46 protein-coding genes and 2 pseudogenes (1 of these 48 running past the window's edge) are annotated in these 57,671 nt (G+C 41.5%); 27 read left to right on the top strand and 21 right to left on the bottom strand.

The genetic code is table 11. The annotated features are described in order from the left end of the window. The 4 genes from IQ244_RS20835 to IQ244_RS20820 form a co-directional block, all read right to left on the bottom strand. On the bottom strand, positions 1 to 219 hold the 5' portion of the coding sequence (locus IQ244_RS20835; protein WP_193897595.1) for an ATP-binding cassette domain-containing protein. Its footprint begins 2,022 nt before the window's first position; the window shows 219 of its 2,241 coding nt (coding positions 1-219); its start codon is at positions 217 to 219; the stop codon falls past the left edge of the window. A 154-nt stretch (positions 220 to 373) separates the two neighbouring features. Beyond that, positions 374 to 1,540, bottom strand: coding sequence for a glycosyltransferase family 4 protein (locus IQ244_RS20830; RefSeq protein WP_193897593.1), 1,167 nt, complete (start codon positions 1,538 to 1,540; stop codon positions 374 to 376). A gap of 26 nt (positions 1,541 to 1,566) precedes the next feature. After that, positions 1,567 to 2,406, bottom strand: coding sequence for a glycosyltransferase (locus IQ244_RS20825; protein WP_193897591.1), 840 nt, complete (start codon positions 2,404 to 2,406; stop codon positions 1,567 to 1,569). A gap of 348 nt (positions 2,407 to 2,754) precedes the next feature. Continuing rightward, entirely contained in the window at positions 2,755 to 2,982 is a 228-nt protein-coding gene (locus tag IQ244_RS20820; protein ID WP_193897589.1) for a hypothetical protein, read from the bottom strand. A 368-nt stretch (positions 2,983 to 3,350) separates the two neighbouring features. Here IQ244_RS20820 and gloB point away from each other — a divergent pair, with 368 nt between their 5' ends. The 5 genes from gloB to IQ244_RS20795 all read left to right on the top strand — a co-directional run bounded on the left by gloB (position 3,351) and on the right by IQ244_RS20795 (position 7,980). Next, entirely contained in the window at positions 3,351 to 4,124 is a 774-nt protein-coding gene (gene gloB, locus IQ244_RS20815; protein ID WP_193897587.1) for a hydroxyacylglutathione hydrolase, read from the top strand. Positions 4,125 to 4,176: 52 nt separating this feature from the next. Continuing rightward, entirely contained in the window at positions 4,177 to 5,274 is a 1,098-nt protein-coding gene (locus IQ244_RS20810) for a DUF2817 domain-containing protein (protein ID WP_193897585.1), read from the top strand. 118 nt (positions 5,275 to 5,392) lie between these two features. Further along, on the top strand, positions 5,393 to 5,818 hold the full coding sequence (locus tag IQ244_RS20805; protein WP_193897583.1) for a VOC family protein: 426 nt from the start codon (positions 5,393 to 5,395) through the stop codon (positions 5,816 to 5,818). 68 nt (positions 5,819 to 5,886) lie between these two features. Next, positions 5,887 to 6,504, top strand: a complete 618-nt coding sequence (locus IQ244_RS20800; RefSeq protein ID WP_193897581.1) for a Coq4 family protein — start codon at positions 5,887 to 5,889, stop codon at positions 6,502 to 6,504. A 99-nt stretch (positions 6,505 to 6,603) separates the two neighbouring features. Then, a complete protein-coding gene (locus IQ244_RS20795) occupies positions 6,604 to 7,980 on the top strand; it encodes a cytochrome P450 (RefSeq protein ID WP_193897579.1) in 1,377 nt (458 codons plus the stop codon). Between the two features lie 211 nt (positions 7,981 to 8,191). Here IQ244_RS20795 and IQ244_RS20790 read toward each other — a convergent pair whose 3' ends face one another. Beyond that, positions 8,192 to 10,006, bottom strand: a complete 1,815-nt coding sequence (locus tag IQ244_RS20790) for an ATP-binding protein (RefSeq protein WP_322746090.1) — start codon at positions 10,004 to 10,006, stop codon at positions 8,192 to 8,194. 918 nt (positions 10,007 to 10,924) lie between these two features. On the opposite strand from IQ244_RS20790, the gene IQ244_RS20785 reads away from it, so the two are divergent. From IQ244_RS20785 to IQ244_RS20765, 5 genes are all read left to right on the top strand, one after another. Next, positions 10,925 to 13,480, top strand: a complete 2,556-nt coding sequence (locus tag IQ244_RS20785) for a dynamin family protein (protein WP_193897577.1) — start codon at positions 10,925 to 10,927, stop codon at positions 13,478 to 13,480. 155 nt (positions 13,481 to 13,635) lie between these two features. Then, complete coding sequence (locus IQ244_RS20780) at positions 13,636 to 17,037, top strand: virulence factor SrfB (protein ID WP_193897576.1); 3,402 nt, start codon at positions 13,636 to 13,638, stop codon at positions 17,035 to 17,037. A 71-nt stretch (positions 17,038 to 17,108) separates the two neighbouring features. Continuing rightward, positions 17,109 to 18,206 (top strand): hypothetical protein, encoded by a 1,098-nt coding sequence (locus tag IQ244_RS20775; RefSeq protein WP_193897574.1) that lies wholly within the window; start codon positions 17,109 to 17,111, stop codon positions 18,204 to 18,206. Between the two features lie 300 nt (positions 18,207 to 18,506). Further along, positions 18,507 to 18,731, top strand: a complete 225-nt coding sequence (locus IQ244_RS20770; protein WP_193897572.1) for a hypothetical protein — start codon at positions 18,507 to 18,509, stop codon at positions 18,729 to 18,731. Between the two features lie 154 nt (positions 18,732 to 18,885). Then, complete coding sequence (locus tag IQ244_RS20765; protein ID WP_193897571.1) at positions 18,886 to 19,425, top strand: DUF3239 domain-containing protein; 540 nt, start codon at positions 18,886 to 18,888, stop codon at positions 19,423 to 19,425. A gap of 23 nt (positions 19,426 to 19,448) precedes the next feature. Here the strand turns inward: IQ244_RS20765 and IQ244_RS20760 are convergent. Continuing rightward, positions 19,449 to 20,168, bottom strand: a pseudogene (locus IQ244_RS20760) (cytochrome b/b6 domain-containing protein). A gap of 66 nt (positions 20,169 to 20,234) precedes the next feature. Between IQ244_RS20760 and IQ244_RS20755 the strand changes: the two are divergent. Continuing rightward, a complete protein-coding gene (locus IQ244_RS20755) occupies positions 20,235 to 21,071 on the top strand; it encodes a DNA adenine methylase (RefSeq protein WP_193897569.1) in 837 nt (278 codons plus the stop codon). A gap of 87 nt (positions 21,072 to 21,158) precedes the next feature. Continuing rightward, positions 21,159 to 22,214: an anthranilate phosphoribosyltransferase gene (gene trpD, locus IQ244_RS20750; protein WP_193897566.1), complete on the top strand. Its 1,056-nt coding sequence runs from the start codon at positions 21,159 to 21,161 to the stop codon at positions 22,212 to 22,214. Here the strand turns inward: trpD and IQ244_RS20745 are convergent. After that, on the bottom strand, positions 22,144 to 23,187 hold the full coding sequence (locus tag IQ244_RS20745) for a retropepsin-like aspartic protease family protein (RefSeq protein WP_193897564.1): 1,044 nt from the start codon (positions 23,185 to 23,187) through the stop codon (positions 22,144 to 22,146). The genes trpD and IQ244_RS20745 overlap by 71 nt on opposite strands. A gap of 218 nt (positions 23,188 to 23,405) precedes the next feature. Here IQ244_RS20745 and carA point away from each other — a divergent pair, with 218 nt between their 5' ends. The 5 genes from carA (at position 23,406) to IQ244_RS20720 (ending at position 27,601) form a co-directional block, all read left to right on the top strand. Further along, positions 23,406 to 24,572: a glutamine-hydrolyzing carbamoyl-phosphate synthase small subunit gene (carA, locus tag IQ244_RS20740; RefSeq protein ID WP_193897562.1), complete on the top strand. Its 1,167-nt coding sequence runs from the start codon at positions 23,406 to 23,408 to the stop codon at positions 24,570 to 24,572. Between the two features lie 169 nt (positions 24,573 to 24,741). Then, positions 24,742 to 25,128 carry an STAS domain-containing protein gene (locus IQ244_RS20735; protein ID WP_193897553.1) on the top strand — a complete coding sequence of 129 codons (387 nt, stop codon included), beginning with the start codon at positions 24,742 to 24,744 and terminating at the stop codon, positions 25,126 to 25,128. 515 nt (positions 25,129 to 25,643) lie between these two features. Further along, positions 25,644 to 26,126, top strand: coding sequence for a Mini-ribonuclease 3 (locus IQ244_RS20730; RefSeq protein WP_193897551.1), 483 nt, complete (start codon positions 25,644 to 25,646; stop codon positions 26,124 to 26,126). Between the two features lie 95 nt (positions 26,127 to 26,221). Beyond that, complete coding sequence (gene rlmB / locus IQ244_RS20725) at positions 26,222 to 27,202, top strand: 23S rRNA (guanosine(2251)-2'-O)-methyltransferase RlmB (RefSeq protein ID WP_193897549.1); 981 nt, start codon at positions 26,222 to 26,224, stop codon at positions 27,200 to 27,202. 96 nt (positions 27,203 to 27,298) lie between these two features. Next, entirely contained in the window at positions 27,299 to 27,601 is a 303-nt protein-coding gene (locus IQ244_RS20720) for a DUF1816 domain-containing protein (protein ID WP_193897547.1), read from the top strand. A 109-nt stretch (positions 27,602 to 27,710) separates the two neighbouring features. Here IQ244_RS20720 and IQ244_RS20715 read toward each other — a convergent pair whose 3' ends face one another. The 3 genes from IQ244_RS20715 to sat all read right to left on the bottom strand — a co-directional run bounded on the left by IQ244_RS20715 (position 27,711) and on the right by sat (position 32,152). Then, entirely contained in the window at positions 27,711 to 28,553 is an 843-nt protein-coding gene (locus tag IQ244_RS20715; protein WP_193897545.1) for an alpha/beta fold hydrolase, read from the bottom strand. 93 nt (positions 28,554 to 28,646) lie between these two features. Beyond that, a complete protein-coding gene (locus tag IQ244_RS20710) occupies positions 28,647 to 30,776 on the bottom strand; it encodes a caspase family protein (RefSeq protein WP_193897542.1) in 2,130 nt (709 codons plus the stop codon). A 185-nt stretch (positions 30,777 to 30,961) separates the two neighbouring features. Next, a complete protein-coding gene (gene sat, locus IQ244_RS20705) occupies positions 30,962 to 32,152 on the bottom strand; it encodes a sulfate adenylyltransferase (RefSeq protein WP_193897540.1) in 1,191 nt (396 codons plus the stop codon). Here sat and IQ244_RS20700 point away from each other — a divergent pair. From IQ244_RS20700 to IQ244_RS20680, 5 genes are all read left to right on the top strand, one after another. After that, positions 32,141 to 32,377, top strand: a complete 237-nt coding sequence (locus IQ244_RS20700; protein ID WP_193897538.1) for a hypothetical protein — start codon at positions 32,141 to 32,143, stop codon at positions 32,375 to 32,377. The two genes, sat and IQ244_RS20700, sit on opposite strands and share 12 nt — an antisense overlap. 40 nt (positions 32,378 to 32,417) lie before the next feature. Beyond that, complete coding sequence (locus IQ244_RS20695; RefSeq protein ID WP_193897536.1) at positions 32,418 to 32,687, top strand: type II toxin-antitoxin system ParD family antitoxin; 270 nt, start codon at positions 32,418 to 32,420, stop codon at positions 32,685 to 32,687. After that, the gene (locus IQ244_RS20690) at positions 32,687 to 33,022 is read left to right on the top strand and encodes a type II toxin-antitoxin system RelE/ParE family toxin (protein WP_193897534.1); all 336 of its coding nucleotides are present in this window, start codon (positions 32,687 to 32,689) and stop codon (positions 33,020 to 33,022) included. Before IQ244_RS20695 ends, IQ244_RS20690 begins: the two co-directional genes overlap by 1 nt. An 83-nt stretch (positions 33,023 to 33,105) precedes the next feature. Continuing rightward, positions 33,106 to 33,570, top strand: a complete 465-nt coding sequence (locus IQ244_RS20685) for a hypothetical protein (RefSeq protein ID WP_193897532.1) — start codon at positions 33,106 to 33,108, stop codon at positions 33,568 to 33,570. A gap of 100 nt (positions 33,571 to 33,670) precedes the next feature. Further along, positions 33,671 to 33,973, top strand: coding sequence for a hypothetical protein (locus IQ244_RS20680; RefSeq protein WP_193897530.1), 303 nt, complete (start codon positions 33,671 to 33,673; stop codon positions 33,971 to 33,973). 33 nt (positions 33,974 to 34,006) lie between these two features. Here the strand turns inward: IQ244_RS20680 and mnmA are convergent, their stop codons facing one another. Further along, positions 34,007 to 35,062 (bottom strand): tRNA 2-thiouridine(34) synthase MnmA, encoded by a 1,056-nt coding sequence (gene mnmA, locus IQ244_RS20675; protein ID WP_193897529.1) that lies wholly within the window; start codon positions 35,060 to 35,062, stop codon positions 34,007 to 34,009. A 410-nt stretch (positions 35,063 to 35,472) separates the two neighbouring features. Here mnmA and IQ244_RS20670 point away from each other — a divergent pair, with 410 nt between their 5' ends. The 3 genes from IQ244_RS20670 to IQ244_RS20660 all read left to right on the top strand — a co-directional run bounded on the left by IQ244_RS20670 (position 35,473) and on the right by IQ244_RS20660 (position 38,685). Continuing rightward, on the top strand, positions 35,473 to 36,270 hold the full coding sequence (locus IQ244_RS20670; RefSeq protein ID WP_228059042.1) for a hypothetical protein: 798 nt from the start codon (positions 35,473 to 35,475) through the stop codon (positions 36,268 to 36,270). 109 nt (positions 36,271 to 36,379) lie between these two features. Beyond that, entirely contained in the window at positions 36,380 to 37,966 is a 1,587-nt protein-coding gene (locus IQ244_RS20665; RefSeq protein ID WP_193897526.1) for an NAD(P)H-hydrate dehydratase, read from the top strand. Positions 37,967 to 38,025: 59 nt separating this feature from the next. Continuing rightward, positions 38,026 to 38,685 carry a glutathione S-transferase family protein gene (locus IQ244_RS20660; protein ID WP_193897525.1) on the top strand — a complete coding sequence of 220 codons (660 nt, stop codon included), beginning with the start codon at positions 38,026 to 38,028 and terminating at the stop codon, positions 38,683 to 38,685. A gap of 207 nt (positions 38,686 to 38,892) precedes the next feature. On the opposite strand, the gene IQ244_RS20655 is transcribed toward IQ244_RS20660, so the two are convergent. The 3 genes from IQ244_RS20655 to IQ244_RS20645 form a co-directional block, all read right to left on the bottom strand. Continuing rightward, a complete protein-coding gene (locus IQ244_RS20655; RefSeq protein ID WP_193897524.1) occupies positions 38,893 to 39,903 on the bottom strand; it encodes a DnaJ C-terminal domain-containing protein in 1,011 nt (336 codons plus the stop codon). 235 nt (positions 39,904 to 40,138) lie between these two features. Further along, a complete protein-coding gene (locus IQ244_RS20650; RefSeq protein WP_228059041.1) occupies positions 40,139 to 40,702 on the bottom strand; it encodes an AAA family ATPase in 564 nt (187 codons plus the stop codon). 33 nt (positions 40,703 to 40,735) lie between these two features. Further along, the gene (locus IQ244_RS20645) at positions 40,736 to 42,025 is read right to left on the bottom strand and encodes a glucose-1-phosphate adenylyltransferase (RefSeq protein ID WP_193897523.1); all 1,290 of its coding nucleotides are present in this window, start codon (positions 42,023 to 42,025) and stop codon (positions 40,736 to 40,738) included. Positions 42,026 to 42,422: 397 nt separating this feature from the next. Here IQ244_RS20645 and IQ244_RS20640 point away from each other — a divergent pair, with 397 nt between their 5' ends. Then, positions 42,423 to 46,646 carry a chemotaxis protein CheB gene (locus tag IQ244_RS20640; RefSeq protein ID WP_193897522.1) on the top strand — a complete coding sequence of 1,408 codons (4,224 nt, stop codon included), beginning with the start codon at positions 42,423 to 42,425 and terminating at the stop codon, positions 46,644 to 46,646. A 504-nt stretch (positions 46,647 to 47,150) separates the two neighbouring features. On the opposite strand, the gene IQ244_RS20635 is transcribed toward IQ244_RS20640, so the two are convergent. Next, positions 47,151 to 49,478, bottom strand: a complete 2,328-nt coding sequence (locus IQ244_RS20635) for an ATP-binding protein (RefSeq protein WP_193897521.1) — start codon at positions 49,476 to 49,478, stop codon at positions 47,151 to 47,153. A gap of 114 nt (positions 49,479 to 49,592) precedes the next feature. Here IQ244_RS20635 and polA point away from each other — a divergent pair, with 114 nt between their 5' ends. Continuing rightward, positions 49,593 to 52,508, top strand: a complete 2,916-nt coding sequence (gene polA, locus IQ244_RS20630; protein ID WP_193897520.1) for a DNA polymerase I — start codon at positions 49,593 to 49,595, stop codon at positions 52,506 to 52,508. Positions 52,509 to 52,591: 83 nt separating this feature from the next. On the opposite strand, the gene IQ244_RS20625 is transcribed toward polA, so the two are convergent. The 6 genes and pseudogenes from IQ244_RS20625 to IQ244_RS20600 form a co-directional block, all read right to left on the bottom strand. Then, entirely contained in the window at positions 52,592 to 52,873 is a 282-nt protein-coding gene (locus tag IQ244_RS20625; RefSeq protein WP_193897518.1) for a type II toxin-antitoxin system RelE family toxin, read from the bottom strand. Beyond that, a complete protein-coding gene (locus tag IQ244_RS20620) occupies positions 52,860 to 53,153 on the bottom strand; it encodes a prevent-host-death protein (RefSeq protein WP_193897517.1) in 294 nt (97 codons plus the stop codon). The genes IQ244_RS20625 and IQ244_RS20620 overlap by 14 nt, the downstream gene beginning before the upstream one ends. Positions 53,154 to 53,234: 81 nt before the next feature. Further along, positions 53,235 to 54,734: a family 10 glycosylhydrolase gene (locus IQ244_RS20615; protein WP_193897516.1), complete on the bottom strand. Its 1,500-nt coding sequence runs from the start codon at positions 54,732 to 54,734 to the stop codon at positions 53,235 to 53,237. 392 nt (positions 54,735 to 55,126) lie between these two features. Next, the gene (psb27, locus tag IQ244_RS20610; RefSeq protein WP_193897515.1) at positions 55,127 to 55,528 is read right to left on the bottom strand and encodes a photosystem II protein Psb27; all 402 of its coding nucleotides are present in this window, start codon (positions 55,526 to 55,528) and stop codon (positions 55,127 to 55,129) included. Positions 55,529 to 55,631: 103 nt separating this feature from the next. Beyond that, complete coding sequence (gene cofH / locus IQ244_RS20605) at positions 55,632 to 56,783, bottom strand: 7,8-didemethyl-8-hydroxy-5-deazariboflavin synthase subunit CofH (protein WP_193897514.1); 1,152 nt, start codon at positions 56,781 to 56,783, stop codon at positions 55,632 to 55,634. Positions 56,784 to 57,342: 559 nt separating this feature from the next. Further along, positions 57,343 to 57,671, bottom strand: a pseudogene (locus IQ244_RS20600) (IS630 family transposase); the annotation flags it as partial.

Raw genomic sequence — 57,671 nt, 5'->3', positions numbered from 1 at the left:
ATTATCTGGGACACCATCAAAGGGAGTCATAATTTTTTTCAGAATTGCTGGAGCTTTAGTTAAATCAACATCTTGCCCCACAATTTTTAAAATAACTGGCACAATTAAAGCTGTACTGACACCATTAAATAAGGCTCCAGAGAATCCCAAGACTATAGTCAGCAGAATTAAACCTGGATAGGGTTTGGCAAATCTTACTAGTAGCTGCTTGGTAGACATCGCGGATTTATCAAATTTTATATATTCTCAATACAAGATTATTCATCAATTAATTACCAAACCAGCTAATCCTCAAATAAATATTTTAAAATTGGCTTTTTGTAATAACAAATTATGATGAGACGGGCATTAGCCTATCATTTAAAATTCCTGCTTACAACCGCGCAATTACTGACTTGAGCGTGGCTGCCATCGCCTCAATGCTATATTTTTCCACACATCTTTCTCTTGATTTTCTGCCGCGTTCATTGGCAGCATCTAAATCTTGAAAAATTAGTTGAATTTGCTCGGCTATTTGGTCAGGAGAACCAGGGTCAACTAAATAACCTGTGTCGCCTAAAATTTCGGGAATATCGCCAACTCTTGTGGATAATACAGGTTTAGCCATTGACATCCCATCTGTTAGCTTCAGCGGGAATTGCGCCCGTGTTTCGGGAGTGTCTCGCTGGGGAACCACCACAACATGAGCCGCTGCAACCACATCAGGCATCACATCTGCGGGATAACTTGGCAATTTTATCATCCAGCGTCCCCATTTTTGCCGGAGTTCTTCATCATAATTGTCGTAGGGACTGCCACCAACAATTACTAGTTTTAAGTCTGGTTGATTCAGTTTATCTAAAGCAATTAAAACATCTTCTAGCCCTTTATAAGGTCTAGGTGCGCCAGGAAACATTAAGATGCGATATTCAGATAAACCATAGCGATTTCTACTTTCTTCGGGCTGATATTTAGCTGGATCAAATAAAGCAGTATCTTTGCCGTTAGGTATAGAAATTCCCCCAAATCGCTTTTGTAAAAAGCTAGTATGTGTTGTTATCGCGTCAGCCCGCTTTATCCAATTTTCCATCCATTTAACATATAAAGGATGGTGGGGTATTCTTAAAACTCCATCTTTTTTAAAGATGTCTTTAGCTAACTGTTTGAGTGATGGTTTATAGTGCCAAGCATCGCCACCATACCAGCTAAGTTCCCAATCATCAATGTCTACAATTACTGGCTTTTTACTGGATAATTTCTTGATTAGGGCTACCCCAAAGCTGGCGGGTTGTGGCTTAATTGCATAAATAATATCGCCATCAATTAATTTTAAAATTTTGTTGATAGATTTGAAAAAACCGGGATAATTGCCACCTTCAACAGTTTTTAATTTTGCTTCTGGCGGAATCGCTCTATATAATTCTTTATCAAATAAAAAGCCGATAATTTCTACTTCACAGCCTAATTGATGTAAAGCTTTTTCTAAAAGCGAAGCTCGAATGAAACCATCATTAGTTGATAAGTTCCAAACGAGTAGGGAAATTTTGAGTTTCTTTTGCATTATTAATGATTTTCCTTGAAGATAAATTATTTTTGCCGCCAGGGATTTGTAACTTGATCTGGCAAAAATAACTGAGCGAGTTTATCAAATATTTTCGTGTACAAGGAACGAGTAATATTTTTAGCGTACTGAGGTCGATAGGGATAGGTGCAATGTAATACTTTAATTTCTTGATCAATTTTGTAAGCATCTTTCCACTTACTCAAAAAATTATAAGTTGGTGGTAAGACTTTCATTTTAGGTTTAACTGTGGCGATCGCAGTAGCAAAAGCTCCTTGATCTCGTAATAATAATTTATCTTGATGTTCAGTGATAATGTCAAAATATCTTTGAAATTCACTAAACAATTTCTTGGTTTCCTCTGTTTTCCGAAAGGCAATTAAGCCGCTATTATATTGAATATCATTTTCCTGAAGCTGTAAGCCCGAAGATTGAAGTATTGGCAAAACTTTCTCTAAGTTATCTTGTTGACTACCGCGCAGTAAATTGGTAGCTTTTGAGATATCTGGCTGAACATCTTCAGTTAATAGCAAATCAAATTCATCTAAGGAATCAAATACATCATTTATATCCGTTAGAAGGCAGATATCTGAATCTAAAAAAATCGTTCGATCAAATTCAGAAGCTGCATATAAAGATACTTTTGCTAACCGCGATGACATTACTGGATTTTCATGTTTTGGTGCTGGCTTAAGGATTACATTTTTAAATGCTTTTAAAAAAGGATATAAAATTGGCGGAACCTGATCAATTAAAACAATGATTGGTTCATGATGAAATTTGCGAATTGCGGCTAAAAAATGAATGCAGTCTTGAAAAGAGTATAATCCAGTTAATATGGTAATAAATCCTCTACTTTCTTTCATAAAACTAATTATTAATTAATTAATTAATTGTATAGAATTGGCTAAAATTACTACTCGGCTTTTTTTGGTGATAAACAGCCTTGAATATTGGTTAAAACTTACTCAATATTGTCAAGCTAAACTTTTATTTACATTTTTGAATATCTATAAAATGCTGCTTTGACATGAATTATAGAGATTACGCCAGATACATGTGTTGGCGATATTTTTAAAGGTGTAGAGATTCTAGTTGTTTTGAGCAAACATAGGTGCGCTTGTGAATGATGAATCTTGCTATCTAGAACATCATAATACACAAGGTAGGAATAAGCGATGCTATTGATGATGAATTGAATAGTAAATCATACCTTACCAGCCGATTAATTTTAACTGCCCTGTTTGGATTTGATCTAGGATACGGTTAACCTGGCGACGGACTCTATCGCTGATCTGACCATCAGCAAATACTTGAGAAAGCAGTAACGCATGGTCTTGACGGCTCAGCTTTCCTGATGAAATAATTTTGTCTACTATTTTTTTTATGGCAAGTTCTGATTGACTATCAATACTAATGTAGATAGACGGGCGATCGCTCATTATTTCTCCTGAAGAATGCAAAAAATTCTGGCAATATTTGCTTACTGAAGTATAGGTAAATGCACCCCAGATTACGATTAATGTTGGTAGCTAATAGCAAATATTTACACCATTTGATAACAGTCTTTTTAGCTATTTTTAGAACTAAAAAGAACACAATAAATCTAACTTCGGATTTATATATACTCCCAGAGGATTTTTACTGATAAAAATAACTGTTTTGGATGAGTTTTTATGTTGCTTTCAGTATTAACACGGTTGTAGATTAACATGCTTAATGCAGTTTACCCGCTAGAATAAATAAAACCAAAAGTTTACGGTATCTCAAAAATACCAAGAATTTATTAATGTAAGGGAGTTAAGAGGAAATGCGGGTACTCCGTCTTGAGGCGCTCTCAGATAACTACATATTCTTACTACACAATACGCAACAAAATATTGCCGCCGTTGTCGATCCAGCAGAAGCAGAACCAGTGTTCAGCAAACTAGCAGAACTCAATGCGGAATTAGTCGCGATTTTCAACACTCACCATCATCATGATCATGTAGGTGGCAATCAACAGTTAATCCAACGCTTCCCGAAGCTGACAGTGTATGGTGGGGCTGAAGATAAAGGGAGAATTCCTGGACAGCAGGTATTTCTACAACAAGGCGATCGCATTTCTTTTGGCGATCGCCCGGCTGAGGTCATCTTCGTTCCTGGACATACCCGCGCCCATATTGCTTACTACTTCCCCCCCCACACAGCAGACGAAGCGGGAGAATTATTTTGTGGCGATACTTTATTCGCTGGTGGTTGTGGTCGCTTATTTGAAGGTACACCTACACAAATGGTGTCATCTTTAGAAAAACTTCGTTCTCTTCCAGATAATACCCGTGTCTGGTGCGCCCACGAATATACCTTAAAAAATTTACAATTTGCCCTCACCGTAGATGGTGAGAATACTGACTTACAACAGCGCTATGCAGAAGTAAAAACTTTTCGCACTCAAGGGAAAGCTACCGTTCCTTCTTTGCTAGGAGTGGAAAAACGGACAAATCCCTTTTTGCGTTGGGAACAACCATCCCTACAACTAGCCGCCAACAGCCATGATGAAGTGCAAACATTCGCCCGGATTCGGGGAATGAAAGATAAGTTTTAGTCAATGGTCATTAGTTATTCTTCCTTGTCCCCCTTCCCCGCCCCTATTCCCCATGTCATACGCTTCTGGCTTCAGTCCAAACTACGCTGCTGCACGATACCGTTTCTGTGCAGCAGCACAAGCATTGGGTTGCCAATTAGAAACATATTCCATTGACCAAACAGGCCCCGATGAGGAGGACTTAACTATTGATGTGGCGATATTGGGAAACTCCCAACCTGAGCAAATTTTAGTTGTTTCTAGTGGCTTGCATGGGGTTGAGGGTTTTTTTGGTTCTGCTGTTCAATGTGCTTTGTTAGAAGAACGTTTGATTGGTTGGAGTCCCAGCCCAAGAACGGCTTTGGTGCTGTTACACGCTTTAAATCCTTATGGTTTTGCTTGGGGACGGCGTGGGAATGAGGAAAATATCGACCTTAACCGTAATTTCCTGCTACCCAATGAGGAATATACAGGTAGTCCTGAAAAATACGGTGACTTGGATGCCTTCTTTAACCCTACTTCACCACCATCGCCTTTTGAACCGTTTTTTATGAAAGCGATCGCTACTATTTTCCGTCACGGCATCACTTCTTTAATCAATACCTTACCGGTAGGACAATACGACTTTCCTCAAGGGCTATTTTTCGGTGGACACAGACCATCGAAAACACATCAAATTTTAGCGGCTAATCTTCCCCGCTGGATTAGCAATGCGAAAAACGTTCTGCATATTGATTTACACACTGGTTTGGGTCAAAAAGCAACTTATAAACTGTTTATTGATGACCCCCCAGATTCTGTATCAACTCAGTGGTTAATTGAAAAGTTTGGTGCTGATGTTGTGGAACCTTATCAACCAGATGGGAAGATGTATAAAATTCGTGGGAGTTTAGGAACTTGGTGTCGGGCGATGTTTCCCCAGTGTAATTACAAGTTTCTCACGGCGGAGTTTGGTACTTACCCAGTTATCCAAGTAGTAGAAGCCTTACGGGCAGAAAATCGCGCCCATTTCCATTCCCCCCCAGCACACTCATCGAGAAAATGGACGCGCCAACGACTGGAAGAAGTATTTACACCCGCAGATATTACTTGGCGGAATACGGTGGTGTGTAAAGGTCTTGATTTAGTAGAAAAAGCGATCGAGGTTTGCTTTCCTACAGAAGTGATTTAAAATTCAGCTTACCTTTGCGTTGAAAAATGTTTCAGGTTCACGCAGAGTTGCAGAAGCACAGAGAGAATTGATGAGTTAGTCCCAAAGTTATATTTTTGATGCGTTCAGGAAAGCACTAATGGCAGATATTGGCTTTACTCATATTGCGCTGGGAGTCACCAACATCAATAAAAGCATCGCTTTTTATGAGAAGTATGCTGGAATGAAAGTGGTGCATCGCCGTACTGATGAAACTAATCAATTTGAAGTTGCTTGGATTAGTGATTTAACTCGACCATTTGTGATTGTGCTACTGCAATTAGATCAAGCACAATGTAAACCTTCATCTGGGTTCCATCTTGGCATAGCCTGTCAAAGCCGTGAAGAAGTAGATAGTCTCTGTGATGAGGCGAAATTAGAAGGATTATTGCAAGAAGGCCCCCATGATTGGGGTTCACCTGTTGGTTACTGGGCTTTTATCCGCGACCCTGATGGTTATCAACTTGAGGTAGCCTATGGTCAGGAGATTAATTTTACCATCGCCCAAGCACAACAACAAAAGTAAGGATTGGCGATCGCTATTATAACTACTGGGAGTTAACAGCGATCGCATCACTCAAACCTTAGTTTCCTATGCTCAAAAAAATAGAACAAATTAAAACTATTTTTGCCTACAAAAACTCCAGTAATTTAGGCAATTTTGCTATTCTCAAGGCTGATTTTTTTAGTGCAAAAATTAATGCAGAGTTAGCTAATAAATTACAACCAGTAGTGGGCTATTATCCCCTAATTAATCTAGAGCAATTAAGTCAATATCCTTTAGGAACTTTTGGCAAAGAATATGCTGATCACATGCAGGCAAATCATCTTAACCCACTCAATATTAGCCCTGAACTAGATGATGTTGCTAAACGGAATGTATTTGCTTTGCGTTACGTTGTTACCCACGATATTTTTCATGTCTTATTAGGATTTGATACTACCTACGCTGGAGAGATTGGTGTATTAGCCTTCGGGGCTGCTCAAAACTATAGTAATTCTCTGAAAATTAGCTTATGGTTAGCTAAAATCCTCTATCCAATTTTTGCCCCACAACAAATCAAAGAAATTTTTGCTAACTTAAAAAAAGGAAAAGAATTAGGAGAAACAGCAGATGTTCTTCTAGGCTATCGCTTTGAAGAACATTGGTTAGATCCCATTGATCAATTGAAGCAAAACTTAGGATTACTAGCAAAATCAACAACTAACTAACCTAGTTATGAAAATTAAATTATGAGAAAACTCTGCGTAACTTTGCGTTTACCTCTCTACGTCTCTGCGTTTCTAACTCTCTTAGTAGGAGTATAACTAATGATTACTCTCCAAAAAAACTCCCAAACCAGTAATAATCTACCACCTCAAGTAACAGAACCTAGGTGGTTTCAGACAGCGCGAGCAATCATACAACCAATCGAAAACCTAGATTGGCATCAAAAAAAATATGGCGATATTTTTATTTCCAGATTTACTGGGCTTCCCACACAAGTAATTATCAGTCATCCGCAAGCAATTCAAGAGCTTTTCACTGCTGATGCTAAGTTGTTTGAATCAGGTTCAGGAAACAAAGTTATTCAACCTTTGGTAGGCACAAATTCATTAATATTACTTGATGGCGATCGCCACTTACAACAGCGTAAACTTTTAATGCCGCCCTTTCATGGGGAACGCATGAAAGCCTATGGTAACTTGATTTGTGAAATTGCTCATCAAGTTACTAGTCAGTGGCGAGTTGGCGAATTATTTATCGCTCGTCCTAGTATGCAGGAAATTTCCCTGAAGGTGATTTTAAGCGCTGTTTTTGGACTCAAAGAAGGAGAACGTTACCAAAAAATTCAGCAAATCTTAGTTGAGATGTTGGATACTTTTAATGCGCCTTTGAGTGTTATTTTCTTATTTTTCCAGTCATTGCAACGAGATTTAGGTGCTTGGAGTCCTTGGGGTAAATTTGTCCGGCGTAGACAGCAGCTTGATAAGCTAATTTATCAAGAAATTCGGGAACGTCGCCATCAACCTGAATCCCCAGCAGAAGATATTATGAGTTTGTTATTGTCTGCGCGGGATGAAAATGGTCAACCGATGAGCGATGAGGAGTTACGCGATGAGTTGATGACTATGCTGTTTGCTGGCCATGAAACTACTGCGATCGCGTTAGCTTGGGCTTTATACTGGATTCATTATCAACCAGAAGTCCGCGAAAAATTACGGCAAGAACTTAATTCTGTTGATATTTCAAGTGCAGACCCGACAACAATTGCTCAACTTCCATATCTCAATGCTGTCTGCTCAGAAACACTACGAATTTATCCAATTACTTTCTTTAGTTTGCCGCGAATTTTACAAGCTCCTATGCAATTGATGGGTTACGATTTACCCAAAGATATGACAATATCTGCTTGTATTTATTTAACTCACCATCGCCCAGATATTTATCCAGAACCTCAGCGTTTTCGACCAGAACGTTTTCTGGAACGCCAGGTTTCTCCTTACGAATTTTTGCCTTTTGGTGGTGGAAATCATCGTTGTTTGGGTATGGCGTTTGCTTTATTCGAGATGAAATTAGTTCTGGCAACTATCCTCTCACATTACTCACTAGAGTTGTTAGAAAAAGCTCCTCTCAAACCTGTCCGGCGTGGCATAGTATTTGCTCCTGCTGGCGGTGTGCGTTTGATGGTGAAGGATAAGTTTTAAAGTCAGAATTCAGAAGTATAATCACCATTGAAAATAGGCAAAAGTTGAATATAGCGTTTCCAACTCTGGTGTGGTAGAAAATTACCCCTCCCCGACCTTCCCTTTAGCAAGGGGAGGGTGCGCGACAGCGCGGGTGGGGTGTATTTCATCTGCCTGAGAATTGCTAGAAATGATAATTTTTACTTTTGCCTTTTAACTTTTTATTCTTATTTTATTCTCCTAGCATAGGGATATTAATTAAAAACTCAGTTCCTGCGCCTGGTGTGGAAACAAAATTTAATTCCCCACGGTGTTTTTTGACAATAATTTGATAGCTAATAGATAACCCCATCCCTGTACCTTTACCTACAGGTTTAGTAGTAAAGAACGGGTCAAAGATGCGATCGCGGATTTTTTCGTTGATTCCTGGCCCGTTGTCAGTAATACTAATAGTGATGCGATCGTCTGTTTGCAAGTAGGTGCGAATCTGAATTTGCGGATTGGAAATGGCGGCTTCTTCTAGAGCATCAATGGCATTTGTTAACAGGTTCATAAATACCTGATTCATTTGTCCAGGGTTACACATCACCTGGGGTAAATCGCCATACTCTTTAATCACTTCAATTTCTGAAGATTCAGTTTGAGCTTTCAGGCGATTTTGCAATAGTAACAACGCATTATCAATACCTTCGTGAATATTCGCCAATTTCAAGCCTTCTTCGTCAACCCGCGAGAAATTGCGTAAAGATAAGACAATCTGGCGAATCCGCTCGGCTCCAGTATTCATCGAATCTAGAACTTTAGGCAAATCTTGGCGAATGAAATCTAAATCAATAGCATAAATTTGCTGCTGCATTTCTGGCGTTGGCGGGAAAAAGTGCTGCTGATAAAGTTCAATTAAATGTAATAAATCTTGTACATAATCGTTGGCATATTTCACATTGCCATAAATGAAATTTACAGGGTTGTTGATTTCGTGAGCAATACCTGCTACCAACTGTCCCAAACTGGACATTTTTTCTGATTGAATCAGTTGAGCCTGGGTTTGTTGCAATTGTCGCAACGCCTCTTCTAGCTGCTGAGTTTTCGCACGAAACTTGGCTTCTGATTTTCTTAAAGCTTTTTCTGTGCGCTGTCGTCGTAATTCTTCTTGTTTGCGAACTGTAATATCGTGGCAAATACCAATAAAGTAGATAATAGTACCACTGGCATCTTTGATAGCTGATAAGTAGCAACTATGCCATTGCCAATTACCATTTTTGTGTTGAATCCGATATTCAATTGCGTCTTGCTGTTGACCTGTGGTTAAAACTTTGGTGAAATAATCGGTACAAGCTGATAAATGTTCTGGGTGTACAAAACCAACAAAAGGCTGACCTTCAACTTCTGCTACCTCATGACCTAAAATTTCCCGCCAATTAGGAGATACAGAAGTAAACAAACCATCAGGGGTAATCGCAAAAATAATATTTCTGGCATTTTCGACAATAGTCCGAAAGCTATCACCACACTCAATAAAAGCTGCTTGCACTGTTTGAGTGATATCACGCACCAGCACAATAATTTCTTGTGATTCTAATGGTAAGAATCGGACTTCAAAATGCGCTTTCCCTTCAACTAAATTTAAACTATATGCAAAACTAACTACAGATTGAGTTTGCAGAACTTGATTGATTGCTTGATGAAACCGGATGACAATAGATGTTGGTAAACACTCTAGTAATTGCTTACCGGGAACTATGCTTGATGAGTTAATTAAATTATATGTTTTGCTTGATTGATGTTCTAAGATAATACCTTGGGGATCAATCCGAAAGTATATATCTGCAAGCATGGGCAAAATTGCTTGGATTGGGGAAGCTTTTGGAACTGAGTTTGCTGCTGTTGTTATCTGGTGAGCAATTTTGGTTTCTAGTTCATGGTTAGCACTAGCAACTGCTATAGTTGTTAACTTGCGATCGCTTGTATTTTTTGTACTGCGCTTCTGCACTATTTTTGCGCTTTCATCAATTTTATTATTTAAGTTTTGCACCCTTTCAGAGAACACTTTTACCTGCCTACTTCTACGGAGAAGAATATTATCTAAAATCTGAAAAATTATTCTTAAATTCTAAAAACTATTTATTTGCAATCCTGCAACATAACCTAAAAAATAAATAGCTGCTATTGTGATTTTATTACTATCGCTTTAGTCAGGCATCTATCTTAAGAGTAGGTCATCTCACTGGGTAAATAACATTTTGTGTAAATAAAAATGTAACATAACTCTGAGGTAGCAAAATCAATTATGATTAAATTTTTAAAGATTAATGTTGAACTTTGTGTAAATTAAAATATATTTAAATACTACAAAATTGGTATTGTTCTAGTGTGGATTTTGACTTTATTAAGTTATTTGAATTTTTCTACTTAAGATTTGTTAGTTATTTTAAGTGGTACATTTTATACAGAAAAAGCTGAGTAATAGGATTAACAACGATTAATTACAGCTTGATTTCTGCCCTAATTCTATAGGTTACATACTACGTCAGCTACTTGATGGCTATTAAATTCAGGTAGTTAATGGTGACAACTAGCTTAAATCCTGATTTTGACGTTGTAAACATTGCTGACACTACAGTTTTTCAAAAACAAAAATTAGCAAAAAATAGTTAGACAGCAGTGCATATTTGTGCATTGCTACTCATCCACATGAGATTCTGGGTAATAAAGTTAAATTTTGATTAAAAATGACTGTTATTAAGTTTTTGTACAGAATAAATAGCTATTTGCTGGAGAACAGATATAGCCAGATGCTAACCAATTCCCCATAAATAGATATAACAGTTCACCATTACATCAGGGACATTGTAGTCTCTGATATCAGCAAGATGTACCTCACTCAAATGCGGAACACCATCACATCTGCTGGCAATTTTTATGTTATAAAACTCACATAAATTTTATTTTTAACGGTAACTATTGTATGGAATCTGAAAAATTAGCATATTTTAAAGAATATGGCGAATTTATCCTCCAGAAAATTAACTCTGTACCCCAGCATCCTTCTCAACAAGAAGACTGGGTTCCCGCCAGTTTGGATGAATGTCTAGAACGCCTGCGAGAAACTGCTGAGAAAACTGTAGAATTGGCGACTTCACCTGTGAAAATCGGTGTGATGGGTGAATTTAGTAGTGGGAAAACTCTATTATTAGGTAGCTTAATTGGATATGCAGATGCGTTACCAGTCAACGAAAATCCCACGACGGGGAACGTTACAGCCATTCACCTCATCCCCCAAGATGAATTTGCGACTACCCAAGTAGGCAATTTTACTGTTGAATATCTTTCCCATGAAGGGGTAAAAGAGTGTCTGCGCTATATGTTAGCAGAAGCCAGCCGCAGGTCAGCAGCGGCGGGGCTTGTACCTGTACAACTCTCACAGTTAAACTCTGGCAAAGATATTATTGCTTGGTGTGAACAGGCGTGGAATCAGAGTAATAATTTGGAGTTACGCTATTTGTTGCGGGAATTGGTGTTGTTCGTGCGTGCTTATAGTTCCTACGGTGAGGCAATGTGTAGTGGACGCTACCAAATTGATCATGCCACAGCGCGGGAAGGTTTACAGCTGGCAGAACAACCAATGGCTATTCAAACGCTGAGGTTTGCAGACTTACCGCCAGCGCATATCCGCTTACCCAGTCCACCCCAAAGGCTACCAACCAAGTTATTACAAAACAGCTTTCCATTAATTCGCCGCGTCGATATTGAAGTCAAAATCTCGCGGGAAATTTGGGATATCACCGACGCTTCGGAATTTATTCTGTTAGATTTTCCGGGTTTGGGTGCGGCTAATTCTGGGACGAGAGATACCTTTTTATCGTTGCGAGAATTGGCAGAAGTACAGACAATTTTAATCTTGCTCAATGGTAAATCGCCGGGGAGCGATCGCGCCAACAAAATTTTCACGATGATGCAGCAACAACGACCAGGACAAGACCTGAAAGATTTGATTCTTGTAGGTGTCGGTCGTTTTGACCAGTTACCCCTAGAAAGTGAAGGCGGCGAAAGAGAACTTGACCAACTTATCGCCGATAACGCCACTAATACTCCTTTATATGAGGATAAAGTTGTCCAAAAACTCAAAGTTCTGCAAACAACTATTGATGGCGCGAGTGCATTCACCACGCAAAAAGACCGCATTGTGTTGTTATCACCTTTGCTTGGACTAGCGGAATTAGCCAAACGTTCCAGTAGCGTCAAAGCCGGTTCACCAGAATTTTTAACTAACTTAGATTATCCTAATTACCTCGAACCCTCGAAACGGTTACAGCAAAAATGGAATCACCTCAGCGAAAGACTGCTAGAATCTGATGCACGTAGCCATCTTGGGAGACAACTAGGTTACTTTGCTCAAGATGGTGGTATTGCCAAACTGCGCGAATTAATTCAAAATCACGTTGCAGCGCATGGACTCAAACAACTGTATGAAGATACTCGCCGTGCGGCGGAAAGTGTGCGTCAACAACAAGAAAACCTGAAAAATATTATTGAAGAAATTCACGAACAAGGTATCCCAACTCTCGATAGTCCCACATTAGTTGACTTGCGGAGTGCCATTGATAGTTTAGATAAAACCTACCGCAACTTCCAAAAAGAATTAGGCAAAGAACCACTCAAAGACCGCCGGGGAATAGTCGTCAGTGAAGTAGTCAAAGACGAACTCACATTTAAAATTCTCAACTGGAACCACTGGACTTTATTATTTAACAAAGCCAACAATGGCGCTATCAGCATTGCCGAAACTAAAGGCGCAGCCGGGAAGCTATTTGACAGAGGAAGTAAAGTTAATAATACCTTGCCGACAAAGAGTGATGATTTTTATCCCACCTTTGAAAAAACCGTCCAAGAAGTTGAGATATTTGCCCGCGATCGCATTCGGCAAGCAGTGGTAGATTTATTAAGTAAACTATCCAATCAAGTCACCGAAGCACGAGATTATCTCAAAACCCTGCTCACTTCCGAAATGGAACAAGAAATTGAGATAGGTTTCGGTGGAGAAGAAGCTGATTTATTTTATAAATTACTGTTAGGCTGCGACCCTAATCAATGGAAAGAAGCTATTCTCGCCGAAATTAATAGCAAAGACAAAGAAATTGCTCCCGAAATCATGTTTCCCCTAGCACGCCAAGACGAAAAACACAGCATTGGTCAAATATTTGATTGGTCGCCCGAAAGAAGTCAAAATTCACCCAGAGCCACTCATCATCAAATGTTAGTTTTGCGCCTGCGAGATGAAATTACTGCTAGTGCCAGTTTACATCTGGTGCAGTATGTCAGCGAAGTTAATCAACAAGTAAATTCAGAAATAGAAGGTATCTTAGACCAAATTATTCCCACACTCCAAAATATTTCCAAAAAAGAAGCATTGCTGAGATATCTAGCCGCTGGCGACTCACCACCTAAACTTGCTATTCCCACTTGGCTAAATATTCTCTCAGAAATCGCCACTAATTCTTATTTAGATATCCCTAATTACTAGGTAATTTATTCCCTAGCTAATATCTTCTTCTCTTGTGTTCTTTGCGGTTCGTTTAAAAAATGTAGGTAGTTTGAAGTAGTTACAACATCTTAATTCATTTACCAAACAATTATACCTTTGCGCCTTTGCGTGAGATAAAAAAAGGAAAATTTAAAATGCCAGTAGAAATTCGCCTTCCACCAAGATTTCAAGTCCAAATTAACGACAACGAATATTTAGAACTTCCCACCATTCAACTAGTAGCTATTGGGAACAACGTCCCCCACATTGCTCGCATCAACTTCTCCGTCAAAGGTACCCCTAGCGAATTACCCGCACAAATTCAAAAAGCCTATAAACCATTTGATGCTGTCACCCCAAAAATTTCCCAAATCGGGCAATTAGAACAATATCCTTGTAAACTCGAAAAACCTTTAACAGAACCAATCAACTGTACATTACAGGTAATTGTTGAGTATTTTGATTCTGACTTCTCAGGAGAACCAGTATTATCTGAACCAAAACAAATTAAAGCAGCTTGCTATTTATGGACACCAACAAATCCTGAAGAGCAAATAATTAAACCAGATATTTCTATGAATCCTTTTCAACTACCAAATCCGCCTGAAAAAGAACTGCATAGCCAACCCCAAAAAAGATTTCCGGGATGGTTTGCTTTAGATTTTGGTACGTCGAATTCTACCGTCACTTTGTTTGACCCCATAGAAATCCCCATTGCCGAAATTTTACCACGAGAGCAGGAATTAAGATTGCGCGATCGCCTAGCCCAATGGCTCAATTCTCCCGCTTCCGAAGCATTACCAGATATCAGTGAAATTGAGTGGCAGAAATTTATTATTGATATTAGTAAAAACTTAGAAATTGAACCCAGCCGATTAAATGAAATCTTTGAAAGTGATAACAAAGAAAAATTTTTAGAAGCAATTCGTCAAATCGAACTATGTTTAGGTAATAGCGAAAAATTTCAACGGGCAGCCAGCAAAAAGCTATATCAAATATATCATGAGGTCTTTCGCGTCCCTACATTAGAATCCCAAAATTTAATTCCTGTCGTTCTTGATATTGACCGCCGTGATACTGAAATTCCCAGTGAGTTAGAAATTTCTAACTTGGAAGTATTAAAATTGAAAATGGGACGGGAAGCGAGAGACAATCGAAAAAAAGCAATTGCTCAAGGAACTAGCAGTTCTTTAAAAGAAATTATCAGTCGTTTTCACCACTCACCCAAGCGTTATTTCGGACAAAATAGATTATTTCCAGTCATCTTAAATGAGACGGAAGCTAACATTAATGTTAATCAATTAATTCAAGCAGCTTGGGCGCATTTAATTGAATTAACAGAAGATTATCGCCAACGTGCTAGACGCAGATTTTCCGAAGGTGAATTTTTAACCGCAGTCGTTACATATCCCACAGTCGCACCGCCAGTAGTTCGCAAAGAAGTTAAGCAATTAGTAGAGAAATTAGGCATTGATGATGTCCAAACTGCTTATGATGAAGCTGTTTCTGTAGCAATATTTTTCCTGTGGCGCGAATTTGGCGGTAATTTAAATATTGGGATTGAATCATTTAAAACCCGTTGTCGTCATGATGGAAATAAATGGTCACAAAACGTTCTAGTTTTAGATATTGGTGGCGGCACAACAGACTTAGCTTTAATTGAATTAACCTTAGAAGATAAAACCCCATTCTTTGCCAATAATGAAGATAGAGGCTTAGGCGGAAGGTATTATAAACTGACTCCTAAACTATTAGGTTCATCAGGACATTTACAGTTAGGTGGCGAATTAATTACCCTGCGAGTATTTCGGTTATTAAAAGTTGCGATCGCAGATTTTCTCCTAACAGCAGTCACCCGTGGCGATATCGACAGCGAAAAACTCGAAGACTTAATTAGTGCTGAATTAAACGAGCGTTTTCTCGACCAAGGTAAATTCAAAACAGGCAGTTTATTAAAATGCTTAGATAGAGAAAATCCCGAAGGTGACGCAGCTTATAAAGATGCCTTAGATACAGCCGAGAAAGTCTTACCAACCCGTTGGCAACAAGCACCCCAACGCCTACAAACCTTCTACACACTTTGGGATTATGCAGAAGCCGCTAAACTCAAACTTGGACAAAAAGCACCAGTCGAAAATTCGCTTTTAACCTTTACAATCTCTGAACAACAAATTGCCGAACTCCTCACCCAAAGCGCCATTAAATATCAAATTATTAACCCTGACACTATTTTTGTCACCTTAGATAACCAACAATTTGAACGTGTCGCCACATCCGCAATTAAAGAAGCCATTGGTATTGCAAAAGGCTTAATGGAAAGCCGCTTACGTTCAGAAGATAACACCATTGATGCTTGGAATACCCACAAAGTTGACTGGTTAATTCTCTCAGGAAAAACTTGCAATCTAGACTTAGTACAACGCCATATTTACCAAGAATTTAGTAAGTCTCCCTACTTCGTGTGGAACCCTGAACGCATTACCTTTGTTTTAGAATTTACCAAACTCGCTACCTCCGCAGGCGCGTGTTACGCCGAAAAATTACGCCGACTCAGATTTGACCCAGAAGAATCTAAAACATTGCTCCAAAAAGGCGCAAATCAATTAGAAATTGACGTTAAAAACTTATTTTATTACTTACCTTGCAACTTCAAACGCAAAACCCAAAGTAACGAACTATTAACAGTATTCAAAGCTGGACAAGAACTTTATCAAATTGCACCTTGGGAAACAGTTGCCAAAGTGCGGACAGGTTGGCAAGGGATACAGTTAACTAATATTATTTATCGCCAAGATTACGAAGATGGTGATTTAAGACTTTGGGGAAGCTTCGACGGTAAACATCTCATGGAAAAATTGGGGATGGAAGAAGCGGAGTTTCTCAGAAAAATCAAAGTGCAATTTGAGATTGACCAGACGTTACAATTTCATGTATTGCTCTGTCAAGGCAACCCCCATTATTTAATCGACGTTCCTGGTATTGATGTCGGTTCAGCAATATCAGCAGCTTCCGAAGCCACCCTATTTGCTGACGGTAAATTAAAATGGAATATCGCTGTAGAAAAAACCAATAAAGACTTAACTGATGGTGATATAGCCGTCAACGTCATCGAATCAGCAACCGTTGATCAACCAAACGCCTATCATTTAGTCTTTGAAATAGACCAAAATGATCATAAATCTCTCTATCAATTTCATTACCTCCGCGATGGTTCACCCCAACCAGGACAAGGTTTAATTAGTAATTCCCTACCACCATTTCCTTACACGGGACAACACACATTTTACGTTTATCAAACCGACACCGAAAGTAATAGAAAAAAATGGATACGTATCGGTTCACTCAGTAAGCCAGATGTCACCACAGACTACCCTTGCCAATATCGCGTCACCCTCGACAACAAAGGTATTTTGCGGATGCACCCCGGCGAAGTTCCTTACTGGACATCCACAAGTCAAGAATGTTTAAAACAAGAAGGTTGTGTTTATCGTGCCGAGTTAGAATTGCAACCTAACGAAGTAGATAAAGAACGCGATCCCTTCTGTGGCATCCATTAACTTACTCTGCGTTACTCCGCGTTTAACTCCGCATTCCTTTGCGTTTAAAATAATGCAAACCCCCACTCATCATGCAGCATCTACGTCAGCTATTAGAAACAGAAAATTCCGAATTAGCCAGGTTACTCCGCTGTAGCCTGCATGGACTAGAGTCTGCATTAAACCAAGCCTATACAGAATTACCTTCTGATCCCGGTGCTGAAACCTGTGCAGAACTATTGCAAGAAATCCAAAGCTTATTGCAACCTGTATATAAACAAGAAACCATTATCAGCCAATCTTTAGATGAGTTAAAACTACATCATCTCCGCGACGCTTGGAATGCTGACCCAGAACTCAGTTTATATTTAGGAGATGCACCATTACAAAGCCAAACTGATGCAGATTTATGGAACGAAATTCACCGGAAAATATTACGCATTCCCGATGATTTAGCTGCATTTTGGCAACAGCGGGCTTTAGATTTCGCTCAAGAAATTGGTGCAATTGAAGATAATTCTCACCTCTATCAACTTCCCTTCATCAGAGATGATATTGTTTACTCTGGACTCAGAGGGAGTGTGAATGTTAAGGGATTATGTTTATCACAAAAAGCACTTTTAAATTCAAAAGTCATTCAACATAATGACTCAGAAGATTTACAATTATTAGCTGGATTTTTAAGTTTATATCGTAATTTTATTGAAATAGAACCAGACTTACATCACGCATTAAAAAGTATATTTAGTTTTGATATTATTTCTTTGCACTCCAAGCCAGAACAACAAAATCAATATATAGAAGCTTTAAAAGACCGCTTTCACCGCATTCAAAAAGCTGAAGAAAATAGCGAAGATATAGCTATTGTACGTGCTTGGATTGATATAGATGAAGCCATACATTCTCTAGTCTTTATCCCACCTGTTGAACGTTACTCATGGTGGGGAAAATTACAACAAGAATCACGACGAACCTTAAAAAAAGTTGCTGATAAAGCCAATAAATCAGGTCACAATATTAGAATTCGCCAACTATCAGGACTCTATGCTGATATTTGTGCTTTCTCAAAAGACGATTTGCAACTAAATTGCGGTGGTATTCCGGGAGAAGTTTTAACTTGTCTGCGAGTTTACGCACGCATTAATCAAGAAGAATCTCCAGGACGTGTGATATTTCGGTCGTTACGTTAATAGAATTATTTTAACGTAGACGCGCAAGCGGCTTGCCGCAGGCTACCACAGAGGCACAGAGAACACAGAGAGTAGAGAAATAAATACTCTTTGGCTTCCCTATGGGACGCTACGCGAACGCCGAATGCGTGAGATTTAAAGACTTCCTATCTAGTTAAAACTGAGCCATATTCATCTATCTTGTTAGACTTCATATTGTTTTAGGGCAAACTAACTTCAAGATAGATGGAAGTACATCCTTTCAATCACACTCACAATGGTCTGAGTTAGACAATAGAGAATAAGTAGTTGAGTACAACAATGGTAAATCAACCACAACGCCCTTTAATACTCGATGGCAACACTTACGCTTCAAATCCTGGAAATCTAAAAGTTGATTATCTCTATTGGATGCGTTCATTTCCTAGCCGACCAATTCAATTGATTTTACCTATAGTCCAATACGGTTCAGTTAAGGTTGTCAGCTTATCGATCTCAGAAGAACCAAGACTTGGGGGAGAATCCCCCAAACCCCCGAATGGGTGACGGTTGCGTCCCCCAAACCCCCTCCAAAAAATAGATCTGTTTTATGTGTAGCAATTAATTTATTTTCTTAACTGAACCGTATTGACCTATAGTCGGTCTACTTGCTTTAGCTATTCTTATCGATTGGATTTTTGGTGCTGCTATTTTGGACGTAATGCGTAAAGGCAAAAGTTTAGAACATTTACCATTTGCATTATTAGGAGTTGCCATATTCAATATTTTTTTTGGTATTGGAATATGGTGGTTTCTGAAACCGCTGACATTTCTTATAGTCTACATTCGTGAATATTTCATTTATGGTTGTGTGAACCCAGGCATTGTAGTTTCATCAAAACCATCTTTAGTTGCCGTATTCACCGATCTCAGGACAGATATCATGCCATATTATGCTATTAAAATTTTGCCTCAACCGCTTCGATGGATGAAAAATGGAGTTCCACCAGTGGGTACAAGACTGGCTACAGTGGCTCTGTATGAAGGTAATATGAATAAAGGTCATTGGGATACCTTTCACCCAATAGTAATTGATTGCGTAACTGGCAATCAAGCCGATATACAAACAGTCTTAGCAAGTATTCCTGAGTGGGAATGGAAACAGCTTGAAATAGGTATTGAATACATTAAAACAACTAAGCCAGGATTGTATTTTATACCTTCTCCAAATCCATTTGAATTGTCTAGTGGCGATTTATAGTTAATTATTCTGTTTTATGTTTACTATTCCGAGAAAAATAGAGGTAGGAGAAACGCAAGAATAACGCCAATCAATACAAACGCCTCAATAATTATCAGGGTTAAATTATTATCTAGCAATTGATTAATTCTTTCGCCAAAGTTAGTTTGCAAACTACCCCACCAAGAACGGTAACGAGTAACCCAATGACTAGGACTATCTTCTGGTCGAACTTGCCACGAAAACATAAATAATAATAACGGCACACCACCCACTTTGCTAGACATCAAAAGGTGAATAGCTAAACAGCCAATTATCACACACCAAGCTCTGAGGTGTAGGGAATACCAAATATGATCAATTTCTCCTTTAGGAAGCCATTCTTCTTTCATCATCCTGCCAGAAATGACGGATAATACAGAAGCAATCAACATCAGAGTGTTAGCCAGTCTTTGCAGGCTCACCCACCAAATTGGTTTACCAACTTGGCTGAGTTGTTCCCACGAATTTGGCTGAATAAGTCGCCTATTTCCAGCATGAAAGCTGTAGAGGGCAAATGCTGGTAGCAAAATCAGGAAAAATCAGGCAAAAGTGCTATGAATCCCTTGAATATCGCCAAGTTGAGGCAAGAGAATTTTACCAAATCACCCATCGTAGGTATTGTAAACTAGGAATCCGGTGATGATTGCTGCGATCGCTAAAATTCCACTCACACCATGCAGTAGTCGCAACAACAGCGGTTGATAGGGAACAGAACGAGGCATAAAAATATTTATTCTGCACAACAAATATAAAAATATTTTAAGATACAGTGTGATTCTTTTATACTTATGCTCAAAAGTCCCCTCCGCTATCCTGGAGGTAAATCTAAAGCGATAAAACAAATTGCTGAATATATCCCAGATAATTTTTCAGAATTTCGAGAGCCTTTTGTTGGTGGTGGTTCTGTATTTATTTACTTAAAGCAAAGATATCCTGATTTAAAAATTTGGATTAATGATTTAAATCCTGAGTTATTCTTATTTTGGAAAATCGCTCAATCTAATATATCTCAATTAGTTCAAGAAATACGCCAAATTAAACATAAATCTCCAGATGGTAAATTATTATTTACGCAATTAACTAATATAGATGTAAAAAACTTATCCAATTTAGAAAGGGCAGTGCGCTTTTTCGTACTCAACAGAATTACTTTTTCAGGAACTATCGAATCAGGTGGATTTTCTCAGGAAGCTTTTGATAAAAGATTCACAGATTCATCAATAGAACGCTTAGAGAAGTTAGAATTAATATTAACAAAAGATGTACAAATAACTAACTTAGATTATAGTTGTCTTCTCCAAGAACAAGGTAAAAATGTATTTTTATTTTTAGACCCACCATATTTTCGTGCTACTAAATCTAAGTTATATGGTAAATATGGTGATTTGCATACTTCTTTTGAACATCTAAGATTTGCTGAAAGCTTAAAACAATGTTCTCATTCTTGGCTGATTACTTACGATGATTCTCCGAATATTCGACACAATTTTAAATGGGCAAATATCTATGAGTGGGAATTGCAGTATGGCATGAATAATTACAAACAAAATAGTGCTGCTAAGGGCAAAGAATTATTCATTACTAACTATACGCATAGAGAAATTCTTATGAATAACTCACTTTGATAGCGACTCATTTTCCGGTACGATATCTGCCATATATCCTTTTTCGGAAGCCTTGGCGATCGCATTTCATCACTTACAACCCTAGCTATGACAACTTCCCCAGAAATTTCTACAAGCTGGTATATTCTGCTACAGCAATTAATCGATAATCAATCCTTGACACGCCCTCAAGCTGCGGAATTGATGCAAGGGTGGCTGAGTGAAGCGGTTCCCCCAGAGTTATCAGGAGCAATTTTAACAGCCCTGAATTTTAAAGGCGTTTCCGCCGAAGAATTAACGGGTATGGCTGAGGTACTACAATCTCAATCTAAAGAACTCAGCACTCAGCCCTCAACCCTCAGCACTGTCATAGACACCTGCGGAACTGGTGGCGACGGCTCATCAACTTTCAATATTTCTACGGCGGTGGCTTTTGTTGTGGCGGCTTATGGTGTACCCGTAGCGAAACACGGCAACCGTTCCGCCTCTAGTTTGACAGGTAGCGCGGATGTTTTAGAAGCATTAGGTGTTAACTTAAGCGCCCCTGGTGAAAAAGTCCAAGCCGCCTTACACGAAGTTGGGATCACGTTTTTGTTTGCCCCTGGTTGGCATCCAGCCCTGAAAGCCGTGGCTCAACTACGCCGAAATCTGAGAATTCGCACAGTTTTCAATTTACTGGGGCCATTAGTCAATCCCTTGCGTCCGACTGGGCAAGTGGTGGGGTTATTTACGCCCAAACTTTTAGAAACTGTTGCTCAAGCGTTACATAATTTAGGCAAACAAAAAGCGATCGTTTTGCATGGGCGAGAAAAAATTGACGAAGCAAGTTTGGGAGATTTAACTGACATAGCCGTGTTATCTGATGGCAAAGTGCAGTTAACTACTATCAATCCCCAAGAAGTGGGTGTCACTCCCGTTTCTATCGAGGCGCTGCGGGGTGGAGATGTGCAGGAAAATGCCGAAATTCTCAAAGCTGTGCTGCAAGGCAAGGGAACAACAGCCCAACAAGATGCTGTAGCGTTAAATGCTTCTTTAGCGTTACAAGTTGCAGGGGCGATTCCCTTATTAGATCACGCCCAAGGTGTGAGTATGGCTAAGGAAATTCTACAGAACGGGAGTTCGTGGACGAAGTTGGAGGAGTTAGTTCAATTTCTATCGAATTAACTTCTGAGTGGGATTGGGGACGGAATTCAACAACATTACGTTTAATGGTGACATCGTAGTTGCCAAAGAAATCATGTCCTAATAAACCAGTTTCCAAATCTGTGCCAGCGATCGCCACTGGTACGCGATTTACTTTTACCCCACTAATCGCCATTGAATCAACATAACCCACAGGAAATTCTACGGCTCTAGAACTAGCAGTATTCGCTTTGGCTTTACCCACAGCAACAATCCCTAACACATTCGCCATCTGTTGAGTAATAACAGTGCCACTGGCTCCTGTATCCACAATCATTTCAAATTTCTGCTGACCATTAAAAGTGACTTCCACAATCGGCGTACCACCAACGCGGCGTTTAATTGGGACAACAAACACATCTTTTTCTGGAGGCGGAACTTCTGTCGCAGAAAAAACGCGCCGTTCTGGCGGTTGTCTCGTTGGGACAGTTGGTTGCGGCACAAATTTAGCCACCGTTTTGGGCTGAGGAACTGCCACCACTATTTTTTGATTGTCAGTTGAGGTCTGCTGCAAATTAGGATTGGCCTTTTGCAGCGCGTATTTCACCTTACGCTGGTATTCGACGATTTTTCCTTGAGCCGAGACAAAATCGGGACTTTGGCGGTTGACTTTTTCCATGAGGGCGATCGCCTCTTGAAACTGATTTGCCACCAAGTTCCAATCCTCAACCGATTGCGCCGATTGACTAATACTCACGGCTCCTGCGGCTTTATCTAATCCCAATTCAAAAGAATTTGGCTCAAGCTCCGATGGCGGCAGTGCTTCAGGTTCTGGGCGGGTTACTGGGGCTGCTGGCTCGACAGAAGGCTGTACTAATGAATTATCAGTAACTACAGATTGTTGATTACCAATATTCTCAGTAGTCTGTTTGTCTTCACTACAGGCAACACCCAAAACGGCTAAAGCGCTTGAGATCAAAATCAGGGCTGCACGAGATAAAAAAGACTGAAGCATAATTGATATCTATTTTACCTACCCAAACAACTGCAAAACCACTTCTGCCACCGATTACCCTAGAAAAACTTTTTTAATTCTTAATTAATTACCTAGAGAATGCACAGTTGTTTAACTCATGGGATAATTAACTCTCGCAGTATTGACTATATTGGGGATGACAGACTGCTCACTATTAACTTCCTCATCCCCAATACCCCATCCCTAATCTATCGCTTATGTCCCTGTCTGACGCAATACCTGCTTTACTTGTTTTGGCAGATGGCACTGCTTACCGTGGTTGGTCTTTCGGTGCGACGGGAACCACAATCGGGGAAGTGGTGTTTAACACTGGTATGACCGGATATCAAGAAGTATTAACCGACCCTAGTTACTGCGGTCAAATTGTGATTTTTACCTATCCTGAATTAGGGAACACAGGCGTTAATTCTGAAGATGAAGAATCAGCGCGGCCGCAAGCGAGAGGAGCGATCGCTCGCAATATTTGTCACAAACCGAGTAACTGGCGATCAACGCAATCCTTATCTGAATACCTTAAACAGCACCAAGTTCCCGGTATCTATGGCATTGATACGCGCGCCCTCACCCGCAAAATTCGGACGTTCGGCGCAATGAATGGGGGGATTTCTACAGAAATTCTCGACGAAGCAGAATTGTTAGAACAAGTGCAAGGATTTCCAAATATGGCTGGCTTAAATCTAGTCAAGGAAGTCAGCACACCCCAAGTTTATGAATGGTCAGAACCGACTATCGCTGAATGGGAATTCAACGCAGAAAATGTTACTGCTGGCGGAGAAGCTTTTACAGTTGTCGCCCTTGATTTTGGTGTGAAGCGGAATATTTTGCGCCGTTTGGCTAGTTACGGTTGTCGCGTGATTGTTGTGCCGGTAAACACAACAGCAGCAGAAATTCTCAGCTACAACCCAGATGGCATCTTTCTGTCCAACGGGCCTGGCGATCCATCTGCCGTGACCGAAGGTATCGCAACCGTCAAAACACTGTTAGAAAGTGAAAAACCCATGTTTGGTATTTGTATGGGACACCAAATTTTGGGACACGCCCTAGGTGCAGAAACTTTTAAACTCAAATTTGGCCATCGGGGTTTAAATCAGCCTGCGGGTTTACAACGCCGCATCGAAATTACCAGCCAAAACCACAGTTTTGCCATTAACCCAGATACTTTACCAGAAGCAGTAGTCGAGATCAGCCACCTGAACTTAAACGATCGCACTGTTGCTGGTGTCCGTCATAAGTCTTTGCCCATATTTTCCGTGCAGTATCACCCCGAAGCCAGCCCCGGCCCTCACGATGCTGATTACTTATTTGAGCAATTTGTCCAAGCAATGCGATCACTAAGCACAGTTACTAACGCTGAGGTTAAGTAAAAATATAAAAAGTCCTAGATGGAAGACTGCCAAAATCAAAAGTTAAAAGGCAAAAGTCAAATGATTTTTTACTTTTTACTTTTTACTTTTTACTTTGCCTCGATTCTGCTACCCCAACAGGTTGTAGACAACATACATCAAAACCATCTATACTTGAGCGTTCACTTTAATGATTGAGGAGGGAATTATTGCTGAACAACTTAATCTAACCGTAAGCCTGAGAGGCACTCGTGAAGCCCGGGATAACTATCAGCTATTCCGCCTCACAGGTTTGTTAGATGCCTTTTCTGAACCGACATTTAGCAAGGTACTAGGTGGCAAAATTGACGAGGGGCCAAAGCATATTATTCTGGATCTCTCAAAAATTGACTTTGTTGATAGCTCTGGCTTGGGAGCCTTGGTAAAGCTGGCCAAGCAGGCTCAATTGGCTGAAGGCACCTTGCAAATTGTCTCCAATCCCCGCGTCACCCAAACAGTTAAACTTGTTCGCTTAGAGAAGTTTCTCTCTCTGCAAACTACAGTGGATGTGGCTCTAGAAAACATCAAGGATTCTTGATAGTTTGACTTGAGGGTGAAATTCAGCTATCCGATAGTTTATCTGGATAGCTTAATTTTTATAAAAGCTGGCTTTTCTACCTCTCTCCTTGTGAGAGAGGTAGAAAAGCCAGCCATATCGATATAACAAACTTTAAATATTCAACTAGTACAACAAGGCAAAAGTCAAAAGGAAAAAGAAAGAATAGTGATAACACCAGACTTTTAACAATTCCAGATGATCACTGAGCGTAGTCGAAGTGTGGTCTGTTTATTTACGCCGACCTGTACTATGGTTTCCCGACTTGAGCAAACTTTTCCAGACACTGGCAAGGTCGAAATCACCCACTTTCTTGTTCTGACTCTTGGCTTCTGGATGATTTTTCAAACCTACTTTCTTAAATTCAAACTAGCAAAGAAAAAGATAGAATTAATCAGGTAATCCTGATAGTATAGATTGTGCTACGTAATATATTCTAAACTTAATTCAAGAAAAATTAATCCCCTAAAAGTATTCTGTTAAGGAATGATGAATTTGTGGAGTCCCAGGAGGAAGAGCCAATAGATAGACAAGATAAACCTCCTACAGCTGATTTATCTTGGGTGCAAGCCTGTTTAGCAAACACAGTGCAACTACACCAAGAAATTGCTCCAACACAAGTGCAGCAAATTTCTCCTGCTGCTTTAGCCTATGTAGGAGACGCAATTTATGAGCTTTATGCTAGAATATTCTATCTATTGCCATTACAGCGACTAGAAGCTTACCACCGTTTGGTAGTGGCCCAGGTGAGAGCGGAAACACAAGCCCTACATTTGCGATCGCTGATTCCTCATCTGAGGGAAGCCGAACTAGAAATTGTCCGTCGGGGACGTAATGCCTCTACGGGACGACCTAAACGCCTTGCTCCCGAAATTTATCAACAAGCAACTAGCTTAGAAACTTTGATTGGTTACTTGTATCTAACTGATATCCCACGCTTAACTGAATTGTTGCAGAAACTTCATCTCGACCAAGAGTGAGAAATCTAACCTGATTAGTAAAAAATTGGTGTGTTCGGTTTAGCACCTTTGAGACTTCATGATGCCTACTTATAAGCTATACATTCAAACTCATTATGACTAGCAAACCCAAAAAGCTCCAGACATCTGGCGAACCCAATCGTGGGCGAACTGTGAAAATTAAAAGTAAACGTTTTATTGGTAATCCTATTCGGAAAGCCAAGCCAGGAGAGCGAGATAATCATCCTGCGCCCAGTAATTCGCACCCAAATCGGCACGGGGGGGATCTTCCCTCTCCGGTTCTCAAAAATACCGAAGACAAAGATAGTGATTTGATCTACGGTCGCCATCCAGTTTTGAGTGCTTTAGAAAATCAACGTGAACTAAATCGGATTTGGGTAACAACTCGGTTACGCTACGATCCCCGGTTTCACAATTTGCTACTTCAAGCTAAAGATAATGGCTCCGTTATTGATGAAGTAGAACCTAAACGTCTAGACCAAATTACTGAAGGTGCTAATCACCAAGGTATAGCAGCCCAAATTGCACCCTACTCATATTTAGAATTACCAGACTTAATTGCCAAAGCTAAATCCGTAGCCAACGATCCCGTCATTGTCGTAGCTGAGGGCATAACTGACCCCCACAACTTGGGAGCCATTATCCGAACTGCTGAAGCGATCGGCGCTCAAGGCTTAGTCATTCCCCAAAGAAGGGCTGTGGGGATCACATCGACAGTGGTAAAAGTAGCCGCAGGCGCTTTAGAAAACTTTGCCGTAGCTAGAGTAGTCAACCTGGGCCGCGCCTTGGAAGAACTCAAAGAAGCTGGCTTTTGGATTTACGGTACCGCCGCAACTGGTAGCGAACCCTTACATACAGTCCGCTTCACCGGGCCTGTGGTTTTGGTAATCGGTTCTGAAGGTGAGGGCTTAAATATGTTAACCCAACGTGCATGTGATGTTTTGGTGTCAATTCCCTTACAAGGGAAAACCCCTAGCCTGAACGCCTCAGTTGCAGCCGGGATGGCACTTTATGAGGTTTATCGTCAACGCTCTTTGAACACTTTGTATCTGAATAAGTTACAAAAACCTCTTTGAAAAACAAGAGCAAAAGAGTATAAAGAAATGTAAAGCCAATAAAATCGCTGCGTAGTATCTCACAACTACTACCAGAGTGATCAATCAGCAACTACCATGAAAACCATCGGGTACGACATGAAAGAAGCTTTAATCAACACATTTAATAGTCTCGGATTAGCGTGGTGGGTGGAGATATTAACACAAAACCCCCGTTGCACTTACTACTTTGGGCCATTCCTGACTTCTGCTGATGCCAAGTTAGCCTTAAAAGGCTATGTGGAAGATTTAGAACTCGAAGGAGCGCAAGGAATACAGGTGAATGTAAAACGCTGTAAACCAGATAATTTGACGATTGCCGAAGACTTGGGGGAACGGATTGACCGCAAAGTAAAGCCTGCCTTTAGCGGTCAGATGTAATTTAGGCAATCAATGGAAGTATGAAGTATGAAGTATGAAGTGTGAAATTACCTGACCGGGATTAGTAACGAAAAATTCTTCGCTTCATTCTTCATTCTTTAACTAGGAACTATTGACTATGAATTACTTGAGGATGGGCTTCTAACCAGTGGTCTATGTCCCTCAATACCTGATGCGGAATTTCCCACGGGAAAAGATGTGCAGTATTCGGGTAACATTGCCACTGACTATCTTTGAGATGTCTGGCAGTTTCTAAGCTAGATTCGGCTGTGATGTGGCGGTCTTGAGCGCCTGCTAGTACCAGACTAGGGCAATTAATTTCCTCTAGTTCTGCTAAACGGTTGTATCTAGATCGCAGGGCCTTAGACAAGGCACGATTAGCAGCATTAGAGGTTTGCCAATAAGCTGGTACGGCTTCTTGGGCAATATATTTATAGGCTGTGGGTGTATGTTGCTGAATCAGGTAACGAAATAGCGATCGCTTACCAAATGTATCAATATTCCATTGCCAACTAGGCTTGATTAAATTTATTAGCCCAGCAATACCCGTGTAAAGGTTATCTTGCCAAGTTATCGGGGGATGATTGCCATAGGGTCTGGCTGCTGTGGCGATTAAAATTAGCCCAGTGATGCGCTGTGGCATCCTCAAGGCTAATTCCATTGCTAAAATACCACCCAGCGACCAACCCAATATCAGACATTTTTCGATAGCAAAGCGGTCTAGAAGCGCCTCTAAGTCATTTAAATGGTCTGTCATGGCAAAATTTCCTTGATAGCGGCTTTTGCCGTATCCGCGCAAATCTGGGGCGAAAGTTTGACAGCGGTTTGATAAATGGTTGGTAAATACAGAAAGACTACGACCAGAACCAGGATGGCCATGTATCGCTAAAATTGGAAATCCTTGACCTTGAACGTAGGTGTTAAGGCTGAGAGTACCCACAGTTAGAACCATGTAATTTGAGATTTTGGATTGTTAAATAAATCTGTCGGAATCATTGTTCGATTGTGTCACACAGACTAAAAAGCGTGTTTTTTGAAAGTATATTCAGTTTGCTAGAAAACTAAAGTTAAAACTAGCCCAATGATTAACATTTAATATATGGGCATCGTTAGCTGTAGCACTTATTTCGGCTGTGGGAATGCTGGCATTATGTAAATCTTGTAATATAGCTTGAGCTATTTCCCCAGGATTGACTAATGCACCAATTGGCTGTTGATCGCCTGTGGGATATTTAGCAGTTTCTAAAGCTTTGAGGGTGGTGGTGAAGGGTGCAATGCTCAGAATTAATTGATGTTCGCATTCGTAAGCTGGCCCCGAAATTGTCCAGCCAGATGTCCCAGAATTTTGTGGCAAGGTTATAGTCTCACCAGCCGGGATCATCACTTGTTGGAGTAAAGGTTTAGTTTCGGAAGTGTTTGGTTCTTCAACAGTTTGCCAAGGATAGAAGGCGATCGCCGTTCTATGATTTTTTAAACCCAGTAGCATTAAATATACTGAGCGATCGCCTTTATTTTGGATTCGGTATTGAATGCGGCTACCAATCGGTATACTTGGAGTGCTAAGAAAACTCTGAGTGCTGAGTGGTTTTTTTATAATTTTTGGGTCAAGAGTGCGTAAGGTTTCCCGTTGTAGGATGACTTTGGGTGATATGCCATTGACTATTTCCAAACTGCCCTTGATTGGTAGGCGGGAAGAACCCTCATTTTCTGTGAGTCGCCATAACTTTGCTGCTAATAGATGCGGTAATTTCGCGCCTAATCGGGTGACTGCTACTTTCACAGCTTCCCCGACTTCTCCTGCACTGTTGGTAATTAGCTGTCCAGCAGGTGCAAATAAAGCATACCGGCTGGGATTTTGTGGAAGTTTAGCAAAAACGTAATCTGCTGGTTGTTCTCCGGTGACAACACTAACCATAGATGCCATTGCAGCAAAGGCGCTGGTAGCATCTACCCGTTCAATTCTTTCTAGTCTTGAATCTAAGGCAATATTTAAGCTGATATTGCGAGGTAAAACCCTAATTGCTTCTTGGACAAGTTGCCCAACTTGTAGAGGATTTGCTGTTTCTCCAGCAGAGATTTGAGCTTTTGCCGTTAACCCTGTACGCGATCGCAATATTAACTGTTCTCCATTCACAGCTGTAAAGCGAGAATTCACACCATAGTTTTCTAATACTTGTGGCGGAAGTCCCCCTAACCAGATTTGGGCAGTTTTACCGTCTTCCTCTGTAGCAATAATTGCTCCCTCTGCGCCAATATTTTGGTCTAGCAGTAAACTCTCACAAGTTAAGGCTTTTTTCCCATTGACTAAACTGGACTGCTGTTTGCTACCCAGCTTGGACATCGCACTATCTACATGGGAGAGGCTGAATTGCAGCGTCGTAGCTGGGGTAGTTTCCCAAAGATACTGAGTTAAGGCATAAGTAAATAACCCAGCACTAAATCCAGAGAACAGCCCTTCCTTTGCGACTTGTTTGGGATCAGACGTAGCAGATAAGATAACAGCCGGGTTAAATAAAGTTTTAGTTTTGAGTTGTTGGAGAAATTCGATTTCTGCGGTGGCTAAGTGTGCGGTTGGTAACTCTTGACGGGTACGAATTCGCCCCCCTGTAGGTTGAATTGCCTTAGGGGCATCATAACTAGTATCTAAGACTGCGGTAACGCGTTCTGTAGGGAGCGATCGCAGTAATAATAAAAGAGTTTCTTCTAACAGATAAGTAGCTATCTTGTCATCTTGAATTTCTAAATTTTCGTTCGTTGGCACTAAAGCGTTTTGTAGCGTATCCTCAGACTCATTTAATTTGATGCGAGTCCCGTAACCGCTAAAGTGAAAAACGACGACATCATCAGATTTAACTTGTTTCCCAAAATGATCTAAAAAAGCTGCTTCAATAAATTCCCTGCTGGCTTGTTCATCCGTTAACGTCAAAATATTGGCAGCTAAAAAGCCAAACCGATGAATCAACAATTCTTTTTGCAGTTCGACATCAGTGAGACAACCACTGAGAGAGGGACTTTTGCGATATTGATTAATGCCGATTAATAAAGCTAATTTGCGGGGAGTGGTTTGTGCTAAAGCTTGATAATAGCTATCATTCACAGTCAACCATTCAGCTTCTGTTAAACCTAATACCGCAAGTATTGAGCCAATCCGTTGTAAAAAAGTCCGACGCTTCATAAATTAGCTATCAGTCCTCAGCCTGTCAGCTAACAGCTTAAGGGGCTAGAGTCGTGACTGTAAAGTTAAAGTTTTTACTATTTGCCTCTTGACAAGTTTAGGACTCATACCAATTTTATAAAAAGCTGCATCCAATAAATTCTGTAGAGACGTTGTATACAACGTCTCTACTCCTAATTTGCTGATTAAGTCAAAGCTGGGACGGGAATGGGAACTCGCATCGCCCGCGCCAGTTCTGCTGCGACTTCCGGGCGGGAGAATTCGGGTGGCGGTAATTCACCGCGACGCAGCATTTCTCTAACTTTTGTTCCTGAGAGGTGAATGCGTTCTTCTGGTTTACTAGGACTAGTTTTAGTCGTCGCCATTTGCTTGGTACGTGTGCAGTAGAACGCGTGTTCAAACTTCATAGGCACAATTCCGATTTCACTTGGCTCAAATTCATCAAAAATATATTGAGCATCATAAGTGCCGTAGTAATTGCCCACACCTGCATGATCCCGTCCCACGATAAAGTGAGTACAGCCGTAGTTTTTGCGAACTAAAGCATGGAAAATTGCCTCACGGGGGCCAGCATAACGCATTGCGGCGGGGTTGATGGCTAAAACTACGCGATCGCCAGGATAATAATGCTCCAGCAAAATTTCATAGCAGCGCATCCGCACATCAGCAGCGATGTCATCATCTTTAGTTGCGCCTACCAATGGGTGCAAAAATAGAGCGTCTACAGTTTCCAAAGCGCACTTTTGGATATATTCATGGGCTCGGTGGATGGGGTTACGAGTTTGGAAACCCACAACAGTTTTCCAACCATTTTCCCGAAACATTTGCCGTGAAGCAGCGGGGTCAATTTGATAAGTGGGAAACTGAGGATGGGAATCTCGTTGCAACAGCCAGATATCACCAGCAAGATGTACAGAACCTTGGTTATAAACTACCTGCACACCAGGATGATTTGCGTCATCTGTGCGGTAGACATTGACAGCTTCGCGGAGTTTATCGTAAGTATATTTTTGTGTGAGTTGTAAAACCCCAATAAACCGACCCGCGGGGTTATCTAAGCGAATCAAGTCACCTTCTTTCAGAGAAGCAGCGATCTCTTCTGCTACCGAAAGCGTAATTGGAATTGACCATACCAGACCGTTAGCCAGACGCATTTCTGTGACAACGCGATCGTAGTCTGACTGATTCATAAAACCAGTGAGTGGACTAAAAGCACCGATCGCAATCATTTCTACATCAGAAACCGCACGCTCATCTAGTTGTACGCGAGGCAAAAATTCCGCCTGAGACAGAAACTCTTCTCTTTGTTCCGGTGTGGCGATGCGATTAACTAACTCTCCACCGTGCGGCGCAATAGCATCTTGATGGTGACTCAACGTAATCCCCTCTTAGCGATAACTATAATTGTTGCAAACTATGTATTAACTAACTTATCAAATGCTGGTACTGAGAGAAAAAATAGTTCGGTAAATTGGGAATTAATAACTGAAAATTTAACGGACAAGTTTAAAGCTGGATTGTTAGCAAATAGACTTGTAGCTACTTCCTGTCAGCAACCTTTTGCCACTTCTGATGGCACAAAATGGCAATTATTGACATAAAATCAGAGATATCAAGAAAAATAATGGGGAAATTATACCCGTGAAAAGCATTAATATATCTCTGCCTGACGCAATGCGAACTTATATAGAAGAACAGGTAGCGGCTGGTAGTTATAGTAGCGTGAGTGAGTATTTCCGCGAATTAGTGCGTCAAGACCAAAAGCGTCAAGCTGCTGAACGTTTGGAAGCGATGCTTTTAGAAGGTTTAAATTCTGGGAATGCCACTGAGATGACTCCTGACGATTGGGAAGACATTCGCCAAGCAGTGAGGGAAAGAATAGTCAAGCGTAAAGAGTCAAATCAAGGTTAATGAGCGAGGTACGTAAACGGCCGCAAGTCATCCGCGACTTGATAGAATTAGCGACTTATATTGCAGAAGATAACTTGGAAGCTTCAGATCGATTTCTGACAGCAGCAGAAACAACTTTCAAACAACTGGGGAAAATGCCAGGAACGGGAAAATCTTGTCAATTTTCTCATCCAAATTTAGCTGGTGTTCGTCAGCAAGCAATCAAAGGATTTAAAAAGTATCTTGTTTTTTACCTTTCGACTGACTCTGGTGTAGAAATTCTGAGAGTCATTTATGGTGGACGGGATATTGAAGCAATCTTGTCTGAAGATTTAGGAGAGAATAACGCAGAATAGCCCCTCTCCTGTCAGATTAGGAAAAATGGATGTATGTTGGGTGGAATACACTGAAACCCAGAATTATTTATTATAAATCAATTATGTTTGACCCTCTAAAGTACGCTGATGAACTCATTGACTCGCAACAGGAAAATGAGTTACTGAAGTGGCTACGTCAACTTAATGATGAGGAAAAATTTGCATTTGTTTGGCGTGTGTTAAATACAAATCCTTGGCAGGGATGTAAATTAGTTAAGCGATCGCAACTTAAACCTATTTTTTTAGAAGTGATTCTTGCAAATGGTTTAGTCTATGGTGACGCAAGCACAGTGGAATGGTATATCAAAGCTGTTCTGCCCAATTTAGGTTACAAGCGAGTACTTGAGATTATCAAAGCTCAGATAGATATTGCGCCATTGTGTGTGTATAAAACTCTATACTGGCTACCTTGGTTATATCGTAATCAATCAAAGCAACTAAAAACTGAGATATGCACACTTATTGAAGAATTCAATCAAAAGTATCCTAATTATCAACCACGTAGAAGCACAGGTACTCATGCTTAACAGCTAAGTGCTTAGAGTAGACAATATAGATATCAAAGCAAATTAAGTTACCAGTAACTTGATAAAATTAGTGACCTACATTGCCAGATTAGAATAGAAAATGACGGAAGATCAAAATCGCATTCCTCGCATGGAAAACCAACTTATCGATATGCGCCTAGCAGTCAGCGCCCTTTTGGAAACTGTGACGCAACATCAACGCAATTTTGAGACTATTCAGCGCAATTTTGAGACCATTATTACTGAAATGAGAGAAATGCAGACTGATATCAGAGACATACGGACTGATATGAGAGAAATGCGATCTGATATGTTGCAAATGCAATCAGAAGTGCGTGGATTGCAAACAGAAAATCGCCGCATTTTGGATATCTTGCAAAATCGCAATACTGACGATGAGTAGAGACGTTAAAATTCAACGTCTCTACACAAGCATTTAACTAAACTGCTCAATAATACCGCCGCCTAAAACCTTTTCCCCGTCATACCAAACTGCTGCTTGGCCAGGCGTGATACTAAACTGGGGTTCATCAAATACCAAACGGACGCGGGCATTTTCCAGAGGAATTACCGTCACTGGTACAGGCTGAGAACGATAGCGGACTTGGACTTCAGAGTGAATTGGTGTAGTTGGTTCAGCGATGGAAACCCAGTTTACCCGGCCTACTGTACATTCTGGCTGAGTTACCTTGGTGCGATCGCCCACCACGACACGATTATTTGCAGCATCTAATTCCACCACATACAATGGTTCCGCCGCCGCAATTCCCAAACCTTTACGCTGACCAATGGTGTAGTGATGTACACCATCATGCTGTCCCAAAACTTTGCCTGTGGTATCCACAATTTCGCCTTGTTTGGGAGCGAGATACTTATCTAAAAATGCCCGCATAGAACCGTTGCTTTCGACTAAGCACAAATCTTGACTTTCGGGCTTGTCGGCGGTTTTCAAATTATATTCAGCCGCAATCCGGCGGGTATCGGCTTTTTCCATTTCCCCCAGAGGAAATACAGAAGCCGCTAGTAAATCTTGAGACAAATCATACAAAAAGTAAGATTGGTCTTTGTTGCGGTCAACAGCCCTTAATAATTGATAACGATTAGTTGCTTCATCGTAGCCAATCCGGGCATAATGACCAGTAGCAATGCGATCGCATCCCAATTGTTCACGGGCATATTCCACCATTGGGCCAAACTTTACCGTTTTATTACACTGCGAACAAGGCAATGGTGTAATTCCAATGCTGTAACCAGATACTAAATAATCAACAATATTTGCCTGAAAGACATCCCTACTATCAACAACTTCATGGGGTATCCCCAGTTGTTCGCAAATATCAGCCGCGTCGATCATTCCTTCAGAGCAACATTGCCCTTTGCCTTTCATTAGCCAAAGGGTTAAACCAATTACTTCATAGCCCTGATTATGCAGGATAGCAGCAGCAACAGAACTGTCAACGCCACCGGAAAGACCAACGACAACTTTTTTCATATCTCTAATTTTTTTAGACTAGCAGCTGCTGAAGATAAAATTATCCAAAACTTTCACTTGATTCAGCACTAAAACAGTACTCAGAGTGCGAGTAGAGGCTTTTCACACAAGCACAACACGGCAGCCGCGCGACTGCTCAATTGTAACATATATATCTCAAACCCTTGCTAGTTAAGCACTTGGGTGACTAAATGAATAATTCGTAATAACAACAACTAAAATTTTGTCAGTATAGCAATTTCCAGATAAGTTAGGGCAGAGACTAATCATCAAGTATGGATACTCAACGACTTTCAAACTTTTTTCCTAATAGGTATCCATTGCCACCTGCCTCTACTGATTTTATGCTTAAACTATATAGCTTGAAAAATTTTGTTACTACTATGTCCAGAAAGTTATCAGGTCAGTTTATGGCATTGCCAATAATACCGTTATTTTTGGGAAGTTCCTTAGTAATTATTTCCCATACTCAGCCAGCCCAAGCGCAAGTCAACAGCAATCATATTTTGCTGTCACAACAAACAGTAATTGAGACATTACCACCACCGCCCGATACTTTAGTCACGCCTGAGAATCAACAAACTTTACCCCAATTGCAACCAGGGCAAATTCAGCAATATGAGCCAAATCCGCTGATTTACCCATCTACAGAAAATCAATCTCAGCCACAGCCTGTACTTGTGCAACCAAGTCAGCCAAATCAATACAGCCAGAACTTTGAACGCTACTTTGTCTATGTTGATAGTGATAATTACCAAACCTTGCAACGAGTCCGCCAAATTGAACCAGGGGCTTATATCCGGCAATATCAAGGACGTTCTATTATCCAATCAGGGGTTTTTAGCAGACCATCTAACGCTCAACAGCGTGTAAGACAATTAGAATCATTCGGTATCCGTGGCGCACAGGTTGTCAGCTTTACTAACGGACAGGAAATCCAGACTTTTAGCAATAATCCCAAAGGATCTTCGGAAATTAGAAATAATAGATACTATGTTGTGATTCCGGGGAAAACCCAAGATTTGCCGATAATTGCTGACACAATTATCCGTAAAAGTGGATATTCAAGTTTAGTTCAAGAAAGACAAAAGCCGTTCGGCCCTCATGTAGCTGTGGGGCCGTTTGCAGAACGCGGTGATGCAGACAGATGGAATAAATATGTACGGGATTTAGGTTTTGGTGATTCCAGGGTTTATTACAGTAGGTGAGTGCTGAGTAATGAGTTCTGAGTTAAAAGTAAAGAGTGAAACAGGTTATGCAAATTTTATAACTTTTAACTCAACTCCTATCAGCAAGTGAACTGGGAAATTTAAAATCATGGAAAAGGCATCTCCTATTCATATCAAACACTCTCAAAACAGGCAAGAATATATTTCTCAAGTTGTCGTCACCGCTGCACAAATGCGGGATATTGAAGGGCGGATATTTGCCGCTGGAATGCCTGTAGCTGCTTTGATGGAAAAGGTGGCGGGACTGATTGCTCTTCGCATTCAAGAGTTGTTTCCCTTGTCTGGGAATATGTATCGTGTGGGTATTCTAGTTGGCCCTGGTCATAATGGTGGTGATGCTTTGGTTGTCGCCCGTGAATTACACTTTCGTGGGTATAAAATTTGGCTATATTCACCTTTTTCTAAGTTAAAGGAATTAACTGCACAACATTTACAATACGCCCAAAATTTGGGTATTTCTTGTTATGAGAATATTGATAAATTGCCTGATTGTGATTTTTTAATTGATGGTTTATTTGGGTTTGGATTAGAAAGACCTCTGACTGATCCCATTGCTTCAGCAATTAATCAATTCAATGAATGGCATCAACCGATTATTAGTATTGATCTACCTTCTGGTTTGCATACCGATACGGGCAAAGTTTTGGGGACAGCGATTCGCGCTACTCACACTTTATGCTTGGGCTTGTGGAAGTTGGGTTTGTTGCAGGATCATGCTTTAGAGTATGTTGGCAAAGCGGAATTAATTGATTTTGATATTCCTGTTGCAGATGTGGAAGCGGTATGGGAAAATACACCAAAAACTCAACGGATTACGCAAAAAACCGCATTTGCTACTTTACCTTTGCCGCGTCCAGCAGTGACACACAAGTATAAAGCAGGACATTTATTATTAATTTGTGGATCGCGGCGTTATGCGGGTGGGGCAATTTTGACAGCTTTGGGGGCGCGGGCTAGTGGTGTGGGGATGCTTTCAGTTGCGGTTCCTGAATCGTTGAAATCAATTTTAGTGTCGCATTTACCAGAAGCATTAATTATTGGTTGCCCAGAAACAGAGAATGGGGCAATTTTACAACTACAATTACCAGAGAATACAGATTTAAGTTCATTTAGTGCGATCGCCTGTGGCCCTGGTTTAACCCGCGAAGCGACTCCCATTGTCAGAGAAGTTATTGAAAGCGATCGCATTTTAGTTCTAGATGCCGATGGTTTAAATATTTTGGCACAACTAGGAACTATCCCCACCTTACAAAAACGCCAAGCGGTAACTGTACTGACACCCCATACAGGCGAATTCCAAAGATTATTTCCTGATGTGTCTGATGCCAAACATGACCGAATCAAAGCTGTCAGGGAAGCAGCCGCCCAAAGTGGCGCAGTAGTATTATTAAAAGGGGCGAGAACTGCGATCGCCAATTCTCAAGGTGCAGTTTGGATTATTCCCGAAAGTACCCCAGCCTTAGCCCGTGGTGGTAGTGGTGATGTGCTGACTGGGCTACTTGGAGGTTTATTAGCACAAGCAACGACAAAACATCAGCTAGAAGATATTGTAGCTACTGCTTCTTGGTGGCATTCTCAAGCAGGCATTCTCGCAGCCCAAGAGCGGACAGAATTAGGTGTAGATGCGTTTACATTGACACAATATTTATCAAGAGTTATGGGAATGCCAATCTAATTACAAATTGGTATTAACCCAGAAATGCTAACTTACTCATAAAGTTTTGAGGTTGTCTCATGCTGACTCTTTATCACAATCACCTCTCGATGAACTCTCGGAGAGTATGGATTGCGCTGCTAGAAAAAAAACTAGAGTTTAACTTAGTAGATATAAAACTGGATGGCGACCAACTGCAACCAGAATTTTTAGCGATGAATCCTTTTCACCACATTCCAGTTTTAGTGGATGACGGCTTGAACGTAGTGGAATCATTGGCTATTTTGGATTATTTAGAGGCAAAATATCCTAGCCCTAGTTTGTTGCCTACCAATGCCAAAGATTTAGCAATTGTGCGGATGGTAGAAATGGCGACAGTCAATGAATTAGTATCTGCGATGAATCCGTTAATTTATCGAATGATGGGTTTTCATGGTGGTGAAGATTCGCAGACAATAGAACAGGCAAAGTACAAAATATCTACAGGGCTAGAATTTTTGGAAAAATTATTAGGAGATAGCCCATATTTTGGGAGTGAGCAATTAACCCTAGCCGATATTGTGGCTGGATGTGCAATACCTTTGTTACCTATGATGGACTTTCCTTTAACGGACTACCAAAAATTGAATGTTTGGGCTGAACGATTGATGCAGCGTTTGTCTTGGCAAACTACCCAACCCACCCCAGAATTAATTGAAGCTTTTAAATCTCGGATGCAAGCTTTGATGGCACAACGCTAATTAAGCATATAAGTAGAACAGTGCAAACATTTGTAGTTGGGAAAAGGCAGAAGGCAGAAGGAAAGAGGGTTTGAGCTTCGATTACTTTTCTTAACATAGTTTTGTTTTTTCCCACCGACCTACTTAATTATTAACGCGTAATTCGTAATTAAATCTTGAACTAAAAATTACGAATTACGTTAGCGATTCCGTGAGTATCATGACAAATTACAACTTAACTTGTTGTAAATGACTGCGGGGATTATATGTACGTATAGCCCGAATATTTTCATAATACTCGCGTTCTTGTGGGCTGAGGTCTTTTGGTGGTGCGATCGCCACTTTCACCATTTGATCACCGCGTCCACCTTTAGCTAAAGGCCAGCCTTTACCCCGTAAACGCAACGATTGACCGGAACGCACTCCCGCAGGCAATTTAACATTCACATTGCCATCGGGTGTAGGCACATCAATCGAAGCTCCCAAGGTGGCTTCATCTGGTGTAATTGGCACTTCGCAGACCAAATTATCACCTTCAATTTGGAAGAACGAGTGGGGTTGCAGTTCAACTTTTAAATACAAATCTCCCCGTTGTTGCGTCATGGGGTTGATTTGACCTTTACCCCGCACCCGCAAACGAGTACCGGGTTTAGCACCAGCCGGAATGCGAACGTCAATGGTTTCATTGCCCAAACTAAAGCGCTTCTGCACACCAGCAAAGGCTTCCGAGAAACTCAAGCTAATTGTCGCTTCTGTATCTGGGGTAGCACCCGCACCAACATCTTGGAAACCAAAATCGTTAAAACCACTGCCAAAACCGCCACTTGGCGTTCCTGTGGCAGTGCGATAAGAGTAGTTTTGTCTGCCAGTCGAGCGAGGGCCAGGCGCACCACCAAAACGGCCTAACAACTCATTAATAAATTCATCAAAACTGCCATATTGGCTGAAGTCAAAGTTGCCCATATCAGCGCCAGCAGCACCACCCCCAGGGAAGCCATCGCCGACTTGTTTCCAATATTGACCAAATTGATCGTATTTTTTGCGTTTATCTGGGTCAGATAATACTTCGTAGGCTTCGTTGACTTCTTTAAACCGGGCTTCTGCTTGCTTATTGCCTGGGTTAACATCAGGGTGAAACTTCCGGGCTAGTTTACGAAAAGCTTGCTTAATTTCCTCTGGAGTGGCAGTCTTACTAACTCCCAAAAGTGAATAATAATCTTTGAAGTCGGTTGCAGCCATCTACCAGCCTCCTGTAGAAATTTCCTTTAAGTTTTTTTGTAAGATGGGAGATTTATATTTTGCTAGGTATAATGCCCAGCAATGAGATTCTGATTTTAAATTAACAAACAATACACAAAATCAAGTGGGGTTCTTGCTCACTGTACCAGCGCAATTTCCGTACTTTGGCAAAAAGGGGTGAAGTATGAAGTCTCAAGTGTGAAATTCATCCTTCTGCGTTTTGACCATTGACTCTTCACCCTATTTTAATCAAGTCGTCTAATCCTTCTTCTACACTCGGTGGCGCGTCCCGGAGTTGGCGGTGCATTCGTAAGATGACTTCTTCGGGAACTCGGCGATCGCGGCGTTTATTGCGGGCTAAACACAGCCATACTGGTGTAATTACCCAAACTCCTACAATTTGGGTAAAGCCCAAGTCACGGGTGAAGGCGATAAGTTCCCGGCGATGGCTTCTTTGGGCATTAGTCGCATCAAAAACCACTGATTGATTGACGTTAATAGTTTGTTGGAGTTGCCGTTCAACTTCTTGCCAAACCAGAAACCAAGGCCCTTGAATTATTTCATCCCCAAACAATTGCCCCCGGATAGCATCTGTAGAAATCAGCTGCATCTGGGGGCATTCAGCAATTAATTGTTTTGCCACAGTTGACTTACCGCTACCCGGAAGGCCAATGAGTATTATGAGTGCTAAGTGCTGAGTGCTGAGGAGCCACTGTGTTGGGCGGGTTCCCCGACTTGGAGCAAGTGGCGTTGCTGAGTCAGAAGCTAACAGAGAACAGTGGTAATCAGTTGTACTCATAACTCAAAGTTTAAAACTCAGCACTCAGCACTTTTAAATAATTGTCCCATCGGGAATCACAGCGTTTTTCAAAACAACGACAATACCGCTACGGATGTAAAAGCCTTGACCTTCACGGTCAGCTTCTTGCACGTTATCTTTGTTGATGATTTTCACATCGTGACCGATGCGAGCATTTTTATCAATGATTGCCCGACGAATAATGGTATCTGTACCAATACCTACGGGGATGTCATTTTTTTCGATGCTGCATTGACGTTCGACGGAAGGTTGATAAAAGTCTGCACCCATGAGTAAAGATTCTTCGATGATGCAGCCCGATTCAATCCGCGATCGCACACCTAAAACTGAATGTTGAATGCGACAGTTTTTCAAAATACAGCCTTCACCAATAATCGATTCGGTGACGTGGCATTCTAATAGCTTGGTAGGTGGTAGATAACGCGGGCGAGTGTAAATCGGTGCTTCCTCATCGTAGAAGCTAAAAGGTGGTTGTGGTTGCTGGGTCAAGGCTAAATTGGCATTATAAAATGCTTCAATAGTCCCGATATCTTCCCAGTAATCATCAAATAAATACGCTTGAATGTTGAAATCTTGGGCTGCATCAGGAATAATTTCTTTCCCAAAATCAGTCCTTTCTAATTTTTCCCGCAACAACTTGATCAAAACTTCTCTTTTGAAGACATAAATCCCCATTGAGGCGATGTATGGCTGTTGTTGGGCTTGCTCTTTATTTAAACCCAAGACAGTGGTATCGACCTGCATTTTAGTTAGAGCCTCACCTTTGGGCTTTTCACTAAAATCAATTACTCTACCAGCTTGATCAATTTTCATCAAGCCAAAATCAGAAGCCCGGCGATCGTCAATGGGTATTACTGAGAGAGTAATATCAGCATTGGTGTCTCGATGGCGCTGAATAAATTGGCGGTAATCCATCCGATAAAGATGATCACCAGAAAGAATCAGATACTCATCTACATCCCATTCCTCCAACATCCATAAATACTGACGCACCGCATCCGCTGTACCTTGAAACCAGTTTGGATTTTCTGGAGTTTGCTGTGCAGCTAAAACTTCCACAAACCCTTCGCTGAATCCACTAAAATTATAGGTACGCGCAATGTGACGGTTCAGAGAAGCTGAGTTGAATTGTGTCAGGACGTAGATTTTAAAAATTTCCGAGTTAATACAGTTACTAACAGGGATATCGATTAAACGATACTTCCCCGCCACGGGTACTGCTGGTTTTGCCCGGAGTTTGGTTAAAGGGTAAAGGCGGGTGCCTGCGCCACCACCGAGAATGATTGCTAAAACTTTTTTCACAAAATTTCTCCCGACTGCCTTTCAACTCTCATTCCCAGTTTATGACTGTATGTAGCCTCTGATAAGAGGGGATCGAAGATTCTCCCAGATGAATTTGGGAAAATCACGTTACAAGGGAAGAGGAAAGTCTTTTGGTATCAATGTTTGATGATTAGTTGACATATTCATCTAAGTGGCTACGGCAATCTTTGGGATATCAGATCCAAAATTGGTTCACCCAACTTTGATTTGAGGGAAACAGTGCAATTAAATTAGCAGTATGAGGTACGTGCATACCGTGACATACTGAATCCTAAGATTAGCTGCATAATATCTATCTCTAGCTGGCTAAAGTTAAGCGACGCAACAGCGTATTTTATTTACAGATCATGCAACACCCCATCATGGTTTATAGATAATGAACTCTAGGCGATCAAAAAAATCTCAGTCTTCTACTCCTGACCAACAGCAACAGGAGAATCAAAATGAATTATTTCCCATTGTGGGGATTGGTGCATCTGCCGGAGGTTTAGAAGCATTTATCCAATTACTCAGCCATTTACCGACTGATACAGGTATGGGATTTGTGTTGATTCAGCACTTAAGCCCCGACCAAAAAAGTCTGTTGGTTGAGATTCTGTCACGAACCACTCAGATGCAGGTTTTACAAGCACAGAATGACATGGTGCTAGAACCGAATCATGTGTATGTGATTCCTCCTAATGCCATGATGACTATCTTGGAGGGAAAACTACAACTGAGTCCGCGTCAAAAGATTCGCGGTCATGTGATGTCAGTTGATACATTCTTTTTTTCCTTGGCGCTAGAACGGGGAAGCAAAGCCATTGGGGTGGTGTTGTCTGGGGGCGACTCGGATGGTGCTAGGGGTTTAGAAGCAATCAAGGAAGCTGGCGGCATTACCTTTGCCCAATGTGAAGAATCGGCACAAGTTAGTAGTATGCCGAATACGGCTGTGGCTTCTGGTCAGGTAGACTTTGTGTTAACACCACAAGCGATCGCTCAGGAATTGGCCAAGCTCAGTCATCATCCTTACGTTAGCCATCCCAGTCCCGAAAAATCTGCTGACGTTATCCCCACAGATGGTAATGCTCTTTCTATCATCTTTAGTTTGCTCAAAGCTGCTACGGGGGTTGATTTTAACCACTACAAGCAAACCACCCTTAAACGGCGGATTCTGCGGCGGATGATTTTGTATAAGTTAGAAAGATTAGAAGATTATGTACATTATCTTCAGGATCATCCGGCAGAAGTGAAAGCCTTGTATTACGATGTGCTAATCACGCTGACCAGTTTCTTTCGTGATCCTGAAGCTTTTGAAGCTTTAAAAACAAAAGTATTTCCGATTATTAGTCAAGAGCAGTCCATTGATTCTGCTATTCGCATCTGGGTAGCGGGATGTTCTACGGGGGAAGAAGCTTATTCGATTGCGATCTGTTTACTGGAATATTTGCATAATCAGGGAATTAATCGGCCTATCCAGCTGTTTGCCACGGATATTAATGAGATAGCCATTGAGAAAGCAAGAATCGGTATTTACAAGCATACCCAATTAATTGATGTTTCAGCCGATCGCCTCCAACGTTTTTTTGTCCCGGTAGAAGGTGGCTACCAAATTAGCAAGCCAGTGCGGGAAGCGTGTGTTTTTGCCAGACAAAACCTGATTGGTGATCCTCCCTTTTCGCGGCTAGATTTGATTACCTGTCGCAATGTCCTAATTTATTTGGGTTCTGGTGTCCAAAAAAAACTCCTCCCCATTTTCCACTATGCTTTGAAGCCAACAGGCTTTTTAATGCTAGGCACATCAGAGACAGTCGGCGAGTTTAGCAACTTGTTTGCTTTAATTGACCGCAAATACAAGATTTACTCTAGCAAAATGGCTGCGGCTCGGCCGGCGATTGATTTAGTTCCCAACATCTATCCCACCGCAACGGCTAATCCGCCGCCACTAGTTAGGGAAGAGACGGGAAATGAATTAGAAATGCAAAAAGTGGCTGACCGGATTATCTTGACTCAATATGCGCCAGTGGGTGTAATTATTGACAATGATCTGGAAATTGTCCAGTTTCGGGGACAGACTAGCCCTTATCTGCAATTACCATCAGGCAGACCCAGCTTTAATCTGCTGAAGATGGCAAAAGAAGAATTAAGGCTAGAACTACGCACTGCTATCCACCAAGCCAAAAAGTACGGAGTGGTGGTGAGAAAAGAAGGCATCAAAATTAGTGATGAGGATCAAGCCAAACTGATCAAAATTGATGTTTTCCCATTTGAGGCTCCTGTAAGTACAGGACATTACTTTTTGGTAATGTTTGCAGAGATGAGCGCGATCGCCAATTCTCTAGATGTTGCTGGTGATGGATCAAGTTCAGTCCCAAGCGATCGCACCCGCAATCGCCGACGCAAATCAACCGATAATCAAAACGAAATTAACCAACTTAAACAAGATTTAGCTACTACTAAAGAATATTTGCAATCGATTATTGAAGAACAACAAGCGACTAACCAAGACTTGAGAGCAGCTAACGAAGAAATTCTCTCTAGTAACGAAGAGTTGCAAAGTACCAATGAAGAACTAGAAACGGCTAAGGAAGAAATTCAGGCCACGAATGAAGAATTAAATACCATTAACGACGAATTGCAACGCCGCAATCTCGAATCAACTCAAGTCAGTAACGATTTACAAAATCTTCTCAGCAGTATCAATCTGCCAATTATCATGCTGGGAGGCGATTTACGCATTCGCCGCTTTACGCCGGTAGCCGAAAGAATTTTTAACTTGATTCCTTCAGATGTGGGAAGACCATTTAGTGATATTAATCACAACTTAAATATTCCTGACTTAGAGCAGCAGATTACCGAGGTCATTCGCACACTCAACTTTAAAGCCCAAGAGGTACAAGACCAAGAGGGACACTGGTATGATTTACGCATTCGTCCTTATCGCACAATGGACAATAAAATTGATGGTGCGGTAGTTGTGTTGGTTGATATTGATGAACTCAAACGCAGCGCTCGGCAGATTCTCGCCGCCAAAGACTACGCCGAGGCAATTGTAGCCACTGTCCGAGAATCTTTGGTGGTGATGGATACAGACTTGAGAGTAATTACCGCTAATCAGTTTTTCTATGAAAAATTTCGGGTATCCGCAGAAGAATCAGAACAGCGGTTAATTTATGAAATTGGTGATGGGCAATGGAATATACCCCAATTGCGATCGCTCTTACAAGACACACTTCCTGACCAAAGTCAATTCCAAGACTTAGAAATTGAGCATGAATTTGAGCAGATTGGGAAGAAAATCCTGCGGCTGAATGCCCGCCTACTCTCACATATTCACGATACTTCAATGATCCTGTTGGTAATTGAAGATATTACCCAACAAAAGCGCTTAGAAGCCGAACGAACTCAACTGTTAGAGCAAGAACACTCTGCCCGTGAAGCCGCCGAAACAGCCAATCGTGCCAAGGATGAATTTTTGTCCATTCTTTCTCACGAACTGCGAAACCCCCTGAATGCGATGCTAGGTTGGGCTAACTTGCTGCGAACTCATCAACTGGATGAAGCCACAGTCAATCAGGGTTTAGAAGCCATTGAACGCAGCGCCCAAGCTCAAGCCCATCTGATTAGTGATTTGTTGGATATCTCTCGCATTAGCTCAGGTAGACTGCGAATGGATGCTCAACAAATTGACCTTGTGCCGATTATTGAAGATGCGATCGCCGTCGTCCGTCTAGCAGCAGAAGCCAAAAACATTCAAATTAAAACTAGTTTAGCTCCCTCAACTAGACCGATAGTAGGTGATCCAACTCGCTTACAGCAGGTGGTGTGGAATTTGCTGTCTAATGCCATCAAATTTACCCCAAACACAGGCAGAATTGAGGTCAAATTAAAATACACGACCTTTCAAGCACAAATTCAAATCAGCGATACAGGTCAAGGTATCAATCCTGAATTTCTGCCCTACCTTTTTGACCGTTTCCGTCAAGCTGATGGTAGCAGAACCCGTTCCAATCCTGGTTTAGGATTAGGGCTATCGATTGTGCGTCACTTGGTAGAACTCCACGGCGGTACAGTGGAGGCTCAAAGCGCAGGTGAAGGTCAAGGCGCGACATTTACTGTCAGGCTACCGCTACAAATTAACCAAAACGAATTTAGCGGGTTAAATAATCCTGTGACCTTGGCACCTGTCAGTAGAGACATCTCACCAGAAATATCACCTGATGACCTTCCTTCCTTAGCTGGCGTGCGGGTACTTGTGGTAGACGATGAACCAGACATCCGGCAATTATTTCAATTAATCCTCGGAGAATATGGCATTGAAGTCACAGCAGTCGCCTCAGCCAGCGCCGCACTATCAACACTAATGGCAAATCCTAGGGGGTATGATGCCCTTTTATCTGATATTGGCCTCCCAGAAGAAGACGGTTATACACTGATGCAGCAAGTCAGAGCGCTCAGTCCCGAAATCGGTGGGCAAATTCCCGCTGCTGCCCTCACCGCCTATGCTGGCGATGCAGAACATACCGCAGCTTTGACCGCAGGATTCCAAATGCACCTAGGTAAACCTATTGAACCCCAGCAATTAGTCGTTTTGGTTGCTGCTTTGACGGGACGGATTTAAAGTGCTGATGCTAAGTAGAACGGCGTGAATATTTGTAGGAGGCAGGAGGAAAGAGGGTTTGAGCCTGGTTTATATTTCTTAACGTGAATTCGACAGACTTCTCCCTCCCAACCTCTCTCTCCTAAAAGGCGTTCGCGAAGCGTCTCCGTCAGGAGAGGGAGGAGCAATGAAAAATAAGAGTTTTACTCCCCTCTCCTCGTAGGAGCTACCGTGTACACACAAGTCGAAAATTTGCAGTCTGAAACCTTATCCCGCCTAGAACTAAAGTTCCAGGCTCATAGCCAAAGTCCACAAAGCGTGGACTGGAATGTATTTCTGGTTGAGTCATCTTCAGATGACTTGCGCTATGAGACTCGGAATTCATTCCGAGGCGGGACAGATGCACTCAACGAACATTTGTGTGTACACCGTAGCCTCCTAGGAGAGGGGCTGGGGGTGAGGTCAAAACAGACCTCATCGAACTCACGTTTTCTGAAGATAGTTGGTTTTTCCCACCGACTTAACTTATACCTTCATGTCTGCTATGAGGTTGGCCACTACAGTAGCTAAATGTGTTGGTTCAATAGGTTTAGGTATGTGTGTTTGATAGCCGGCGGCGATCGCTTTGAGCCTATCTTCTTCTTGGACAAAGGCTGTAACCGCTATAGCAGGAATATGAACACCTACTTCCATCTCCCACTGCCTAACTTTTCGCATAAAGTCATAGCCGTCTTCCTGGGGCATCCCAATATCAGAAAGAATTACCGTAGGTTTCCACTCCCACACTTCTTTTAATGCCTCTGCGGCGGAACCACAGGTGTGTACTTCTGCTCCTTCCGGTATGAGTATTGCCGCAATAATATCTCTAGCGTCGGTTTCATCATCAACCACCAGCACTCGCACACCCTTCAGCCTGTGTAAGTTTTTCGGTTCTACAGCTTTGATCGGTGCAGTATTTATGCTCTCTCGGTTAAGCATCACCGGCAGTTTCAGAGTAAAAGTTGCCCCTTTGCCTTCACCCTCACTATCCGCCTGCACTGTTCCGCCGTGAAGCTCAACTAAATGACGGGCGATCGCTAAACCTAGCCCTAAACCGCCATATTCTCTTGTGGTTGAGCCGTCGGCCTGACGAAAGCGTTCAAAGACGTATGGCAGAAAATCTGTCTTGATGCCCACACCAGTATCCCTAACTATAATCTCGACCTGGGAATTAGTCTGCTGAAGTTGCACTTCAATCTGCCCATCTTGGGGTGTGAATTTCACAGCGTTGGAAAGCAAGTTCCAGACGACCTGTTGCAGCCGATTTTGGTCGCCTAAAACAGGGTCAACCTGGGCAAGTTGTAACTGCAAATCGATGTTTTTGACTTCAGCTGCGTGGCGCACCGAATCGATCGCACAAACAATGACATTAGCCAAATTTAGCGGCTGTGGTTCGAGGCGGAGTTTGCCAGTAATAATCCGCGACGTATCAAGGAGGTCATTTACCAGTTGTGCCTGGATTCTGGCGTTCCGTTCGATAGTCGCGATCGCCTGTTGGGTTTTTTCTGGGTTAAGTCTTCCGGCACTGAGCAATTGCGCCCAGCCGCAGATAGCGTTAAGAGGGGTTCTGAGTTCGTGGGAGACGGTAATTAAAAACTCATCTTTCAGGCGGTTAGCAGTCTCTGCCTCAGTCCGTGCTGCTTCAACTTGGGTTAAGTGTTCGTCTCGTTCACGCTGACGTTGTGACAGCAGATCGGCTGACCGTTCTAAGGCTTCGCTTAACAAAGCTACTTCCTGAATGCTTGAGGGACTGATGCGGGGATATTCACCTTGCGCCAGGGCTTCTGCGGCATCAGCCGCCTCAGTGATGCCTTGGGAAATCCGGTGTGAGAGAAGAAAGGCACCTACACCACTTACCACCAGCAACACCAAGCCAGAACTAACAACAAGCCAGATGGCGCGGCGAGTCGGATCTTCAATCACCTCAATCGGCACAACAACGGCGGTTGTCCAATCAAAGAAGCTGGCTCGCTTGAAGGCAAAGTAAACTGGCGCTCCTTCTAATGTTGTATCGCGGTAAACTCCCTCGGTTGTGGCTGCGATTCGCTGCAAAAAAGATGGTGTACCAGACTTTCCCACAAAGCGCCCAGGATTGCGCGTCCTGGCTACAATCACACCGTGACCATCAACAACAGTACGTGTCCATTCTCCATCAACAGGTGTCTGGGTTTTGATCACACTAGCGAGTGCTTGAGGGGTGATGACAGCGGTAAGTATATACCTGAGCTTGCCATCGCGGATGACGGGAACACGGATGGGAAATGCCAATTCCCGCTTGACACTTCCACGGACAAGATAACCAACTGTGGGCTGGCGTGTTTCCACAACACGGCGCAGACTTTTAGGCTCATTTACCAAAGGTAATGGAACACCAAACGGATAAGAGGTGTTCACCATTTGTCGTCCATCTGGGGTGAGGAGAATCACATTGAACCAAGTCGGCTGTGTCTGAACTGTGCGCTTTGCCTCGTGATAAAATGCTTTTAATTCATTGTTTTCGATTCTGTCAGAGGCTGCCAGTGCTTGGAGTGTCCTGGTAGTACTGGAAACTTCGCGCTCTACATCTTCAGTGAGGTTACGTGCGGCTAAAACCAAACGGCGTTCTGATGCTGCACGCTCATTGAGCGAGAGTTTGTAGACAACAGCAACAGCAAAAAGCACAACAGGAAGTAATGTCCCTGCCACAAGTAACACCAAGTGCCACTTCAGAGTTAGTGTGCGATCGCCCAAAACATTCAAGCTGAAATTTATACTTTTATTACGCAAGCCGACTCCCAACTGAAAGGGGAGTTTGGTTTTATTTGATCTTGTCACGCTCTTTTGCTGAAAGCACACTAAGTAATTTGTGAGCTTTCATCATTTGGATTATAACTACCGATTAATCTTGTGCTAGTGATAGTCCTTAAAAATTTTCTTTAATATATATCTATGTCTGAAACTTCTACTTCTCTAACTAAAACACGCCCCACGTTCATCTTAGTCGATGGGCATTCTTTAGCATTTCGTTCCTACTTCGCTTTTGCCAAAGGACGAGATGGCGGACTGCGAACTAAAACAGGGATACCGACGAGTGTCTGCTTTGGTTTTCTTAAATCTTTGCTGGAAGTCATGGCGACACAACAGCCACAAGCTATGGCGGTGGCCTTTGATTTGGGTTTACCCACTTTCCGCCACGAAGCTGACGATACCTACAAAGCCGACCGTCCGGGGACTCCAGAAGACTTTGTGCCTGATTTGAAAAATCTGCAAGAGTTACTCACTGGGTTGAACCTCAAGATTTTTACTGCGCCTGGTTACGAAGCGGATGACGTGTTGGGAACATTATCACAAAAGGCGACGGCTGCTGGATATAAAGTGAAAATTCTCACAGGCGATCGCGATTTATTTCAACTAATTGACCCAGACAAAGAAATTACAGTTTTAAACTTTAGTCCCGATGCTCTAAAACGCGCTACAAATAGCATCACAGAATTTAGTACCGCACAAGTTAAAGAAAAATTAGGCGTATTACCTACACAAATTGTCGATTTTAAAGCTCTGTGTGGTGATAAATCAGATAATATTCCAGGGGTGAGGGGCATAGGCGAAAAAACCGCAGTCCAGTTGCTAAGTACCTATGGTTCTTTAGAGAACATTTATGCTGCACTAGCTGAAATTAAAGGCGCAACCCAGAAAAAACTTACAGAAGGTCAAGAGGATGCTAAAAAGTCTCAATATTTAGCCCAAATAGTCACCGAAGTGCCTCTGGAAGTTGATTTAGAAAACTGCAAACTCACAGGATTTGACACAAGTACTCTCACGCCGATTTTAGAAAAACTAGAATTCACTACTTTTTTAAAAAAAATTAACGAAATTCAGCAAAAATTTGGTGGTGTACTTCCAGAAAATCCCGCAATATCAGCAGAAGCAATTACTGATGATGATAGTGATTTATCGTTTTTTACTGCCGCTGAAACAGCCGCATTTCAACAGCAACCAGTTTCCGAAATTCAACCACAAATTATTAATACTGAAGCCAAACTTAACGAATTAGTAAATTTATTAAAACAATTTATTGACCCGACAACACCAGTCGCGTGGGACACAGAAACCAGCGATTTAGAACCGCGAGATGCGGCTTTAGTTGGAATTGGTTGTTGTTGGGGAACCCAACCAGATGAATCAGCTTATATTCCCCTGGCGCATAAAAACGGGGAAAATTTAGATAAAGATATCGCACTTGCAGCACTACGTCCAATTTTAGAAAGTGCTGATTATCCTAAAACATTTCAGAATGGCAAATTTGACCGCTTAGTATTTCGCTGTCAAGGAATTAACTTGGCGGGAATTGTCTTTGACACCATGCTGGCTAGTTATGTTTTGAATCCTGATACCAGCCATAATTTAACTGATTTAGCTTTACGATATTTGGGTTTGTCTATCCAAAATTATGCCGAATTGGTTCCCAAAGGTAAAACCATTGCTGACTTAGATATTTCGGCTGTAGCAAATTATTGTTGTTTTCAAGTTTATGCTACATGGCAATTAGTAGCAAAATTGCGCGAAGAACTCGATAAATTTCCAGCTTTATCGCAACTATTAATAGAAGTAGAACAGCCATTAGAAGCAGTTCTCGCAGAGATGGAATACACTGGTGTTAGCATTAATTCCGCTTATTTGCAAGAACTCTCACAACAACTAGAAATAGATTTAGCCAAGTTAGAAGCACAAGCAACGGAAATAGCTGGGGAAAAATTTAATTTAGGTTCTCCAAAACAGTTGAGTCAAATATTATTTGAAAAGTTAGGATTAAGTACTAAATATTCTCGAAAAATTCAAACTGGCTATTCTACCGACGCAGCGACTTTAGAAAAGCTATTAGAAGTTGATAACACAGGGTTTGTAGAGGCAATAATTGAGTACCGTACTTTAGCTAAATTAAAGTCTACTTATGTAGATGCGCTACCTGCATTGGTGCGTCCAGATACTCAACGAGTGCATACTGATTTTAACCAAACTGCAACATCAACGGGGCGGTTATCTTCTTCTAACCCAAATTTACAAAATATCCCCATTAGAACAGCTTTTAGTCGGCAAATTCGCAAGGCATTTTTACCAGATAAAAATTACTTAATGGTAGCTGCGGATTACTCACAAATTGAGTTAAGAATTTTAGCACATTTGAGTCAAGAACCATTGTTGGTGCAAGCATATCAGCAAAATGAAGATATTCACACAGTCACGGCTCGATTAGTGTTTGAAAAAGATGATATTTCCGCAGATGAAAGAAGAGTAGCGAAAACGATTAACTTTGGTGTAATTTATGGGATGGGTTCACTGCGGTTCTCGCGTTCAACGGGAATAGATAAAAACATTGCGAATGAATTTATTAAGCGATTTAACGAACGATATTCTCAAGTTTTTGCCTATTTAGAGGGAGTAAAAAAACAAGCGATCGCGCAAGGTTATGTCGAAACTATCCTCGGTCGTCGGCGTTATTTTGATTTTACTAATAACAGTTTACGCAGGTTAAAAAATAGTAATCCTGAAGAGATTGACTTGAGTAAATTAAAAAATTTAGGCCCTTTCGATGCTGGATTACTCCGTTCTGCGGCTAATGCACCCATTCAAGGTTCCAGCGCAGATATTATTAAAATCGCAATGGTGAGATTGAATGAAATTTTAAAACAATATCAGGCACGTTTGTTATTGCAAGTTCACGATGAATTAGTTTTTGAAGTTCCGCCTCAAGAATGGTCAGAATTACAACCACAAATTAAATCAGTTATGGAAGGTGCAGTGTCTTTGAGTGTGCCGTTACTGGTAGATGTGCGTGCAGGCGATAATTGGATGGAGACAAAGTAATTCGTAATTAGAAGTTGAGGGGAATAAATTCGGCTTCCCCTCTGCTTTTTTAACGCAGGCGACAGAATTTGCGATCGCTGCAATTATCCCAACAAACGCTTTAACTTTTTGTAGACATCATCATCATTGCGTTTACCCAGTAAAATTACTTCTACTAAATCTTCTTCAGGAAAAAAACGATAAACAATGCGATATTCGCCACTATCAACTCGATAATAACCTTGATAGCCAGATAACTGCTGACTATCAGCAGGTAAAGGATCAACATTCAAAGCCAATACTTTTTTCGCAATCTGCGCTGCTATTTTTGGCTGCAAACCATTCAAAAAATCTAGAACAGTTGCTAAACCATCAAGCCTCGCCATTCGCTAAACGCTCCAGTGCAGATGTAAAATTCTCAGTACCAACCATTGTTGATTGATTCAGCGCTACTTCAGCCGCTTGACCTAATAGCATATCCTCCAATTCATTCACTCGATTAATTAATTCTTGATAATTTTCTGATGACACCAATATTGGTTCTGCTGCTGTGAGGTGTTCAATTGCGTATGCAAACAATTGTGACAAGTCACAATGATGAGACTGTGCTAAGGCAAGTGCTTTTTCTAGGGTTTTAGTATCAAGTTGCAGTTCGACTTTTTCCATGCAGGCTGATGTAGAAGTGTTGATGCTAGGGTGATTCTAGCATCTGGGATAGTTGACGATCTTTGTGCGTCCGTTCTGTGATTAACGCAGGCGACAGAATTTGCGATCGCTATCATTTTCAGGATATTGCCAAGAGTAAGCAAAATGGCTGACTCCCGCCAGTTGGGGCGAAAATTTGCGTAATGCTTGCATTTGCGCTTCTAGTGATGGGCGAGTGGTGGTTGATTGTCCCCAAGCCCCGGCTAAGGCGGGAATAATTTGTGTCCCTGGTTTTGCCGCACTGATAACCCGTTGCACTTGGTTTGTAATACAGCTAACATCACTGCAAACTGCATAGGCCATAGCGTGCCATTGCAAGTTCCTGGGAAATCTATCCCAAGGTTGTAAGCGGGAATCATACCCTTGTCCTACCATTTGATTGCCATCTGGGAAAAACACCACACCCGATGGAATGCCTACTTGCTGTGCTGGGTAACTAGCTAAAGCCACAAAATCTAAGATACCTTGCATAGCGTGGGCAACCATCAACTGCCAGAGTTCAACTTGCAAAGTTGGTTGTCTGTCAGCTGCTGCTAAAAGTGCTTTTTGCTGTGGTGGCGGAGTCCTACCTTGCCACATCGGTTCCCCTTCTTGGGGATAAAGTTTATCGACTTGATCGATATCTGCTACGGTGACGTATCCCTTAGTGAGAAAGCGTCGAATTAAATGCAACCCTTTAGAATTCAACGCCCGACGAAATAAAGCTTCTTGAGTGGCTGGGGTAAATAGCCATAAATCAGTGACTTTCGTGGCAATTGAATCAGTGCCAGCTTGTCTGGGATAACGCACATAATCAAATAGCAAACCATCCGGGCGACGACGTAGTACTTGCTGTACCATCTGGAAGTAATCGCGTTTGGCTTGCATATTGTAGGGGTCAATAAATACTTGCGAACTGTTATCTACAACATATAAGCTGGTTTGCCCCTTGCCATTACGGGCGATCGCTGGTTCTCGATCTGTACGTTGGGCGTAGGTATAGCCAAAATTGGTGGTGAACATCCAGGAATAAACCTTTAATCCCCGTTCTCGCCCTTTTTGAATGGCGATGGAGAGTAAATCTATCTTTTCTGTCCCAGGTGTACGCACTACAGAAGGCCAAACTGTGGGATTATCTGCTGCTGGTAGTAGTACTTGCCCATCATAAAAGGTTTCTACATAAATTTGGTTATAGCCACGATTGACCATGCGATCCATAATTTGGTCAATTAACCCTGGTTGAATGTCGCAGGGATAAAGACGCAACCAAACAGCCTGGATTTTTGGCCAATTCCGACTGCGACATTCTTTTAAATCTTGGGCGTGTTGGCGTATCAATTGCTGATAGCGGCTTTGGGCATCGCGATCGCCTTTTAGTGCCAACAAACGTAATTTTTCTTTTGTCTGCGCTGTTGTGCTGGATAACTGGCAATCTTGTTTGATTTGCGCTTGGGCTGGTTGGCTGATCAAGTTAGGCATCAACAGGCTACTGCTAAAAACCACAGCAAACAAGCGTTGCCATAATAATTTTGCTCGAAAAAGTTTTGCGGGACGGTGAGACATACCGGCAAGGTAGATGTACAAATTCACGGGAGTTGAGTATTAGGGTGTATCAATTGTTATAGCAGTAGCCAGAAGGCAAGAGATAGAAGCCAGAAGGTAGAAATATTGAATATTTCTCCCATCCACACTGTTATTCAAACCTTCTCCCCTATCTGAATACAGCTATATATTGCAAAAATGAGGGCTTTGAAGCCTAATTCTCAAGACTCCCAAACCCCCGTAAGTGTTGCTGGATTTTTTAGGTTGTAACTTTAAAGTAAATTATTATAAACTTCAAATTTAACTCAAACACTATACAAAAACTTTGCGTACCGTTGCGTTACCCTCACCGCGCCTTTGGGTTTAAAGAGTCCAAAGTAATAACTCTGGACTCTGAAAAATATAAAGGAATATCAAGCACCACGCTTTAGTGCAGACTCTACTTGTTGGAACTCCTGTTCGAGACGAGTTTTCAGCTTTTCAGGAACTGGACGGTTGGGATAAGAACTGTAGTGTCCCGCTAAAGAGTTGAGGGCGGTACGCATGGTTGTAAAAGAACTTAAACCAGAAATAGAACCTGCCCGTTGATAACGGGCAGAAAAATCGTTGATTTTTTGACGCGCATCTGCCTGGAGTTCTGCTTTATCTGGTGAACTTTCAGATACTTCTAGGGCTTTTCTCAAGGTACTAACTACAGTCAATGTGTCTTGGCGATAATCACCCGACAAACTATCAGGGCTAGAACAGCCGATTAAACCGATAGCTAAAACCAAAACCACAGCAAGCAGACGCGACCAATAGCGTTTCATAAGCATTATCTGAAACTACACGTAAATCATCGTCCATCCTATCTTGGATTGGTATCTTGGGGATCATGAGGAAGGCCAAAAGTCAAAAGTCAAAAGTCAAAAGTCAAAACTAATATAATTCTCTACTCTGCACTTTTTGATAGAGAGTATCTCGTTGTTGGTAAGGTCTTCCTAAAGATGCGATCGCAGTTTGCAAACTTTCCACTTCCATACAAGTACCGCCCACAGCACCAGCCATTGTGGTAATGTGTTCCTCCATTAAAGTGCCGCCAATATCGTTGCAACCCCAAACTAGGGCTTCTTTTGCCCCAGCTAGTCCCAACTTTACCCAACTGGGCTGATGGTTGGGAATCCATTTACCCAAGAATATCCGGGCTACAGCCCCTAATAATAAAGCATCAGCTAAAATTGGTTGATCGCGCCCCACCCGACGGCGTAAAGATTTCGGCGCTTCTTGACCGACAAAGGGTAAGATAATAAACTCGGTAATTTTTGCTGGATAGCCTTGATTAATGGCTGTTTGTTGTAGCGATCGCAATTTTTCTAAATGCCCAATTTGCTGTTCTGGGGTTTCGATATGTCCCGATAGCATGGTACTAGTGGTGGGTAAGCCTAATTTATGGGCTGTCGAGATAATCTCTAACCAAGTCGCTGTGTCAATTTTCTCTGGACACAAGACTTTTCTGATTTCATCATCTAACACCTCGGCAGCTGTACCTGGCATGGAACCAACACCAGCATCTCGCAAAGCCGCAATCACGGTTGCATAATCCAACCCGTCTAATCTGGCGATAAACTGCACTTCTTGGGGAGAGAAAGCGTGTAAATGGAGGTGGGGAAATGCTTGTTTTATGGTTGAGACTAATTTGAGATAGTAGGGTAGAGATTTTCCGTTAATCTGGGCTTGAGGGTTTAATCCACCCTGCATACAAATTTCCGTCGCCCCCCGATTGACTGCATCTTGTGACTTTTCTAAAATTTGCCCCCAATCTAACCAATAAGCCCCCGCATCACCATCATCTCGGCGGAACGCACAAAAACTACAATGCTGTTCACAGATATTGGTGAAATTAATATTGCGGTTGATGATATAAGTTACAGTGTCGCCTACCTGAGTGTAACGAAGTTGATCGGCGGTGCTACGAATCGCGGCGATCGCCTTGGGGTCAGTTTGTTTTAACAAAACTACTCCCTCTTGATGAGATAAATCGTACCCCATTAAGGCACGCTCAAGAATGTTTTCAATAGAAGTGTTTATCACAATTAATAACTAAAACTGATAAAAATACTTTTGACTGTTGTGCTGGCTGTTGGTTTGAGCCTATTGCTTTTATTAAGCCCTATTTCGTTGCCTTTGGGGATTAAATTTTTTATCATTAAAAATTTCAGCTTAATTACTTAAGCAAATTTGCTAATCGTAAAAATACTTATCATTACTAATTCTCTGACTTTTAAGCAAAAATTCAGTAGATTTACGGAAACGATTTATGGGTTCTTCAGATAGACTCTATTAACTCCTGAGTTATTACCTACTTAGTTTTACATAGTAGTATTAATTCTGTAATTACCTAATCTTTGCACCTACTCGTTAGGTGCATTTGTTTTCTCAGTGATTTACTGATATCAGCCACATAAGTCTGAGAGATGAAGGGGAAGAATCACAGGGTTAGGGAAGGGTAAAGGTTTTTATAAAGCTGCGATCGCATCTGCTAATATCTGGAATTTTTGGGTGAATTTTAAACTGAGTTAGTGCTTCACTGACGTAAAATAAGCGAACTTAAATTTACAAATCAAGTCAAGATATAGCAATCCTAGATGATTTATGAGAAAACACCATATTCATAAAGTTTAGGGAAGTCAAAAATTTGACAATGAATTGATAGCTCAAATAACGTCTTGACTACGTTAAAAGAATGGCAGGAAAATAAAATTCTCTAATTAATCGTTTTGCAAAGAGCCAAATATCTTCTACAGGATTCTGTTGTGGTGCATTTGGGGCAAACCTCAAGCAGGTAATCCACCATTGTTCTTTTTCCAATTCACGATTTAATGAATCTAGATAATCTTGAATTTCTTGTGAACGATGATAACTTGCACCATCCCAAATTATTAAAAGTTTGGCTAATGGTCGTTGTTGACGGAGATATTC

The organism is Nostoc sp. LEGE 06077 (genome assembly GCF_015207705.1).
Lineage (GTDB): Bacteria > Cyanobacteriota > Cyanobacteriia > Cyanobacteriales > Nostocaceae > Nostoc_B.
This window is presented reverse-complemented; position numbering and strand designations above follow the sequence as displayed.

Bases quoted from the DNA above. Each gene is read 5' to 3' on its own strand.
- IQ244_RS20830 (WP_193897593.1), bottom strand. From the start codon at position 1,540: ATGCAAAAGAAACTCAAAATTTCCCTACTCGTTTGGAACTTATCAACT.
- IQ244_RS20660 (WP_193897525.1), top strand. From the start codon at position 38,026: ATGCTGACTCTTTATCACAATCACCTCTCGATGAACTCTCGGAGAGTA.
- IQ244_RS20745 (WP_193897564.1), bottom strand. From the start codon at position 23,187: ATGCTTCAGTCTTTTTTATCTCGTGCAGCCCTGATTTTGATCTCAAGC.
- IQ244_RS20805 (WP_193897583.1), top strand. From the start codon at position 5,393: ATGGCAGATATTGGCTTTACTCATATTGCGCTGGGAGTCACCAACATC.
- IQ244_RS20735 (WP_193897553.1), top strand. From the start codon at position 24,742: ATGATTGAGGAGGGAATTATTGCTGAACAACTTAATCTAACCGTAAGC.
- IQ244_RS20780 (WP_193897576.1), top strand. From the start codon at position 13,636: ATGCCAGTAGAAATTCGCCTTCCACCAAGATTTCAAGTCCAAATTAAC.
- IQ244_RS20770 (WP_193897572.1), top strand. From the start codon at position 18,507: ATGGTAAATCAACCACAACGCCCTTTAATACTCGATGGCAACACTTAC.
- psb27 (WP_193897515.1), bottom strand. From the start codon at position 55,528: ATGCTTATGAAACGCTATTGGTCGCGTCTGCTTGCTGTGGTTTTGGTT.
- IQ244_RS20640 (WP_193897522.1), top strand. From the start codon at position 42,423: ATGAACTCTAGGCGATCAAAAAAATCTCAGTCTTCTACTCCTGACCAA.
- IQ244_RS20800 (WP_193897581.1), top strand. From the start codon at position 5,887: ATGCTCAAAAAAATAGAACAAATTAAAACTATTTTTGCCTACAAAAAC.
- IQ244_RS20680 (WP_193897530.1), top strand. From the start codon at position 33,671: ATGACGGAAGATCAAAATCGCATTCCTCGCATGGAAAACCAACTTATC.
- IQ244_RS20650 (WP_228059041.1), bottom strand. From the start codon at position 40,702: ATGAGTACAACTGATTACCACTGTTCTCTGTTAGCTTCTGACTCAGCA.
- IQ244_RS20700 (WP_193897538.1), top strand. From the start codon at position 32,141: ATGGTGACTCAACGTAATCCCCTCTTAGCGATAACTATAATTGTTGCA.
- mnmA (WP_193897529.1), bottom strand. From the start codon at position 35,062: ATGAAAAAAGTTGTCGTTGGTCTTTCCGGTGGCGTTGACAGTTCTGTT.
- IQ244_RS20795 (WP_193897579.1), top strand. From the start codon at position 6,604: ATGATTACTCTCCAAAAAAACTCCCAAACCAGTAATAATCTACCACCT.
- IQ244_RS20625 (WP_193897518.1), bottom strand. From the start codon at position 52,873: ATGGCGAGGCTTGATGGTTTAGCAACTGTTCTAGATTTTTTGAATGGT.
- IQ244_RS20615 (WP_193897516.1), bottom strand. From the start codon at position 54,734: ATGTCTCACCGTCCCGCAAAACTTTTTCGAGCAAAATTATTATGGCAA.
- IQ244_RS20755 (WP_193897569.1), top strand. From the start codon at position 20,235: ATGCTCAAAAGTCCCCTCCGCTATCCTGGAGGTAAATCTAAAGCGATA.
- IQ244_RS20820 (WP_193897589.1), bottom strand. From the start codon at position 2,982: ATGAGCGATCGCCCGTCTATCTACATTAGTATTGATAGTCAATCAGAA.
- IQ244_RS20710 (WP_193897542.1), bottom strand. From the start codon at position 30,776: ATGAAGCGTCGGACTTTTTTACAACGGATTGGCTCAATACTTGCGGTA.
- IQ244_RS20665 (WP_193897526.1), top strand. From the start codon at position 36,380: ATGGAAAAGGCATCTCCTATTCATATCAAACACTCTCAAAACAGGCAA.
- IQ244_RS20825 (WP_193897591.1), bottom strand. From the start codon at position 2,406: ATGAAAGAAAGTAGAGGATTTATTACCATATTAACTGGATTATACTCT.
- IQ244_RS20785 (WP_193897577.1), top strand. From the start codon at position 10,925: ATGGAATCTGAAAAATTAGCATATTTTAAAGAATATGGCGAATTTATC.
- carA (WP_193897562.1), top strand. From the start codon at position 23,406: ATGTCCCTGTCTGACGCAATACCTGCTTTACTTGTTTTGGCAGATGGC.
- IQ244_RS20720 (WP_193897547.1), top strand. From the start codon at position 27,299: ATGAAAACCATCGGGTACGACATGAAAGAAGCTTTAATCAACACATTT.
- IQ244_RS20655 (WP_193897524.1), bottom strand. From the start codon at position 39,903: ATGGCTGCAACCGACTTCAAAGATTATTATTCACTTTTGGGAGTTAGT.
- IQ244_RS20775 (WP_193897574.1), top strand. From the start codon at position 17,109: ATGCAGCATCTACGTCAGCTATTAGAAACAGAAAATTCCGAATTAGCC.
- rlmB (WP_193897549.1), top strand. From the start codon at position 26,222: ATGACTAGCAAACCCAAAAAGCTCCAGACATCTGGCGAACCCAATCGT.
- IQ244_RS20715 (WP_193897545.1), bottom strand. From the start codon at position 28,553: ATGGTTCTAACTGTGGGTACTCTCAGCCTTAACACCTACGTTCAAGGT.
- IQ244_RS20670 (WP_228059042.1), top strand. From the start codon at position 35,473: ATGGCATTGCCAATAATACCGTTATTTTTGGGAAGTTCCTTAGTAATT.
- trpD (WP_193897566.1), top strand. From the start codon at position 21,159: ATGACAACTTCCCCAGAAATTTCTACAAGCTGGTATATTCTGCTACAG.
- polA (WP_193897520.1), top strand. From the start codon at position 49,593: ATGTCTGAAACTTCTACTTCTCTAACTAAAACACGCCCCACGTTCATC.
- IQ244_RS20690 (WP_193897534.1), top strand. From the start codon at position 32,687: ATGAGCGAGGTACGTAAACGGCCGCAAGTCATCCGCGACTTGATAGAA.
- IQ244_RS20685 (WP_193897532.1), top strand. From the start codon at position 33,106: ATGTTTGACCCTCTAAAGTACGCTGATGAACTCATTGACTCGCAACAG.
- IQ244_RS20765 (WP_193897571.1), top strand. From the start codon at position 18,886: ATGCGTAAAGGCAAAAGTTTAGAACATTTACCATTTGCATTATTAGGA.
- gloB (WP_193897587.1), top strand. From the start codon at position 3,351: ATGCGGGTACTCCGTCTTGAGGCGCTCTCAGATAACTACATATTCTTA.
- IQ244_RS20620 (WP_193897517.1), bottom strand. From the start codon at position 53,153: ATGGAAAAAGTCGAACTGCAACTTGATACTAAAACCCTAGAAAAAGCA.
- IQ244_RS20810 (WP_193897585.1), top strand. From the start codon at position 4,177: ATGTCATACGCTTCTGGCTTCAGTCCAAACTACGCTGCTGCACGATAC.